The organism is Arthrobacter sp. Cr_A7, from assembly GCF_029222765.1.
GTDB lineage: Bacteria > Actinomycetota > Actinomycetes > Actinomycetales > Micrococcaceae > Arthrobacter.
Genome location: NZ_JARHXQ010000077.1, coordinates 1 through 41,441 on the forward strand (window position 1 = coordinate 1; position 41,441 = coordinate 41,441).

At 65.6% G+C, this 41,441-nt stretch carries 36 protein-coding genes and 1 tRNA gene; 23 read left to right on the top strand and 14 right to left on the bottom strand.

Annotated features, from left to right (window positions below):
• Positions 1 to 126: 126 nt before the first annotated feature.
• Both P2Q66_RS04560 and P2Q66_RS04565 read left to right on the top strand, forming a co-directional pair.
• Positions 127 to 200, top strand: a tRNA-Met gene (locus P2Q66_RS04560).
• Positions 201 to 341: 141 nt separating this feature from the next.
• Positions 342 to 1,274 carry a cytochrome b/b6 domain-containing protein gene (locus tag P2Q66_RS04565; RefSeq protein WP_275725977.1) on the top strand — a complete coding sequence of 311 codons (933 nt, stop codon included), beginning with the start codon at positions 342 to 344 and terminating at the stop codon, positions 1,272 to 1,274.
• Here P2Q66_RS04565 and P2Q66_RS04570 read toward each other — a convergent pair.
• The 3 genes from P2Q66_RS04570 to P2Q66_RS04580 form a co-directional block, all read right to left on the bottom strand.
• Positions 1,271 to 2,707: a deoxyribodipyrimidine photo-lyase gene (locus P2Q66_RS04570; protein WP_275725979.1), complete on the bottom strand. Its 1,437-nt coding sequence runs from the start codon at positions 2,705 to 2,707 to the stop codon at positions 1,271 to 1,273. The genes P2Q66_RS04565 and P2Q66_RS04570 overlap by 4 nt on opposite strands.
• Positions 2,708 to 2,803: 96 nt before the next feature.
• Positions 2,804 to 3,598: a PspA/IM30 family protein gene (locus P2Q66_RS04575; protein ID WP_079597279.1), complete on the bottom strand. Its 795-nt coding sequence runs from the start codon at positions 3,596 to 3,598 to the stop codon at positions 2,804 to 2,806.
• Positions 3,599 to 3,706: 108 nt separating this feature from the next.
• A complete protein-coding gene (locus P2Q66_RS04580) occupies positions 3,707 to 5,752 on the bottom strand; it encodes a TPM domain-containing protein (protein WP_275725982.1) in 2,046 nt (681 codons plus the stop codon).
• A 286-nt stretch (positions 5,753 to 6,038) separates the two neighbouring features.
• On the opposite strand from P2Q66_RS04580, the gene P2Q66_RS04585 reads away from it, so the two are divergent.
• The 4 genes from P2Q66_RS04585 to P2Q66_RS04600 all read left to right on the top strand — a co-directional run bounded on the left by P2Q66_RS04585 (position 6,039) and on the right by P2Q66_RS04600 (position 10,548).
• Complete coding sequence (locus tag P2Q66_RS04585) at positions 6,039 to 7,730, top strand: trypsin-like peptidase domain-containing protein (RefSeq protein ID WP_275725985.1); 1,692 nt, start codon at positions 6,039 to 6,041, stop codon at positions 7,728 to 7,730.
• Between the two features lie 271 nt (positions 7,731 to 8,001).
• A complete protein-coding gene (locus P2Q66_RS04590; protein ID WP_079597276.1) occupies positions 8,002 to 8,802 on the top strand; it encodes an electron transfer flavoprotein subunit beta/FixA family protein in 801 nt (266 codons plus the stop codon).
• A 14-nt stretch (positions 8,803 to 8,816) separates the two neighbouring features.
• Complete coding sequence (locus P2Q66_RS04595; protein WP_275725987.1) at positions 8,817 to 9,764, top strand: electron transfer flavoprotein subunit alpha/FixB family protein; 948 nt, start codon at positions 8,817 to 8,819, stop codon at positions 9,762 to 9,764.
• A gap of 4 nt (positions 9,765 to 9,768) precedes the next feature.
• The gene (locus tag P2Q66_RS04600) at positions 9,769 to 10,548 is read left to right on the top strand and encodes a PIG-L deacetylase family protein (RefSeq protein ID WP_275725988.1); all 780 of its coding nucleotides are present in this window, start codon (positions 9,769 to 9,771) and stop codon (positions 10,546 to 10,548) included.
• Positions 10,549 to 10,625: 77 nt separating this feature from the next.
• On the opposite strand, the gene P2Q66_RS04605 is transcribed toward P2Q66_RS04600, so the two are convergent.
• From P2Q66_RS04605 to P2Q66_RS04620, 4 genes are all read right to left on the bottom strand, one after another.
• Positions 10,626 to 11,486 (bottom strand): anti-sigma factor, encoded by an 861-nt coding sequence (locus P2Q66_RS04605; RefSeq protein WP_275726044.1) that lies wholly within the window; start codon positions 11,484 to 11,486, stop codon positions 10,626 to 10,628.
• 10 nt (positions 11,487 to 11,496) lie between these two features.
• Positions 11,497 to 12,105, bottom strand: coding sequence for an ECF RNA polymerase sigma factor SigK (sigK, locus tag P2Q66_RS04610; protein WP_275725990.1), 609 nt, complete (start codon positions 12,103 to 12,105; stop codon positions 11,497 to 11,499).
• 201 nt (positions 12,106 to 12,306) lie between these two features.
• A complete protein-coding gene (locus P2Q66_RS04615; protein WP_275725994.1) occupies positions 12,307 to 12,774 on the bottom strand; it encodes a tRNA (cytidine(34)-2'-O)-methyltransferase in 468 nt (155 codons plus the stop codon).
• A gap of 22 nt (positions 12,775 to 12,796) precedes the next feature.
• Positions 12,797 to 13,738, bottom strand: a complete 942-nt coding sequence (locus P2Q66_RS04620; protein ID WP_275725996.1) for a J domain-containing protein — start codon at positions 13,736 to 13,738, stop codon at positions 12,797 to 12,799.
• A 181-nt stretch (positions 13,739 to 13,919) separates the two neighbouring features.
• On the opposite strand from P2Q66_RS04620, the gene P2Q66_RS04625 reads away from it, so the two are divergent.
• Positions 13,920 to 14,612 (top strand): hypothetical protein, encoded by a 693-nt coding sequence (locus P2Q66_RS04625; protein ID WP_275725998.1) that lies wholly within the window; start codon positions 13,920 to 13,922, stop codon positions 14,610 to 14,612.
• Between the two features lie 99 nt (positions 14,613 to 14,711).
• Here P2Q66_RS04625 and P2Q66_RS04630 read toward each other — a convergent pair whose 3' ends face one another.
• Positions 14,712 to 15,131 carry a hypothetical protein gene (locus P2Q66_RS04630; RefSeq protein WP_115525100.1) on the bottom strand — a complete coding sequence of 140 codons (420 nt, stop codon included), beginning with the start codon at positions 15,129 to 15,131 and terminating at the stop codon, positions 14,712 to 14,714.
• 85 nt (positions 15,132 to 15,216) lie between these two features.
• On the opposite strand from P2Q66_RS04630, the gene P2Q66_RS04635 reads away from it, so the two are divergent.
• From P2Q66_RS04635 to P2Q66_RS04675, 9 genes are all read left to right on the top strand, one after another.
• On the top strand, positions 15,217 to 15,927 hold the full coding sequence (locus tag P2Q66_RS04635) for a helix-turn-helix domain-containing protein (protein WP_275726001.1): 711 nt from the start codon (positions 15,217 to 15,219) through the stop codon (positions 15,925 to 15,927).
• Positions 15,928 to 15,936: 9 nt separating this feature from the next.
• Positions 15,937 to 17,166, top strand: coding sequence for a cysteine desulfurase family protein (locus P2Q66_RS04640; protein WP_275726004.1), 1,230 nt, complete (start codon positions 15,937 to 15,939; stop codon positions 17,164 to 17,166).
• Positions 17,167 to 17,315: 149 nt separating this feature from the next.
• Positions 17,316 to 18,446: a tRNA 2-thiouridine(34) synthase MnmA gene (gene mnmA, locus P2Q66_RS04645; RefSeq protein ID WP_079597266.1), complete on the top strand. Its 1,131-nt coding sequence runs from the start codon at positions 17,316 to 17,318 to the stop codon at positions 18,444 to 18,446.
• A gap of 247 nt (positions 18,447 to 18,693) precedes the next feature.
• The gene (locus tag P2Q66_RS04650; protein ID WP_275726007.1) at positions 18,694 to 20,325 is read left to right on the top strand and encodes an ABC transporter substrate-binding protein; all 1,632 of its coding nucleotides are present in this window, start codon (positions 18,694 to 18,696) and stop codon (positions 20,323 to 20,325) included.
• A gap of 119 nt (positions 20,326 to 20,444) precedes the next feature.
• The gene (locus tag P2Q66_RS04655; protein WP_275726010.1) at positions 20,445 to 21,536 is read left to right on the top strand and encodes an ABC transporter permease; all 1,092 of its coding nucleotides are present in this window, start codon (positions 20,445 to 20,447) and stop codon (positions 21,534 to 21,536) included.
• Position 21,537: 1 nt separating this feature from the next.
• A complete protein-coding gene (locus P2Q66_RS04660) occupies positions 21,538 to 22,551 on the top strand; it encodes an ABC transporter permease (protein WP_275726013.1) in 1,014 nt (337 codons plus the stop codon).
• A complete protein-coding gene (locus tag P2Q66_RS04665; RefSeq protein WP_275726015.1) occupies positions 22,548 to 24,278 on the top strand; it encodes an ABC transporter ATP-binding protein in 1,731 nt (576 codons plus the stop codon). The genes P2Q66_RS04660 and P2Q66_RS04665 overlap by 4 nt, the downstream gene beginning before the upstream one ends.
• Positions 24,279 to 24,375: 97 nt before the next feature.
• Positions 24,376 to 24,783 carry a chorismate mutase gene (locus P2Q66_RS04670; RefSeq protein WP_275726019.1) on the top strand — a complete coding sequence of 136 codons (408 nt, stop codon included), beginning with the start codon at positions 24,376 to 24,378 and terminating at the stop codon, positions 24,781 to 24,783.
• A gap of 38 nt (positions 24,784 to 24,821) precedes the next feature.
• Positions 24,822 to 25,853, top strand: a complete 1,032-nt coding sequence (locus P2Q66_RS04675; protein WP_079597423.1) for a hypothetical protein — start codon at positions 24,822 to 24,824, stop codon at positions 25,851 to 25,853.
• 42 nt (positions 25,854 to 25,895) lie between these two features.
• Here P2Q66_RS04675 and P2Q66_RS04680 read toward each other — a convergent pair whose 3' ends face one another.
• The 6 genes from P2Q66_RS04680 to P2Q66_RS04705 are packed head-to-tail and all read right to left on the bottom strand — an operon-like array spanning position 25,896 to position 32,262.
• The gene (locus P2Q66_RS04680) at positions 25,896 to 26,609 is read right to left on the bottom strand and encodes a DUF4166 domain-containing protein (RefSeq protein ID WP_275726022.1); all 714 of its coding nucleotides are present in this window, start codon (positions 26,607 to 26,609) and stop codon (positions 25,896 to 25,898) included.
• Positions 26,610 to 26,642: 33 nt separating this feature from the next.
• Positions 26,643 to 27,935, bottom strand: coding sequence for a DUF58 domain-containing protein (locus P2Q66_RS04685; RefSeq protein ID WP_275726025.1), 1,293 nt, complete (start codon positions 27,933 to 27,935; stop codon positions 26,643 to 26,645).
• A complete protein-coding gene (locus P2Q66_RS04690) occupies positions 27,935 to 28,930 on the bottom strand; it encodes a MoxR family ATPase (protein WP_275726027.1) in 996 nt (331 codons plus the stop codon). Before P2Q66_RS04690 ends, P2Q66_RS04685 begins: the two co-directional genes overlap by 1 nt.
• Complete coding sequence (locus P2Q66_RS04695) at positions 28,927 to 30,138, bottom strand: DUF4350 domain-containing protein (RefSeq protein ID WP_275726030.1); 1,212 nt, start codon at positions 30,136 to 30,138, stop codon at positions 28,927 to 28,929. The genes P2Q66_RS04690 and P2Q66_RS04695 overlap by 4 nt, the downstream gene beginning before the upstream one ends.
• Positions 30,135 to 30,782: a DUF4129 domain-containing protein gene (locus tag P2Q66_RS04700; RefSeq protein WP_275726031.1), complete on the bottom strand. Its 648-nt coding sequence runs from the start codon at positions 30,780 to 30,782 to the stop codon at positions 30,135 to 30,137. Before P2Q66_RS04700 ends, P2Q66_RS04695 begins: the two co-directional genes overlap by 4 nt.
• Complete coding sequence (locus P2Q66_RS04705; RefSeq protein WP_275726032.1) at positions 30,772 to 32,262, bottom strand: hypothetical protein; 1,491 nt, start codon at positions 32,260 to 32,262, stop codon at positions 30,772 to 30,774. Before P2Q66_RS04705 ends, P2Q66_RS04700 begins: the two co-directional genes overlap by 11 nt.
• Before the next feature lie 178 nt (positions 32,263 to 32,440).
• Between P2Q66_RS04705 and mtrA the strand changes: the two genes are divergently transcribed.
• The 7 genes from mtrA to secA all read left to right on the top strand — a co-directional run.
• On the top strand, positions 32,441 to 33,115 hold the full coding sequence (gene mtrA / locus P2Q66_RS04710; protein ID WP_079597257.1) for an MtrAB system response regulator MtrA: 675 nt from the start codon (positions 32,441 to 32,443) through the stop codon (positions 33,113 to 33,115).
• Entirely contained in the window at positions 33,090 to 35,033 is a 1,944-nt protein-coding gene (gene mtrB, locus P2Q66_RS04715) for an MtrAB system histidine kinase MtrB (RefSeq protein WP_275726046.1), read from the top strand. The genes mtrA and mtrB overlap by 26 nt, the downstream gene beginning before the upstream one ends.
• Entirely contained in the window at positions 35,030 to 36,748 is a 1,719-nt protein-coding gene (locus tag P2Q66_RS04720; protein ID WP_275726034.1) for an LpqB family beta-propeller domain-containing protein, read from the top strand. Before mtrB ends, P2Q66_RS04720 begins: the two co-directional genes overlap by 4 nt.
• Positions 36,749 to 36,824: 76 nt before the next feature.
• The gene (locus P2Q66_RS04725; RefSeq protein WP_275726037.1) at positions 36,825 to 37,709 is read left to right on the top strand and encodes a phosphoribosyltransferase family protein; all 885 of its coding nucleotides are present in this window, start codon (positions 36,825 to 36,827) and stop codon (positions 37,707 to 37,709) included.
• A gap of 178 nt (positions 37,710 to 37,887) precedes the next feature.
• Positions 37,888 to 38,613: a ribosome-associated translation inhibitor RaiA gene (gene raiA / locus P2Q66_RS04730; RefSeq protein WP_079597255.1), complete on the top strand. Its 726-nt coding sequence runs from the start codon at positions 37,888 to 37,890 to the stop codon at positions 38,611 to 38,613.
• 30 nt (positions 38,614 to 38,643) lie between these two features.
• The gene (locus P2Q66_RS04735; protein ID WP_275726040.1) at positions 38,644 to 39,867 is read left to right on the top strand and encodes a crosslink repair DNA glycosylase YcaQ family protein; all 1,224 of its coding nucleotides are present in this window, start codon (positions 38,644 to 38,646) and stop codon (positions 39,865 to 39,867) included.
• A 99-nt stretch (positions 39,868 to 39,966) separates the two neighbouring features.
• A partial coding sequence (secA, locus tag P2Q66_RS04740) for a preprotein translocase subunit SecA (RefSeq protein WP_275726042.1) occupies positions 39,967 to 41,441 on the top strand: 1,475 nt, incomplete at its 3' end.

Here is a 41,441-nt window from a genome sequence, read left to right on the forward strand (position 1 = left end):
CAACGCCGATGCCGAATCAAGGGTAGCGGTCAGCGGCCGGAAGGGGTCCCTCCGCGGACCCGTTTCGGCGCCGGAATGCAGGGTGGAAAAACCTGCCGCGAAAATAGGGTAGTGTTGTTTCAGCGACGCGGGGTGGAGCAGTTCGGTAGCTCGCTGGGCTCATAACCCAGAGGTCACAGGTTCAAATCCTGTCCCCGCAACTATGTGAAGACCCCGTACGGCAGATATGCCGGACGGGGTCTTCTTTTTCCTTGGATACGGGTAGTTCCTAGTATTCTCTTTCGCAGAGCCTCACGCGCAGTGAGTACTTGGCCAGTCATTCTCGAGAGGAATGTTGTTCGATGTCCACACCCACGAAGAAGCCCGGCACCGCCGCGGGTAAGCGGTCCCGACTCTACTGGGGGGTGCCCGCCGTCCTCGTGGCGCTGGTCCTGGTGGTGCTGCTTGCCAAATGGCTGATGGGGTTGCCGGCTGTTGCCTCGTTCGTGGCCGACTACCCGGGCCACTCGGAGCTTCCCGACAATGCTCCGGTGGGTTTTCCGGCCTGGCTGGCCTGGCAGCACTTCCTGAATGCGTTCTTCCTGCTCCTGATCATCCGCACCGGCTGGCAGGTGCGGACCACCACCCGTCCCAGCGGGCACTGGACCCGTAACAACAAGGGCCTGATCCGGACCAAAAACGCTCCCACCAAGATCAGCCTGGAACTGTGGTTCCACCTGACCCTGGACGCGCTGTGGATCCTCAACGGGCTCGTGTTCGCGGTCCTGCTCTTCGCCACCGGACAGTGGATGCGCATCGTCCCCACGAGCTGGGACGTGTTCCCGAACGCCCTCTCGGCGGCCCTGCAGTATGCGTCGCTCAACTGGCCAACGGAGAACGGCTGGATCAACTACAACGCGCTGCAGCTGCTGGCCTACTTCGTCACGGTTTTCATCGCCGCGCCGCTTGCGTTCATCACCGGCCTCCGCATGTCCTCGGCCTGGCCCAAAAAGGCGGCCGGCCTGAACAAGGCGTTCCCCATCGAGTGGGCCCGCGCCGTCCACTTCCCGGTAATGATCTACTTCGTGGCCTTCATCGTGGTGCACGTCTTCCTGGTGCTGGCCACCGGCGCGCTGCGCAACCTCAACCACATGTACGGCGTGCGTGACGACGACGGGTGGTTCGGCTTCTGGGTCTTCGTCGCCTCGGTGGTGGTCATGGTGGCGGCCTGGTTCCTTGCCCGTCCGATCTTCCTGCGGCCCATTGCTTCCCTGATGGGCAAGGTCAGCCGCTAACCCGCCTGGGAATCCTTAAGCCTCTGGTAAGCCTCCAGGGCCCGCTCCCTCGATTCGGGCAATTCAACGAGGGGGGCCGGGTACTCCGGCACACCGGCCTTCCATGGTTCATGAATGGCCTTGGCGTCAAGGCTGGCGAGCTCAGGGACGAACTCACGGAGGTAAGCCCCGGCGGCGTCGAATTTCCTGCTTTGCGTTACCGGGTTGAAGATCCGGTAGTAGGGCGAGGCGTCGGCGCCCGACCCTGCCACCCATTGCCAGTTGGCAGGGTTGCTGGCGGCATCTGCGTCCACCAGGGTGTCCCAGAACCATTCCTCCCCGATGCGCCAGTCAGCCAGCAGGTTCTTGACCAGGAACGAGGCAGCGGCCATCCGGACGCGGTTGTGCATCCAGCCGGTCTGCCAGAGCTGGCGCATGCCGGCGTCCACGAGCGGATAGCCCGTGCGCCCCTGCTGCCACGCCTGGAGTTCCTCCTTGCCGAGGGACTGCCACTCAAACCGGTCGAACTCGGCCCGGTAGTTGCGGGTGGCAAGGTGCGGGTTAGCATACAGCAGGTGCCAGCAGAACTCTCGCCAGCCGAGTTCCGAACGGAAAATCCCGACGTCGGCCGGCATCTTGTGCGAGAACCGCCGGCGTATTTCCCGCCACACCCGGAAGGGACTCATTTCGCCGAACCTCAGGTGCGGCGAGAGCCGGCTGGTCCCTTCGGCACCGGGAATGTTCCTCCCCGTGCCGTAGTCTTCGGCTGGTCCGGCAAGGAAGTCCTCCAGCCGGTGCAGCGCGCCGTCTTCACCGGGCTCCCAGGTGTCAGCCAGGCCGCCGCTCCAATCGGGGGAGGCGGGCAGCAGCTGCCAGCTGTCCAGGTCGTCGCCCTGCGGCAGGCGGCCCTTCGGAGCGGCTGGTGACGGCAGGCTGCGGGGAGGCTCCAAGGGGTCACGGACTTCATGGCCGGCCAGGCAGGTACGCCAGAACGGCGTAAACACCTTGTACGGTCCGCCGGCACCTGTGCGCACCGTCCATGGCTCGAACAGCAGGTTTGCCTGGTAGCTCGATGCTTCCAAGCCGTTGTCCGCTGCCCAGGCCTTGACGGCGGCGTCCACGGTGCGCTCCGGAAGGCCGTAGCGCCGGTTCCAGAAAAAATAGCCAGCGCCGGTCTCAGACGCCAGTTCCCTGATCGTGTCTGCCGCGGGACCGCGGCGGAGAAGCAGGCGCGAGCCCTTGGCTTCAAGCGATCCGGACAGCGCCGCCAGGGAATGGTGCAGCCACCAGCGTGCCGCCCCTCCCAGAGCACGGACTCCCTCGGACTCCTCGTCCAGGATGTACACCACCGTCAGGGGGAGCCCGAGTGCGGCAGCCTCAGACAACGCAGGGTTGTCGTCCAAACGAAGATCGTCACGCAGCCACACCAGGGACGTCACATCGGAAGAAGACATGCCACCACGCTACACACCTGCGGCATGGGTAAGGGCCGGAGCTTCCGGCCCCGGCCCTTACCCAACGCCCTTCACGAGGGCTGCTTCTGCTATCCGTCAGAGCTTGTCGTAGTCGATTTCAGTCGTGGTGGATTCATCGGAGTTGGCAGAGCCGGCTGCGCCGATGGCAGGCTTTGAGGCGCCGCCCGACTTCAACGCTGCCAGGCGGGCTTCAATCTCCACCTGCTCACCAAGGTCCTCGAGCTGGTTGAACTGCGCATCGAGGCTTGACGCCGCCAGTTCCTGCTGCCCACGGACCTTCGCCTCTTCGCGGCGGATCTTCTCCTCGAAGCGGCCCACCTCGCTGGTGGGGTCCATGATGTCAATGCTCTTGATGGCGTCGTGGACCTGCGACTGCGCAGCCGCGGTCTTGGAGCGGGCCACCAGTTCGTTGCGCTTGCTGGTCAGCTGGTTGAGCTTGCCCTTCATCTGGTCCAGGCCGGTCTTCAGCTTGTCCACTACTTCCCGCTGGGAAGCGATGCTCGGTTCGGCGCCCTTGGCCTCATTTTCGGCGGCCATCTGCCGCTGCAGGGCAACCTTGGCCAGGTTGTCGAACTTTTCGGCGTCCGTCACATTGCCGTTGGCACGGTATTCATCGGCCTTACGGGAAGCGGCAAGTGCCTTGTTTCCCCAGTCGCGCGAGTTCTTGACATCCTCGTTGTAGTCGTCCTCGAGCATGCGGAGGTTGCCGATGGTCTGTGCGACGGCGGACTCCGCTTCGGCGATGTTGTTGGTGTAGTCCCGGACCATCTGGTCCAGCATCTTCTGCGGGTCCTCAGCGTTATCCAGCAAGGAGTTGATGTTTGCCTTTGCCAGCTGTGCGACACGGCCGAAAATGGACTGCTTAACCATGGTGTTACCTTTCGTCCTGCTCTGTGATGACCACTGAAATCCGTGAACAGTGGGTGTACTGCTTCTGTCCGCCCGCCGGGACCCCGTCAAACGTCCAATCTCTGATTGTCAGAAACTTCCCGAGTCTCCTCCGCCGAAGTCTCCGCCACCGAAGTCGCCGCCGCCGAAGTCACCTCCGCCCCAGCCCCCGCCGTCGCTGTGGCCGCCGCCCCAGCCCCCGCCGCCGCCTCCGTTAAGGATGGAGTTGATGAGGATGCCGCCCAGGATGGCGCCGCCGAGGCCGCCACCTCCACCGCCGCCGAACATGCCGCCCCGGCCGTAGCCCTGGTTGGCGTAGCCGTCGAAGTGGTCCACGTCAGCCTGTGCCAACTGGGCCGCCTGCGCAGCGAGCGCGTGAGCCTGTTGGGCGTAGGTCAATGCAGTGACCGGATCGGTCCGGGCAATGGACAGCGCATAGTCGAGGTTCCGCTGCGACTCTGCCAGCCGGGTGCGCGCCTCGGTGCCCACACCGCCGCGCCGGGCGGTGATGTAGTCGGACGTTGCACTGATCTGGGCTTGGGCAGACATGATGGTCTGCTGGAGCGATGCCTGCGCACGGCGCGCCTGCTCCTGCTGGTCCCGGATGCCGGTCAGCGCCTGGTCGAGGGACTGATGGGCGGTCTCAACGCGCTGGAGGGTGGCGATCGGATCGATCTTTCCGCCCTGCATCTCCGCTTTCACCTGCCCCAGTGCCGCTTCCACACCTGCCACCGGACCGGCCAGCTCGGAGTGGGCGCCGGACTGGATTATCGCCCTTGCCTGGGCAAGGTCCTGCGAGGTGTCAGCCACTGCTGCCTCGAGGCTGTTCCTCGCTTCGTCCAGATTGGACGAGACCTTGGAGATGGCGTCCAGGAGGACGTTGGTCTGGTGCAGGCTTTCCTCTGCTGCCCGGACGGCCACGGCTGCCAGGCTGCCTTCGCCCTCGCCCAGCTTTTGCTGTGCGGTGGCGGTGGCGTTCTGGACGAAGGCCAGGCGTTCCTTGGCCTGCAGGATGTTGTCGGAGACCTGGGTCAGGGCGCTCTCGGCGTACTTGGCGCGCAGGGTGCCGAGGGACTGCTCCGCACTTGCAATTTTTGCATCTGCTTCACGGGCTCCTGCATTGACGGCTGCGAGTGCCTGCGGGGCGTTCTTCTCAAGCTCCCGCAGGGAATCGAAATCGGCCTTCTGTTCCTGCAGGGATGCCAGGGCAGCTTCCGAACGGCGGATGATCTCGCCAAGCCACGTGCGCTGTTGCTCTTCAGTGTCGGGAATGTGGTCGTCCAGCTGCTGCTGAAGCTTGAACGATTCCGTCATGTGGCCTTTGGCTTCGTCCAGGGCCTTGGTGAAGTTGCCGACGGCGGAATCACCGTACTGTGCCTGCGCGAACATCAGTTCCTGCTCGCTGGACTTGATGGCGTCGTCGGCTTCGATCAGCAGGGAGCCGCTCTTGCGGCGCAGTTCCTCAACGCTGAGCGAGGCCAGCGGATCGAGTTCGGCGCCCTGCGGCCCGTAGCTGCCTGTCGCTGCCTGGCCGGCGGCTTTTTTGCGCTTGTTGCGGAAGTACAGGTAAGCGCCTGCGCCACCGGCCGCCACGACGCCGGTGCCAACGAGGACGGCAGTGCCGGCTCCGTTATCGGAAGGAACCGTTCCGCTTCCACCACCAGCGGCGTCACCGATGGCCGCTGCGGTGTCAATTGCGGCCTGGGCGAAGTCGGGGTTGCCGCCCGCCAGGTTGGCCGTGACGGCGTTTTGACTGATGGCCCCCTGCTTGGGCTTGATGGGACTGGCCGAGTTCAATACGAAGCTGAATTTGCCTTCTTCCGCTATCGCGAGGATGGCGTCGGACCGGCCCATGCTCTTATTCGTCGCTACGGCCTGTGCCCAGGCTGCAGGATCGGCGGGATTGGTGAACGAATCAACGGTCACAACATAGAGATTGTATTTGTGGTCTTTCAGAAGCTTCGAGATCGCTTCCTGCACTTCACCCTTGCGGCTGCCAAGAATGTTGGCGTCGTCCACAATGTTGGTTCCCGAGGGAATGGTCACTGGGTCCTCTGCCCAGGCCGCGCCGGCGGGTACCGCCAGCAGGCCGGTGAGGCCGATGACGGCGAGTATACGTTTGAACTTTGACCGCATGTGCAACCCTTCAGCACGCCTGACACCGATTCGGGACGAATCAGTCGTCTCAGAATCCAGCAGCGCCCCCACGCTTGGTGTGAAGCCGCAGGTCGCTGTGGCAATTCATCTTGATTCTATGGTGCACCCCACAGCCCGTCCATCGGCGGGAATATGCCACCAGCGAAACGCATGCGGGGGCGGCGCACAGGGGAAAAAGGGCCATCAGGAAGCTCTCAGCAAACATCCGAGCTTGTTCCAGCCAATGAGTTCATAGTTAATGCAGACGAGGATGAAAGGAAGTCCCATGACTGAGAACCACACTCCCGGACAGGGCGCCGAGGATAACCGTCCGGGCAACCGGAATCCGTGGCAGCAGCACCCGCAGCCGGGGGAGGGTTCCGCGGAGGCTCAGCATGCGGAAGCCCGCGGTGCGGAGGACGCGGCAAGCCAACGCCTGGCAGCAGGTGACCAGCCCGACGGCGGACACGTCCCGGCTCCTCAGCAGTACCCCACGGAAAGGCTGGACCAGCCGCAGTGGGCGAACCCCACGCAGGAACTCCCCGGAGCTCCCCGCCCCGACTATCCCCAGCGCCAGCCTTTCTACGGCCAGTCCGGGTACTACGGCCAGGGTCAGCAGCATACGCAGCAGTACCCCCAGCACAGTCCCCAGGGCCAGCTGCACAACGGCCACCAGCACAACGGCCATCAGGACATCGGCCACCAGGCCCAGGGTGCGCATGAATTCCAGGGCGGAGCGGTGGGCCTCGCGCCGAATCCCAAGGATGCCCCGCGGCGGAAAGCCAGCTTCGGCGTCGGCACGCTGGTGGCCAGCATCCTCGCCGCCGGCCTGGTGGGTGGCGGCGTGGCCACGGTGGGCTCCGCTGAATGGTTCGGTACCTCCGGAACCCCGGCCAGCACCAGCAGCAACGCCCAGCCCGGCACCGTCATCGTCAACAACCAGGACTCGGTCAACGAGATCACTGCAGCAGCAGTGAAGGCTTCACCCAGCGTGGTAACCATCAGTGCTTCCACCGGCAGTGCGGGCGGCACCGGTTCGGGCATCGTGCTGGACGACCAGGGACACATCCTCACCAACACCCACGTGGTCACCCTCGACGGCCAGACGGCGAATGCGAACCTTGAGGTCCGCTCGAGTGACGGCCGGGTCATCCCTGCGAAGCTGGTCGGCACGGATCCGTTGTCGGACCTCGCCGTGATCAAGGTGGACGCAGGCTCGGGCCTCACCCCGGCCACCCTTGGCGATTCCGGGAAGCTGAACGTGGGAGACACTGCCATCGCCATCGGCTCTCCGCTGGGTCTCACCGGAACCGTCACCGACGGAATCGTCTCCACCCTCAACAGGACCATCAGTGTTGCGTCGGCAGCTGCCCCCGAAGAGGGGGACAACGCCGAGGGCGACGACGAGGGCGGCTTCCAGTTCGCGCCTCCGGGCGGTGGACAGAGCCAGCAGACTGCAGAACAGGGCCAAATATCCATCAACGTCATCCAGACGGACGCAGCCATCAACCCGGGCAACTCAGGCGGCGCCCTGGTCAACAGCAACGGTGAGATTATCGGCGTCAACGTGGCCATCGCGTCGGCGGGCTCAAGCGCATCCTCCACGAGCGGAAACATCGGCGTCGGCTTCAGCATCCCCATCAACCACGCCAAGCGGGTTGCCCGGGAAATCATCGAGACCGGCAAGGCTTCCCACGGGCAGCTGGGTGTCAGCGTCAAGCCGAAGGGCACGAGCGCGTCCTCAGAGTTCTCTGTAGGCGCGGACGTCGCCACCGTGGAACCGGACTCGGCAGCCGCCAAGGCAGGTATCAGGGTGGGTGACGTGATCACGAGGTTCAACGACCTTGCAGTCGGTGAACCTGAGCAACTGACCGCGGCTGTGCGTGAGCAACCCGGCGGTTCCAAAGTGAAGATCACCGTACTGCGGAACGGCCAGGAACAGACGTTCGACGTCACGCTGGGCACCGCAGCGAGCTAAGTGCCGTACGGCGCTAACCGCGAAGCAGCAGTACGACGGCGGCGTCCCCACCTTCGGGCGGGGGCGTCGCCGTCGTTGTTTCCACCTCGTGGGGAAGCCAGGCGCCGGCGTCAGGGGAGTGCTGACACAGGCGTTAACGGAAGAGCGCGCAGGGGCGGGCCTATATGGTTAGCTAGGAGCTACCCGTATGCCGGGCATTCCGCGGCCACGACCTCACCCGGCTGGCTGTCCACAAGCATGGAAGGCTGCTGTCAATACAGTGGAAGATACATTGAAGATCATCGTCCTGGTCAAGCATGTACCGGACGCCCAGTTCGACCGTCACCTCAACGGGGAGGGGTACACGACGGACCGCGATGAGAGCATCCTGTCCGAGCTCGACGAATACGCACTTGAGGCGGCACTGCAGCTCGCCGAGGCACGTGGCGGCAGCAAGGCGGGCAACCAGGTCATCGCCCTGAGCATGGGTCCTGCCGGGGCCGTCAATGCCATCAAGAAGGCACTCCAGATCGGGGCCACCGAGGGGGTCCACCTCACCGATGACGCGCTGGCCGGGTCCGACGCCGCCGCTACATCCCTCGCGTTGGCGGCCACCGTCCGGTACCTGGGCCAGTCCGCGCCGGTGGACCTGGTGATCACCGGCATGGCTTCCACCGACGGCGAAACCTCCCTGGTTCCGGCGCAGCTGGCGGAACGGCTTGGCCTGCCCCAGGTCACCTTTGCCTCGTCGCTGGAGGTCAGCGGCGGCAGGCTGACGGCGCGGCGCGATGCCGATACGTTCTCCGAAACGGTGGAAGCATCCCTGCCCGCCGTTGTGTCCGTGACGGACCAGATCAATGAGCCCCGGTACCCCAACTTCAAGGGCATCATCGCCGCCAAGCGCAAGAGCATCACCACACTGTCGCTCGCGGACATTGGTGTTGACCAGGCACAGGTGGGCTTCGCCGGGTCTTGGACCAGCATCATCAATGCAGAGGAACGCCCGCCCCGCACCGCGGGCACCATCATCACCGACGAAGGCGATGCCGGCATCAAGCTGGTTGACTTCCTGGCCGCCCAGAAGCTGCTCTAAGAGGGATCACAGACATGGCAAAAGTACTTGTATTCATCGACAACCCGGGCGCTGCCGTCAAAAAGAGCTACCTCGAGCTGCTGACACTGGCACGTTCACTGGGGGAGAGCGCTGTGGCCCTCAACGGGGAGCTTTCCGACGGCGTTGCGGCTGCCTTCGCCGAATACGGCGTCAGCACGGTGGTGCGCCCCTCGGCCCAGGACCTCGACGACTTCCTGGTTGCCCCGAAGGCTGCCTACGTCGCCGCGGCCGCGGAAACCACCGGCGCGGGCATCGTCCTGCTCGACAACTCGCCCGAGGGCAAGGAGATTGCCGCCCGTGTGGCGATCCGGCTGAACGCCGGCGTTATCACCGACGCCATAGCCGTGGACGCGGATGGAACCGCGCACAAGTCCGTCCTGGCCGGCTCCTACAACACTTCCTGCAAGGCCACCACTTCCGTGTCAGTAGTGACCGTTAAGGCCAACAACATCACGGCCGAGCCTGCCACTGTCCCCTCCACGCCGGAAACCGTCACCGTAGAGGTGCCGGCCGCGGCCGCAGCTGCCCGGATCACCGCCCGCGAGCAGAAGGTGGCCAGCGGACGGCCCGACCTCACCGACGCCCGGATCGTGGTGGCCGGCGGACGCGGCCTGGACGGCGACTTCGGACCCGTCGAAGAGCTCGCCGACGCACTGGGCGCAGCCGTGGGAGCGTCGCGCGCAGCCACGGACGCAGGCTGGATCAGCCATGACGCACAGGTGGGCCAGACCGGCAAGACCGTGTCCCCCCAGCTCTACATCTCAGCCGGCATTTCCGGGGCCATCCAGCAGAAGGCCGGGATGCAGACCTCCAAGGTCATCGTTGCCGTCAACAAGGACGCGGAGTCGCCGGTCTTCGAGATTGCCGATTTCGGCATCATCGGGGACGTCTTCGATGTGCTGCCGCAGGCTACGGAAGAGATCAAGAAGCGAAAAGGCTGATTCCTTGACTGCCTCCAACGAGCAGGCACAGAGCCCGTTCAACCCGGCCACGGACCGGGTTGGGCGGGTGCTCTGTTTTGCGGCCCACCCGGACGACATCGACTTTGGTGCCGCAGGCACCATCGCCGCCTGGACGGCCGCGGGGGTGCAGGTCAGCTACTGCATCATGACCGACGGCGACGCGGGGGGCTTCGACCCGGCACACCGGGCCAACATCATCGCCATGCGGGACGCCGAACAGCGCCGCGCCGCCGGGCTGGTGGGCGTCACCGACATCCACTACCTTCACCAGCGGGACGGATACCTCGAACCCTCGCACGAGGTGATGCGGGGCGTGGTGAAGCTGATCCGGGAAATCCGTCCCGACGTCGTGCTGTCCATGCATCCGGAACGGAACTGGCGGCGCATCCAGAAGAGCCACCCCGACCACCTGGCGGTGGGCGAGGCCGTCACCCGGGCGGTGTACCCTGCGCTGGAAAACCCCTTCGCCTACCCTGAACTCGCCGAATCAGGGCTTGAAGCCTACAAGCTGCCGTGGCTCTGGCTGTACGCGGGGCCGGAGGAGCGGGAGAACCACTTCGTGGATGTCACCGGCCAGGTGGAAGCCAAGCTGAAGGCGATCCATGTCCACGTCAGCCAGCACCCCGATGTGGAAGCCATGGAGGCAACTGTCCGGCAGGGGATGCGGACAAACGCGGACCGGGCGGGACTTCCGGAGGGCCGCAGCGCGGAGGCGTTCCACGTTGTTGCCGTCAACGGTCCCGGAACCATCGCCGGCTTCTAAAATCTGTTTCTATATACAAGAACGCCCCGTTTCCTGGCCGGAAACGGGGCGTTCTTCAGCGTGTTGCCGCTTTCCGGCTACGCTCCCAAGGGTGCGGCGGCGACCGTGGGCAGGGTGGGTGACTGGGATCCGCCCACGGGTTCGACGGTTATCCCCAACGCAGCCGCGGAGGAAATGCCCTGCACAACAGCAGGCTTGGACAGGGCTTCCTCGTCCATCAACCCCTGTGACACGGGGGCAGAGCCGTCCTTGGGAATCAGCCACATCTGGTAGACCTTGCCCTCAGGCGGAGCGGGGACGCCATTCATCTTCACCACGGCGGCGTCCTCGGAGGAGGAGATGAGGAGGGTGGCGGTGCCGCCCCCGGACACATCCACCGATGCCTCGCGAAGGTCGCCGGCACGGACCACCTGGTTCAGGGGGTCGTTCTGGTCCGCGAGGTATGACCCCACTCCGACGCCGCCCAATGCGATCGCCGCAGCTGCTGCCACTCCGGCAAGCCAACGGCGGGCACCGGGCCGGCGCCGTTCTTCCCTGCGCTGGCGGGCCTTGGCGAGCTCGTCGCCGGCTACGGGAACGGCAGCGGTGGCGCCGGTTTGGGCGTCCGGCAGCAAGTCGTCCCGGTGCACGTCTTCCCGGTGCACGCCGTGCTGGGGCGGCAACTGGGCCACAATCCGGTTGAACAGATCGGCCGGAGGTTCCTCTTCAACGTGGAAAGTTCTGGCCAGCGTCTCGCGCGCCTGCCGCACCCGCTCCTGGAATGCGAGCCGTTCTGCTTCCGGGGCGGTGGAGATGTAATCCTCAATGGCTTGCCGTTCGTGATCCGTCACGGCGTCCAGGGCATACAGCTCAGCCAGGTCAACGGCCCTGCCGGACGCGAGGTCCATGGCAACGGTATCGCCGAACGAGCCGGAGCGGCCGTTGCGCCCATGGTTCATTTCTGTCATCTCAACTCACCCCCAGACAGGTCTTCAATCGGATCAGTCCATCGCGGATGCGGGACTTTATGGTGGGTACTGCCGCGTTCAGCCGTTCTGCGACCTCCCGGTAGGTGAGGCCGCCATAGTATGCGAGGCGTACGGACTCCTGTTGTGTTTCGGTCAAGGTTCCTAGGCAGCGGGCTACGGCTTCAGCTTCCAGCCTGCTTCCCACTTCGTCAGAAACGCTGTCATGATCGATGTCCTGCGTGCTGGCGCCGTACTTCGCTTCCCGGTCCGTTGAGGACTGCGAGGACCTGACTTTGTCCACCGCGCGCCGGTGCGAAATAGTCATCAACCAGGACAGCGGGCTTCCTGCCTGGCGGTCGAACTTTGCCGCGTTCTGCCACACCTGCAGGAAGACCTCCTGGGTGGTGTCCTCGCTAAGCTCAGGATCAATCAGAACCCGGCGGGCCATGCCGAACACCCTCCGGGACGTGAGCCGGTAGAACTCCGCAAAGGCCGCCTGGTCCTCACGGGCTATGCCTTCCAAAAGGATTACAAGGCGTTGGCTGAGGTCAGCCGGCGGATCGGTTACCGCGGCAGGAGCCTCGGAATGTGGCGCGTTGGGAGTTTCCATTACTTCCAAGCATAAGTCTCCCGGCGGTGAATCCTCAGCAGTGCCTGTGCGGCTGCGGCTTTTGGTCCTGGACCCTGCTTCCAGAAGTGTCACCTGCCGCTCCTCGATCCCGTGAAATGTTCTCAGGAGTGATTCGGGGCTGCTGCATGGGTGGATGGGCGGCACCGGAAGATTTTTCCCCCGGCTGCCATAGGGAAGGCCTCAGATCCGCGCGCCGGCAAACCCCTGCTGCCGCCACGCCTCGTAGACGGCAATGGAAGCGGCGTTGGCCAGGTTCAGGGAACGCAGGGCAGGCAGCATGGGCAGCCGCACCGTGGCGGTGACGTGGAAGTCCGTTTTCAGTTCCTCCGGGAGGCCCACGGACTCCCGCCCGAACATCAGGACGTCGCCCGGCTGGTACGCGATGTCCGTGTAGCTGGCCGCTCCATCGGAAGTAAACGCATAGACGCGTTCGGGTTGCAGGTGCTGCCAGGCGTCCTCGATGTTCTTATGCACCGTGACCACGGCGAGGTCATGGTAATCGAGCCCGGCGCGGCGCAGCTTGGCGTCTGAAAAATCGAAACCCAGTGGTTCCACGAGATGCAGTTCAGCCCCGGTGATGGCGGCAAGCCTTATGGCGTTACCTGTATTGCCGGGAATTTCAGGGGCGTGGAAGAGGATGCGGAACACATTCCCATCCTAGCGACCGCTGTCAGTGCATGCCGCGCAGCAGCCGGGCCAGGACGGGCACGTTCACGGTATTGGGCGCCGGCCCGGAGGCAAGGAACTCCTTGAGCCCGCGCACCATGCCGGCACCGTTGACGATCTGTACTGTTTCGAGTGCACCTGCGGGGCGGCGGTGATGGTCGATGACCGGCTCGTGCAGGTTCCCGCTGGGGCTCAAAACCACTGTCCAGCCGGTGACGTTCAGTTCCGGGAAGATGTCCTGCATCGCCCGAACAAGGTGGGCCAGCTGCGGCGGTGCGATGGTGCGCGTCCCATGGTTCAGGGTCCTGCCGTCCCAGGCGTACGCCCCCTTGGGCAGGAGCATGGAATTAATCAGGGCGAGCCGGTAGCCCGACAGCACGGCATGGTCGATGTGGCTGTTGTCCGCCGGCGACTGCAGGCCGTTGATGAGCCGGGCGGCGGGGATGGCGGGCAACACCTGGCGGGTCAGGAGCTGGACAGTGCGCATCTCCCGCTGGATCCGTGCTTCGGCTCCAAAGATGCCGCGTTTCCGGGGCATCCCGTGCACCTGCTGGCTGGCCTGAGCCGGTGGAATCAGCGGAACAGTGCCGGGCGTGAACGGCGGCACGTAGACAGGCGGATCCCCCGCGGTATTGCGGGTGCTGCCAGGCCGGTGGACTGTGGCCGACGCCCGGCTGCCGGCGGGAGGAGCATCAAAGTGCGGCTCATCGTCGGCAGCATTGCCCCGGACAGGGCCCGCCGCATACGAACGGTCGTAGGCTTTACGGCGCTGGGGATCAATGAGGGTCTCATATGCGGCCGTCACCCGGCGGAACGCGGCAGCGTCACCGCCATGGTCGGGATGGGCGGTGCGGGCAGCACGGCGGTAAGCCACCTTGATTTCCTTCTCAGTGGCCGTAACGGCTACCTGAAGGACCTGGTAGTGGGAGCTGCTGCTCTCGGTCAAACACTCATCCTTTTCTGTATGGCCGGCCCGCGGGGGAGCCAAGCCAGCCCAGTCTAGCCAGCACGGCGGCCCGCCCTGTCCTGACAACGAGTGCTTGGGCTGTGCAGGTTCCCGGCGGGAGCTGCAGTCTAGACTCGTGCATGCGCGGCCGGCGGGGCCGTGGCATGAAACAGCGGGGGACATGACAATGCCGACGACGGTACGGGCGGCTGGCGGGAAGTGGCTGGGGGCGGCGCTGGCAGGCGCCCTGGGCGCCGTCCTATTGAGCGGATGCAGCGTGGAGGTGCGGGATCCGGCGGCACCGGACGTGGTTGAAAGCACTCCGGTCCTGGCTACTCCCACCATTACCCCCGGCCATGACGCTGACGCCGTGGCCGGGCAGGATCTTCCCTTCGCAGCCGGCGGGACCCTTGCCCGCGACGTCCCCGTGGGGATATCGGATGGGTTGAAGGATGCGCCTGGCTGGAAGCAGGTTAAGGACAATGTCGCCGGCGAGAGCCAGTACGCAAAAGCGGACGGGTGCCTCGTGGCTGCCAAAGTCCGCAGCAACCAAGGCGCCCTTGCGCGGGGCGATGACCGTGAATCAACGGCGGCGCTCTTTGAATACCTTGATCCGACCCTGCTGCCGGGCTCCCTGAAGGCAGACACCCTTCGCTGGGGAAATGACCGCGACGCGCCGGTGCGCCGGGTGGAAGTCCTGGCCCTGGAGCAGGCTGCACCGCGGGGCGGGAAGGCAGCGGTCGTCCTGGCCCGGCTCTTCGCCACCGCCGGCTCGTCCGTCTATGTCTCCGTGTCCTGCCCCGATGCGGCATCGCTCGCCGCAGCGCGGGCAGACGTAGCCTCGTTCCTGCCGGTGCTGCCGCCGTCGAACTAGCTTCCCGGGCATCAAGCTTCCTGGGCATTTAAAAGGAAGAGCCGGCCGCTGGATATCCAGCTGCCGGCAGGTCTTTTCTGCTGTAGTCAATGCGCACAGTTACTCCGTGCGCACTCCTGTAGGCCGGGAGAGGCGGTTCAAAGCCAGCGCTGCCACCAGAAGCCCGAAGTCGCGCAGTGCGACGTCGAAGAAACTCCCCAGCAGGAGGAGGTTGATGATGATGCCGGCCAGCCAGGCCGCCACCAGGAGCGAACCAAACCGCGGGCGGATGGCCACGATAATACCGGCGGCAATCTCCACTGCCCCCACCACGTACATGAAGGTCTGGGCGGGGATCGGCACGATCGCGGTGGCCTGCGGAGCAAGGTAGATCGTCCAGTCAGCCAGGATGTTGGTGAACTTGTCCAGGCCGAAGATGATCGGCGCAACGGTAAACACAGTTCGCAGCAGCAGGAAAGCCTGCCGTGCAGGTTGAACTGCCGGGAGGTGATGGGCATGCACTGCGGATGCGGTTTTCATAGCAACTCCTTCTAAAAGTAGATATGACAATTTTAGAAGCGGGCAGGTCTATAATCAAGAGATCTTGACTTTGGATTGGGGTGGAATGACCAGGCTCCCTTGGGCAGACAGGATGGCTGCGCTCGCCTCCCTGGCAGACGAAAAGCGGCTCCAGCTCTTCGAATTCGTGGCGGCGGCGCCGCATGCCGTGAGCCGCGACGATGCCGCCCGGGCCGCGGGCATTCCGAGGAGTACCGTGTCCTTCCACCTGGACCGGCTGGTCCAGGACGGCCTGCTGGCCGTTGAATTCCACAAGCCGCCGGGAAAAACCGGCCCCGGGTCCGGGAGGCCTGCAAAGATGTACCGGAGCACAGCGGGCGAAATCGGCGCCTCGGTGCCTGACCGGAATTACGACCTTGCAGGCGAGCTCCTGGCCGCCGCCATCGAGAGGTCCCAGGAGACCGGCAAACCGGCAGGAGTGGTACTCCGGGACATCGCCTTCCACAAAGGCCGGGAGTTGGCCGAGGGAGCCGAATCCCTGGAGCGGTTCCTCGCCGCAACCGGATATCGGCCGGAACCGGACGGCGAGGGCGGGTTCCTGCTGCCGAACTGCCCCTTCCACCGGCTTTCCCGGACGCACACCGGCGTGGTGTGCTCCATGAACGGCGCGTTCCTGCGGGGCGCGGCGGTGGGTTCCGGCACCTCGGAGGAACGCGTGGCGGGAGCGGATATGCCGGATTACTGCTGTGCCCGGATTGTCCCGGCACATCAGGTGGCAGGGCCTCCGGCACCGGGCGGCAACCGGCCCAAGGGCTAGAATTGCAAGGTGCCCGTCTACCTCGATCATGCTGCCACCACCCCGCTTTCGGCTGAGGCTCTGGCTGCCCTGACGCGTGAACTTGCCCGCACCGGAAACCCCTCCTCGCTGCATGGTTCCGGCCGGCGGGCGCGCAGGGCAGTTGAGGATGCGCGGGAGGCCGTCGCCGCTGCTGCCGGCGCCCATCCATCAGAGGTGATCTTTACGTCCGGCGGCACCGAATCGGACAACCTGGCTGTCAAGGGCCTGTATTGGGCCCGGGTGGCAGAGAACCCCGCGCGGCGGCGCATCCTCTGTTCCGCCGTCGAACATCACGCGGTCCTGGACACCGTGGAGTGGCTGGAACGGCATGAGGGCGCCGACGTGACGTGGCTGCCGGTGGACGGCGACGGCGTGGTGGACCTCGAATTCCTTCAAGGTGAGCTGTCCCGGGATCCGGACACCATCGCGCTGGTCACCGTTATGTGGGCCAACAACGAGGTGGGTACCATCCAGCCGGTCCATCGGATCGTGGAACTGGCCCATGCCGCCCGCGTTCCCGTGCACTCGGATGCCGTGCAGGCGTTCGGTTCGCTCCCCGTGGATTTCAAGGCGTCCGGCCTGGATGCCATGTCCATCTCCGGGCACAAGATCGGGGGACCGGTGGGTGTGGGGTCCCTCCTGCTGGGGCGGACGGTCAAGCTGACCCCCGTCCAGCACGGAGGCGGGCAGGAACGGGACGTCCGCTCCGGCACCTTGGATACGGCCTCGATTGCAGCTTTCGCAGCGGCCGCAGAGGCTGCTGCTGCAGCGCTGCCCCGTGAAGCCGCCCGGATCACGGCCCTCCGCGACCGACTGATCAAAGGGGTGCTCGAGCGGGTGCCGGAGGCCGTCCTGCGCGGAGCGCCAGGCACCGGGCGGCTCCCGGGCAATGCGCATTTCACCTTCCCGGGCTGCGAAGGGGATTCCCTCCTCTTCCTTTTGGACCTTGCCGGGGTTGAGTCATCCACCGGATCGGCGTGCACGGCCGGTGTGCCGCGCCCGTCCCACGTCCTGCTGGCCATGGGACTTGACGAGGAAACGGCGCGGGGCGCGCAGCGGTTCACTCTCGGCCATGCCTCCACCGACGCCGACGTCGACGCCTTGCTGAACGCCCTTCCGGACGCCTATGCACGTGCCCGGCAGGCAGGTATGGCCGGCCACGAGTCCTCCATCCAGACTGCAGGCACCATCGCCCGGCAGGGACGGGCTGCCAGCTGACCGCGCTGCCGCCGTGCTCCTTGACCCTGCGCCGTGCTCCTTTACACGAGGCCGTAGAATAGATAGGCGACGATCGTATCCGGGACCCTGCCCGGCGGTCCGCACGGTCCCGGCCATGGGGCCGCAGCCTTCCCCGACAGAAAGCCAGCATGCGAGTTCTAGCAGCCATGAGCGGCGGAGTTGACTCCGCCGTAGCCGCCGCCCGCGCCGTTGAGGCGGGGCATGACGTCGTCGGGGTCCACCTGGCGCTGTCGCGGATGCCAGGCACCCTGCGTACCGGCAGCCGCGGCTGCTGCACCATCGAGGATTCCCGCGACGCCTGGCGCGCGTGTGACGTCCTGGGCATCCCTTACTACGTGTGGGACTTCTCCGAGCGCTTCAAGGAAGACGTCGTCCAGGACTTCATCGACGAGTACGCAGCCGGCCGTACGCCCAACCCCTGCATGCGCTGCAACGAGCGGATCAAGTTCGCGGCCCTGCTGGAAAAGGCCATTGCCCTGGGCTTCGACGCCGTGTGCACCGGACACTATGCCAAGGTGATCGAAGACGCCGACGGGAACCGTGAGCTGCACCGCGCCGCGGACTGGGCCAAGGACCAAAGCTATGTCCTCGGCGTCCTGACCCACGAACAGCTCAAGCACTCAATGTTCCCGCTCGCCGACACCCCATCCAAGGCCGAGGTCCGGGCCGAAGCCGAGCGGCGCGGACTCTCGGTGGCCAACAAGCCCGACAGCCACGACATCTGCTTCATTCCCGACGGCGACACCGCCGGGTGGCTCGCGGAAAAGATTGACATGACCACCGGCGACATCGTGGACGAAACAGGCACCAAAGTAGGTGAGCATCCCGGCGCCAACGCGTTCACCGTCGGCCAGCGCCGCGGCCTGAAGCTCGGCACACCGGCCGCCGACGGAAAACCGCGCTTCGTCCTGGAGATCCGGCCGAAGGAAAACAAGGTGGTGGTGGGACCGGAGGCGCTCCTGGCCATCGACGAGATCCGGGGCATTAAGGTCTCCTGGGCGGGCCTGCCGATCGCGGAGGTGGAGTCCGGTGCGGAATTCGACTGCTACGCGCAGGTTCGCGCGCACGGCGACCCCGTGCCGGCCACTGCCCGGATGGAAGCAGGAGAAGGCGGCGCCGCCGGCCAGTTGGTCATCAGGCTGACCGACCCCCTGCGTGGCGTGGCGCCCGGCCAGACGGTTGTCCTCTACCAAGGCAGCCGCGTCCTCGGCCAGGCAACCATCGACGTTGCCCGGTCCCTGCAGCGCGCCGCGCTGTAACTGAACACTTTTCCAAGCGCCGCCCCGGTTTCCCGGGGCGGCGTTTTTTCTACCTTCCTGCCGGTGGACTGCCCCTAAAACCGGGGCTGCGGATGCGCCAGGTAAATTTTGTGTCTCAACTCACACGATGGGCCGTCCCAGGGGTTGACTCTCTGATTGAATCTACCCATCAGTAACGCGCTGCCCGCCTGAGCAGAGGCACCCACATCCTCGGCGGGCGCGTACTCATCGAACAGAAAGTTCACAGATGACGAAGAGCAACAAAGCCCGGCACGGCGCCATCGCGCTGGCAGGCATCTCCGCCCTCGCACTGACGGCCTGCACGGGCCCCTCCGGCGGCGGCGGAACGGCAACCGAGGGCGCCGGCGGCGGCGCCATCACCTATGGAACGACTGACAAAGTGGTCACGCTCGACCCCGCCGGCTCCTACGACGGCGGATCCTTCATGGTGATGAACCAGATCTACCCCTTCCTGCTCAACTACGCTCCGGGAACAGCCGACGCCACCCCGGACATTGCAGAGTCGGCCTCCTTCACCAGCCCCACCGAATACACGGTGAAGCTGAAGCCGGACCTGAAGTTTGCCAACGGCCACACACTGGACTCCTCCGACGTTGTCTTTTCCTTCAACCGGGTCAAGAAGATCGACGACCCCAACGGCCCCGCGTCGCTGCTGGCCAACATGGAAAAGATCGAGGCCACTGACTCCAGCACCGTGGTCTTCACGTTGAAAGCCGGCAACGACCAGGTCTTTCCAGGAGTGTTGGCCTCCAACCCGGGCCCCATCGTGGATGAGGAAGTCTTTCCCGCGGACAAGATCCTGGACGACGACGCCATCGTCGCGGCCAAACCCTTCGCCGGGCAGTACACCATCGACAGCTACAAGAAGAACGAACTGGTCAGCTTCAAGCCCAACGCCGACTACCAGGGCCTGCTGGGCAAGGCTGCCAACGACGGCGCCACGCTCAAGCACTACGCCGACCCGAACAACCTCAAGCTCGATGTCCAGCAAGGCAACATCGACATTGCCGGCCGCATCCTGACCGCAACTGACGTGGCTGACCTCGAGTCGGACAGCAACGTGAAGGTCCACAAGGGTCCCGGCGGAGAACTCCGCTACATGGTGTTCAACTTCGACACCATGCCCTTCGGCGCCAAAACGCCCGACGCCGATCCCGCCAAGGCACTGGCTGTCCGGCAGGCCATTGCGCACCTGGTGGACCGGGACGTCATCGCGTCGCAGGTCTTCAAGAACACGTACACCCCGGTCTACTCCTACGTGCCCAAGGAATTCGAAGGCGCAACCGAGCCGCTGAAGAGCCTTTACGGCGACGGCAGCGGCAAACCCAGCCTGGACAAGGCCAAGAAGGTCCTCACCGACGCCGGAGTGACGTCCGTGGTGGACCTGAAGCTGCAGTACACCGACAGGTACGGTACGTCTGCTGCGGATGAGTACGCCCTGGTGAAGGAACAGCTCGAGAAGTCGGGGCTTTTCACGGTTGACCTCAAGTCCACGGAGTGGACCACCTACACCAAGGAACGCAGGGCCGATGCCTACCCCGTGTACCAGCTGGGCTGGTTCCCTGATTACTCGGATGCGGACAACTACCTCACGCCGTTCTTCATCCCCGGGAACTTCCTCGGCAACCACTACGAAAACCCGGCCGTGACAGAGGTCGTCAATAAGCAGCTGGTCACCACCGACAAGGCGGAACGGAGTGAGCTGCTGGGCCAGGCCCAGGAAGCCATTGCCAAGGACCTCTCCACGCTGCCGCTGCTGCAGGGTGCCCAGGTCATGGTGGCAGGAACGGATGTCCAGGGCGTTGAAAAAACCCTCGACCCGTCGTTCAAGACCCGCCTTGGCGTGATGTCCAAGTAGGTCCTGCCGACCATTCGACGACCACCGCACATGGGGCGGGACGCCCGCCAGGCGTCCCGCCCCAACGTGCTGGTTAATGGTGCGGGCAGCAGCCGGCGCCCAAACAACCCTGAGGTACCATGACCACTTTGATTGATGCGCCGCCCAGCGACGCGGACGGCCTCCTCCCGGCCACCAAAAAATCTTCCGGCGGGGGACTCGGCCAGTACATCCTGATCCGTTTCCTGCTGATCTTCCCCACGATCTTCATCCTCGTCACCATGGTCTTCTTCCTGATGAGGATTACCGGTGACCCCATTACTGCGGCCATGGGCGGCCGGCTGCCTGCCGACCAGCTCCAGGAACGCATCCAGGCGGCCGGCTATGACCGGCCCATCCTGGTCCAGTACTTCGAATACCTTGGCCAGCTGGCCACCGGCAACTTCGGCCGTACCCTTACGGACAACCGTGCCGTCGTCGAAATGCTGACCACCTACGGCTCCGCCACCCTGGAACTGAGCATCAACGCGCTGCTCGTTGCCCTGCTGGTGGGAATCCCCCTGGGCCTGGTCGCAGCCCACCGCCGGGACAAGGCCGCGGACGCGGTCCTGCGGGTGTTCGCCATTCTCTGCTACGCCACACCCGTGTTCTTCGCGGGCATGCTGCTGAAGCTGACGTTCTCCGTCTGGCTGGGCTGGCTCCCGGTGGCGGGCAGGGCAAGGACCTCAAGCGAGCTCGCGCTGACGTCGCTGGAAGCACCCACCGGCATCTACTGGCTTGACGCCCTGCGGAGCGGCAACATGGCCGCGCTCAGCGACGTCCTGGCCCACGCCGTGCTGCCGGCGGTGGCCCTCGGCCTGCTGACCGCCGGCATTTTCCTCCGCCTCGTCCGGACCAACGTCATCGGAACCCTGGGCAGGGACTACGTGGAGGCCGGGCGTTCCAGGGGAGTCAGCGAGTTCCGCCTGGTGACCAAGCACGCCTACAAACCGGCCCTGATCCCGATCATCACCGTGATGGGCCTGCAGATCGCGGTGATGCTTGGCGGCGCCGTGCTCACCGAGAAGACCTTCGAGTGGAAGGGGCTGGGATTCCAGCTTGCCAATTACCTCACAGCCCGCGACTTCGTCGCCGTGCAGGGCATCGTGGTGCTGCTGGCAATCATTGTGGCCATGACCAATTTCATCGTGGACATCATTGCCGCGCTGATCGACCCCCGCGTGAGGTACTGACATGAGCATTCCTGACGTGCCCGTACCGATGGAAAGCCCCCGGGCACCGTGGTACCGGCGCCTGCCGGTCATCTCCCACTTCAACAAGAGCGTAGGACTCCAGCGCGGCATGCTGGTGGCCGGACTGGTCCTGACCGGCGCCTTCGTCCTGACCGCCCTGCTCGCGCCGCTGCTCGCGCCGTACGGCTTCTCCCAGCTTTCCGACGACGACGGCAGCTTTCCCACGCAGCAGGCCCCGGGCGGGAAGCACCTGCTGGGAACGACGGTGAGCGGATACGATGTCCTGTCCCGTGTCATCTGGGGAGCGCAGACAGCAATCCTGGTAATTGTCGTCGCCGTGGCCATGTCGATCGTGGTCGGCGTTGTCCTGGGCCTGGTGAGCGGATACATCGGCGGCTGGCTCGACCGGATCCTGGTGGTGATCGCCGACGCCGTCTACGCATTCCCCTCACTGCTGGTGGCGATCGTGATGGCCATCGTGATCAGTGGCGGCCAGTCGAGCCTGGTGGGTGGCATCTTCGCGGCCGGAACCGCTATCACGCTCGTTTTTATCCCGCAGTACTTCCGCGTGATTCGGGCCGAGACCGTGCGCTTGAAAGCGGAACCCTTTGTCGAATCCGCCAAGGTGGTGGGTGCCTCCAACATTCGGATCATGAGCCGCCACATCTACCGCAACGCCACCCGAACCCTGCCCCTGATCTTCACCCTCAACGCGTCCGAGGCAATCCTGACCCTGGCGGGGCTGGGTTTCCTTGGCTTCGGCATCGAGCCCAGTTCGGCCGCCGAATGGGGCTTCGACCTGAACAAGGCGCTCGCCGACACCACCTCCGGAATCTGGTGGACAGGCCTGTTCCCGGGCATGGCCATCGTGCTGACCGTGGTGGGCCTGACCCTGGTGGGCGAGAGCATCAACGACCTGAATGATCCGCGCCTGCGTGGCCGCAAGCGCGCAGGGGGCAGCTCCCCGGCGCCGGTGGATACCGCAGCCATCGCAACAGAAGTGAGGGCATCATGACCGTCAACATCGACCCGTTGGCCGCGGGGCATTCCGGCGACGGACAGCCCGACGGGGGCCGTCCGGTCCTGGACATCGACCACCTTCAGGTCACTTTCGCCACCGACGGCGGGCCCGTGCATGCCGTCAAGGACGTCAGCCTGGAAGTCAGGAAGGGGGAAGTGCTCGCGATTGTGGGGGAGTCCGGGTCCGGCAAGACGGTCACCGCCAAGACCATCCTGGGCCTGCTCCCGGAAACAGCCAGCAGCTCGGGCGCGGTGGTGATCAACGGGGCTGACGTGATCAGTGTCAGTGCCGCCCGCCTCCGCCAGATCCGGGGCCGGGATGTGGCCATGGTGTTCCAGGAACCGTCCACGGCGCTGAACCCGGTGTTCACCGTCGGATGGCAGATCGCCGAAGGCATCAGGGCGCACGCCGGCCGTGAGAGTGGCAAGCGGGTTTCGGCCAAAGAAGCCAAGTCCCGGGCCGTTGAGGCCCTGCGCAAGGTGGGCATTCCCGATCCGGAGCACCGCGTCAACTACTACCCCCATCAGTTCTCGGGAGGGCAGAAGCAACGGGTTGTCATCGCAGCGGCGCTGGCGCTCAACCCCGGCCTGATCGTTGCCGACGAGCCGACCACCGCACTGGATGTCACGGTCCAGGCCGAGATTCTGGAACTCCTCAGGGACCTGCGGGACAAGTACGGCACCTCGATCGTGCTCATCACGCACAACATGGGGGTGGTGGCGGACCTGGCCGACCGCGTGGTGGTGATGTACCAGGGGGACGTGGTCGAGGAGGCGCCGGCCCGCACCCTGTTTGCCGAACCCCGGCAGGACTATACCCGGAAGCTGCTCGCCGCGGTGCCGCACCTGGGGCACAACTCCACCTCGGAAGGACTGACCAGCCGGGCCCACCAGGATGAGGACGTCCTGGTGGAAGCCAACAATCTGACCATCGAGTACCCGGGCAGGCTGGGTACGCCGGCCTTCAAGGCCGTGGACAGGGTCAGCTTCACGCTGTCCAGGGGCGAGGTCTTCGGGCTCGTCGGGGAGTCGGGTTCCGGAAAAACCACCATCGGCAGGGCCATCGCCGGGCTCAACAGGACCACCGGAGGCAGCCTCAAGGTCCTGGGCTACGAAATGCTGAACCTCCGTGAACGCACCTTTAAACCGCTCCGGAAGGACATCGGCTTCGTGTTCCAGGACCCGGCCGCGTCCTTCAACCCGCAGCTGACCATCGGGGAGTGCATCGCCGAGCCCATGGTCATCCACACCCGGCCAAGCCCCGCCCAGGCGCGCAAACGCGTCGGCGAGCTGCTTGAATCAGTCCAGCTGCCGGCGTCGTATGCTGCCCGGTACCCCCACGAGCTGTCCGGCGGGCAGCGCCAGCGGGCCTCGCTGGCACGGGCCCTGAGCCTGAACCCCCGGCTGCTGATAGCGGATGAACCGACGTCGGCCCTGGACGTTTCGGTGCAGGCCAAGGTTTTGGAGCTGTTCAAGGACATCCAGCAGGAGTTCGGGTTCGCCTGCCTTTTCATCAGCCATGACCTTGCAGTGGTGGACATCCTCTCCTCCTGGGTTGGCGTGCTCTACAAGGGCAGGCTGGTGGAACAGGGTATCGGGAGCCATATCATGGGCAACCCACAGCATGACTACACCAAGCGGCTGATTGCATCGCTGCCGGTCCCTGACCCCGAGGAACAGGCACGACGCCGGGAACAGCACCGGGCGCTGCTGGGCATCTGAGCGGCACAGCGTGGTGGGCAAGCGCCGGGGCCGGGCGACATCCGGCGCCGGCGCTTAACACCCGGATCATTGGGCCGGCTGCCCATAGACTGGGATCATGACGCAGCACAACCTTCCCTCTCCTGGCTCCGACGATTACGACCCCTCCGCCAGTTCGTTGGCCGGCCAGGTGGACAATTCGGTGATGGCTGAACTGCTGTCCATCCGCTCCAGTATCGACAACATCGATGCGACCCTCGTGTACCTCCTGGCAGAGCGCTTCAAAGCCACGCAGAAGGTGGGCTTCCTGAAGGCCGCCCACCGCCTCCCTGCGGGAGATCCAGGACGCGAAACCGCGCAGATTGCCAGGCTCCGCCGGCTTGCCGAAGACGCCCACCTCGATCCTGCCTTCGCGGAAAAATTCCTGAATTTCATCATCGGTGAAGTCATCCGCCATCACGAAGCGATTGCTGAGGACCACCAGGCTGCGTCCGGCCAGCACCCGCAGGCATCAGCACTCGCGTGACCGTGGGCGAACGGCACGAACCCGTCCGCGGCGCCGCGCTGCCGGATAAAGCTCCGCCTGCGGAAGTCACGGCAACGGGACTGGGACCATGGCCCGGGGAGGACCCGCTCGAAGCCGCCCGGATCATCCGGGGTGAACTCGGCAGCCCGCACTTGCCGTTCCTCGCCGAACTGCCGGCCCGCGGGGTGGGCTCCGATGCCCTGGGGCGCACCGCCTCCCTCCTGGAGGAACTGGCCGTCGACGTCCAGCCGTACGGGTGGCGCCTCGTGGACCGCCCCGGCAAGGACTTCCGCCGCGCAGCCTCGGCGCTCTCCACGGACATCAACGTCCTGGCTGACGTAGCAGGGGCCGAGGACGCATCCGCGGAGGAGATCAAGCTCCAGCTGGTGGGCCCGCTCACCCTGGCGGCGGGTCTGCATCTGCACAACGGGGAGCGGGCCTTGCTTGATTACGGCGCGCGCCGGGACCTCACCGCCTCACTCGCTGCCGGCGTCGGAGGCTACCTCGCCCGGGTATCGGCTGCCGTTCCCGGTGCGCGGCTCGTAGTTCAGCTCGACGAACCCGATGTTGCCGCCGTGCTGGCAGGAACCATTCCCACTGCCAGTGGCTACCGCACCCTGCGTGCCGTCGCCGCCTCCGAAGCGCGGGAATCCTGGCGCCTGGTGATGGACGCACTCCGCGCAGCCGGTGCCGCGGAAGTGGTGGTGTCGGTGCCTGAAGTTGAGGCCCCGTTCGACCAGATCCTGCATGCCGGAGCCGACGGCATCGCGGTGCCGCTCAAAGCCCTAACGTCCCGACAGTGGGAGCAGCTGGCGGGAGCGGTAGAGGCCGGCAAACGGGTGTGGGCCGGAGCCCTTGACGTTGCAGCAGGTCAGCTTCCCAAAGTGGCGGACTGCGTCGAGTCGGTATGGCGCCCGTGGCGGCAGCTTGGCCTCCCGGCGTCGTCCCTGGCCAGCCTCCGGGTCACCCCCTCAGCGGGGCTTGCCGGTCACAGCCCCGCGCAGGCCACCGCCGTGCTGGGCAGGCTGACCCAGGTGGCGGACGGCCTGAACCAGGTCGCCCTGGGCTAGCCTGCCGTGGCTGGCCGGCAGGGGCGCCGGCGGCCACGCGCCTCAGACCCGGTTTTCCCAGCGGTCCGGCTGGGCGTAGCGCGGCAGGAAGCTCCGGGCCGGGTTGCCCCCGGTGTAGGGACGCAGCCGGTAGTCGAAGCTGCCGGCATACACCAGGACGAGGCCGATCTGCGGCTGGATGACCTTGACCTGGATGCGGTGCCGGCCGTTGGCACCTTCTGCGGGGTCCCACCATTGCTCGGCGTAGGCTTTGGCATCCACCGGTGCCGGAAGTGGCACGCGGAGCGGGCCGAGGAAAAGCCGGGATGCTTCCGACACGCCCCGCAGCCTTCCCCCTGCCGTGACGCTGAGGTTCAGGTCCGTGACTAAGCGCCGGTAGCGGCCCACGTAGTCCACCAGCTGCGGGCTCCCGTTACGGCTGGTGGCGCTGGTGGTGTCCTGGAAGATGCGGGTCCGGCCGGGGAACCGGATCTCGCGCCGGGCGGTCAGGCTGGAGCGGCCGAACGGATCCTGATGGGCGTGGTTTTCGATCCGGAACGGGACGTTCTCACCGTATTCCGGAAAGAACGCTTCCTCTCCGCCGGTCAGGCGCAACAGCGGCCGCAGCCACTCCTGCCGGCAGCCGACGACGTCGAACGTGCCTTCGCCCACGCCGTACCGGCCGGAGCCGGGCACCAGGGAGAAGTACTCCTGCAGTTCAGGCTGCAGCCGGGTAAATTCCGCCCCGAGAACCTGCTGGTAGATCGGTACGTTCATGAAGATCCTCCTGCTCAAAAAACTCTGCCGGCTTCACAATTTACCGGCCGCTTTCAGCCTGATGTACATGTCTGCCAGCCGCGGGGGCAGCTGGTGCGGTTCGGCGTCCACCACTTCCACCCCGAGGCGGCGGAGCTCCGCGCTGACAGCGGCGCGCTGAAGGAGCGCGCGTTCGGCTGCTGCGGCACGAAAAACCCCGGTGGCGTCGGCGCGGTCCCGGAGCATGCTGCTCAGCTGGGGGTCGCGGACAGCCGCCACCACCACAACATGGTCGTTGGCAAGCCGCGCGGCGGCGGGAAGGAGTCCCTCCTCCGGGGCACCGTCGTCCAGCGAGGTCAGCAGCACTACCAGGGACCGGTGTGCGGTGACGGCGCGGACCTGCGCCGGCACGGCCGGCCAGTCCATCTCGATAAGCTCCGCGTCCAGCGGTGCCATGGCCTGGACCAGCTGCCCAAGCAGGTTGCCCTGTACGGCGGATCCCGCGCGGGCACGGGTCCGGCGGTCAAAGGCCAGGAAGTCAACCCGGTCACCGCCGCGCTCGGCAAGGACGCCGAGCAGCAGCGCAGCTTCCATGCCGGTATCGAGGCGGGTCTCGTCGTCGATCCTCGCTGCCGACGTCCGGGACGTATCCAGGACCATCACCACGCGCCGGTCGCGTTCCGGACGCCAGGTGCGGACGACGACGGAGGAACGGCGGGCGGTGGCCCGCCAATCGATGGAACGTACGTCGTCGCCCCGGACGTAGTCACGCAGGGAATCGAACTCGGTGCCGGCCCCGCGGATCTGCACGGCAGCTTTTCCGTCGAGTTCGCGGAGCTTCCGCAGCTTGGACGGCAGGTGCCGCCGCGCATGGAAAGGCGGCAGGACACGTACTGCGCCCGGACACTCGATGGTCCGCTGGCGGGCGGCGAGCCGCAGGGGTCCGAAGGAGCGCAGCGTGACGTGCGGGGCCTTGAGGTCTCCGCGGCGGACCGGCTGCAGCCGGACGGTGACCCGCCTGCTTTCGTGGGCCGGGATGTCAATATCCTGGACAGGGTTTCGTGCCCCCGCCGACGGCTGCCAGCCGTCGCGGAGGGTGCCGCGCAGGCGCCGGTTCCCGTCGTTCCGGACGGTGAGCCTGGCATCGATGGTCCCGTTCAGGGCGACATTTCCGGGCTCGGAACGCTGGACCTGGACAGACCGCAGCGAACCGGCAAGGACCAGGTCGGCTGCTGCCAGCGCGGCAAGCACGCCCAGTACGGCCAGCACCGTTCCCCACCCGGGCAGCAGCAGGACCGGCACCAGGCCCACCAGCACCAGCAGCACGTAACGCCCGGAGATGGCCATCAGCGTGGAACGGGAACGGACGCCAGGATGCTGCCCAGCACATCGTCCACGCGGACCCCGTCCATCTGGGCTTCCGGCTGCAGGGCAACCCGGTGCCGCAGGCAGGGCAGTGCCAGCGCTTTGACATCGTCAGGGGTCACGAAGCCCCTGCCGGAAAGCCAGGCCCAGGACCGGGACGTATTCAAGAGTGCTGTGGCGCCGCGGGGCGAAACACCCAGCAGGAACGATGGCGCCGTGCGGGTGGCCCGCACCAGGTCCACGATGTAGCCGATGATTTCCTGCTCCACGGCCACACCGCTTACCGCGTGCCGTGCCCGCTCCAGGTCAGCGGCACCCGCAACGGGCCGGACGCCGGCGGCGGCCAGGTCGCGCGGATCAAAGCCGGCGGCGTGGCGGCGGATGACCTCCATCTCATCCCGCCGTTCAGGCAACGGCATGGTGAGCTTGAGCAGGAACCGGTCCAGCTGCGCTTCCGGAAGTGGATACGTCCCTTCATACTCCACGGGGTTCTGGGTGGCGGCCACGAGGAACGGTGACGGCAGGGGCCGGGACACTCCATCCACCGAAACCTGCCGCTCCTCCATCGCCTCCAGCAGCGACGCCTGGGTCTTGGGTGGCGTCCTGTTGATTTCGTCCGCCAGGAGGAGGTTGGTGAAGACGGGCCCCTCACGGAAGGTGAATTCGGACGTGTGCGAGTCGTACACCAGGGAGCCTGTGACATCCCCCGGCATCAGGTCGGGGGTGAACTGCACGCGCTTCGTATCCAGGCTCAGCGCGGCGGACAGGGCACGCACCAGCAGGGTCTTGGCGACTCCCGGCACACCCTCCAGCAGCACGTGCCCCTGCGACAGCAGGGCGATCAGCATTCCGGTAACGGTGGCGTCCTGCCCCACTACCGCCTTTGACACCTCCTGGCGCACGTCCAAAAGGGCTTGCCGGGCGGAATCGTGCTCCATCGGATCAAGGACCCGCTGGCCACTGCCGTGTTCACTCATCGGCTGCTGACCTCTTTCTCTAGGTTGTTCAGTTCCTGCGCCCAGGCCACGAGCCGGGCCTCGGTGCGGGGATGGTGGTTGACGAGGTCCCGGACTTCCGCTGAGGGCCTGCCCAGCAACCGTGCCGCCGCATCAATGGTGTGCTCGGCAGTGGCCCCCGGCCCCCGGCGCAACTTCCCGGCAAGCCTCGCCAGCGTTCCGGCCCGGAGGTTGTCGCGGGCCTGCTCGACGGCGTGCGCGTCGTGGTACATCCGCGCGCGCCCCTCAGCCGTCTCTACTGCCTTGACCACCACTGGCAGCGGTTCAAACACCAGGGGACCGAGGCGCCGGCCGCGCCAGGCGATCGCCGTCAATGCCACGACGATGAGCCAGGGACCCAGATACCGGACCCAGTCCGGCGCCAGGTCGTCGAGGGTTTGCGGTGAGCCGAAGGTATCCAGGTCCTCCAGCGACGGCAGGTACCAGACCAGGTCCGATGAACCGCCGAGGGTCCGAAGGGCCAGTGCAGCGTGTCCCAGCTCATCCAGCCCGTCGTTGCTCAACACTTCGGCGCTGCCCAGGACGGAAAACCGCCCGTCCCCGCTGACGGCAAGCAGCCCGGCGGCCGAACCGGAAGGACGGTAACAGGACACCCCGCCGTCGTACACGAAGCCCGACTCACCGGAGATATCCCCGGCAGCCTGCGCGTCCGGAAGGGAGCAGCCAGGGACGAGCGCGGGGGAGGCATCGGGCACCACACCCGCCTGCCGGATGTCACTGTCCAGGGCGGACAGCGTCTCCAGCCTGGGCGTCACCAGCACCAACCGCCCCGCTGCGGCCGCAAGATCAAGGAGCCGCGGTTCGTCGAGGATACCGCTCCGGTCGTACAGCAGGAGGGTAGGGGAGGAGCCTGCTTCCAACGCGGACATGGCTGCTTCGAAGTTTCCGGCCTTGTGCACCTCAACCCCGTGCCGGCCGAGGATTTCGCTGACTGCCCGTGCCCCTTCCGGTCCCGCATTGCTGGCCGACAAGGGAGTGGCGTCACCTTTGGGGGCAAGCTGGCCCCAGACGGCCATGCCCAGGGCGATGGCGCAAACCGTGGCGAGGACGGCAAGGGGCCGGTGCCTTCGCAGCCATCCAAGCGGGCCTCGACCGGGCGCCGGGAGCGTTTCCGGGCCGGCAACGCTGGTTTCCGGCTGCCTCATGCCGGCGGTATCAATGTCCGTCATGGCATGACCTCGGCGCGGCCCGGTGCCTGGGATCGTTCGGGTTTGCCCGCTTCGAGGGCGGCGTCCAGGGCGGCCATGTCCGCATAATCGGAGCTGCCCGGCGCCATGTTTCCGTAGCGGACGGCGTCGAAAGTGCTGGCGGCGTGGTCCAGGCGGTGCGCTTCCGCGCTGAACGGCACGGACAACTCGCGCGCCACTTCGTCCGCCGTTCGGCCGGGCTGCGGATCCAGGATGGTGCGGTCCTCGGCCGAGCGGACGAGCGCACGGAAGCGGTCGACGACGGCGTCCCCCCAGTTCCCTGCCGCGGCAGACGCTTCGGAGCGCCGCCGGTAGTCAGCCGCAGTCACCTCGTAGTCCGCCTCAAAAACGTCCTTGGGCTGCCTGGATGCAGCGTTCAGGCGTGGCCGGGCGAGGATGACGGCGACGGCAATGATTAGGGCGACCACGATCCCGATGACCGGTGTTGGCAATGGCCCCGCCGACTGGGCGGACCCATCCAGGGACGAGAGCCAGTCCAGGAAGTCCATCCAGAGCGTTTGAAGCCAGGACGGGGTGGCCTCACGGTACTCAGACTTGCCCAGTTCCTCCACTGCCCAGCGCCGGGCTTCCTCCGCATCCGGGAGCACAGGCGGCTCAGCGGACATCCGGCCAGGCTCCCGCCGCAGGCCCGTGACCTTCCCGTCCCGGGACCCCCGCCGCGACGCCGCGGCCCGGGACGCCGTCGGGATCAGCGCCTGATTCCATCAGCCGCAACAGCACGATGTCCAGGCCATCCTTGCGCATCCGCAGGTCCATATAGAGCAGGGCCATGACGGACGTCTGGAACGCATAACCAAGTGCCCCGATCAGGGCGCCAAGGACCGCCGTGACAACGCCAACAGCCACAGCCACCGCAGCTTCCTGCCCGCTGCCGCCGTGGGGTGATGCGAAGGTGGTGAGGAGGCTTGTCAGAAGGCTCACCGGGATCATCACCACCTGGCTGATGACTCCCACCATGATGCTGACCACGAGCGTGATTCCCAGGATCCGCCACCAGTTGGCGCGGGTCAGCTCCCAGGACCGGCGTAACCCGGCCAGGGCTCCGAGTTCTTCAATGACAACCGCAGCGGGAGCCACCATCACTTTGATGGTGATCCAGATGAACAACGCAATAAAGCCCAGGACCAGTGGTACCAGGATGAGGGCCCCGGTTCCTTCCATGCCGGATACCAGCGCGACGGCCACCCCGGCGAGGAGTGCGAACGCCAGCAGGCCGGCCGCCATGAGCACCAGCGCAAGGCGGACCAGGGCGCCCGCCCTCGACCGCGCCAGGGTCCACATCTGCCGGAAGCCCGTGCGGCGGTTGAGGATGGACCGGGCCACCGGAACCACCATGGCGCCCTGGAGGATCGCCGAGATAAACAGTGTCAGGATGCCGACCACCAGGATGGCGGCACCGAAGCCCAACCCCAGCGAGGCGAGGTCCGCGGGGCTGGCAGTCTCTGCCCAGGCTTCGATGGAACCCATGGAGGTGGCGGTTACCGCGGTGATCACCGCCGCGAGAATGGCCACCAGTGACTGGGCCAGCAAGGCTGCGCCCAGCATGGCCTTCGCGTTCCGGCGGATGGCCTGGAAAGAGCCGTCCATGATCTCCCCGAACATGAGGGGGCGGAGCGGAACAATGCCCGGCTTGGGCGGGGCAACGTAGCGGGGCTGGCCGTGGGGGCCACCGTAGTGGGCTCCGGGATACGGCGGTCCCGGATATGTGCCTTGGGGGTATGCGCCCTGGGGGTATGCGCCACCGGCGCCTGCGCCCCAGACAGGCTGTTGTCCGGGGGCCTGCTGCTGCCAGGAAGGTGGTCCCCAAGGCTGCCCTGGCGGCTGTTGGCTGGGCTGCTGCTGGGTGGGTTGCTGTTGAATGGGCTGCTGGCCGGCGGGCAGGTGCCAGGTATTTTGCCCCCACGGCTGTCGTGCTTGCTGCCCGGCTGAGGGTTTCCACTGCGGCGCTTCACCCCATGGATCCGGGCTGGCGGGTGATGCCGGGGTGGAGGCGTCGCCCGGGCCCTGGCCGTCCTGGTCCCGCCCGTCAGCGCGCCCGTCCCGGCGTCCGGGCTCCTGCTGGCCTGAATCCTGTGATGACACCATGTTCCTTCCCCCGTACTGGTCCGAATGCTGCCCGCGCCCGCAGTACGACTTCCGGAGGGCGCCGGGAAGGTCCGGCATCATCCCCAGCCTATAGTTCCGGCGTCGGACGTCCTAGCGTTCCGCCATGCCGTAAGGCGCTGAACAGGACAAAGCCTGCCTGATAAGGGAATATATAACTATGAAGGCACGCATTCTGGTGGTTGATGATGATGAAGCGCTGGCCGAAATGATTGGAATTGTTCTTCGCAATGACGGCTTCGAGCCGGTCTTTTGCGCTGACGGCGCAAAGGCGCTTGACGTTTTCCGGTCATCCAGGCCGGACCTTGTATTGCTGGACCTCATGCTTCCCGGCGTGGACGGCATCGAGGTCTGCCGGCAGATCCGGTCCGAGTCGGATGTGCCTATCGTCATGCTCACTGCCAAGTCGGACACCTCCGACGTCGTCCGCGGACTGGAATCCGGTGCCGACGACTACGTGCCGAAGCCCTTCAAGCCCGCCGAGCTCGTGGCCCGCGTCCGTGCCCGCCTCCGCCCGGGGGACCAGAAGGCCCCCGAAACCCTCCGGATCGCCGACATCACCATCGACGTCGCCGGCCACACCGTCAGCCGTGGAAATGAGCGCATCTCGCTGACTCCGCTTGAGTTTGATCTCCTGGTGGCCCTCGCCCGCAAACCGTGGCAGGTTTTCACCCGCGAACTGTTGCTCGAACAGGTCTGGGGTTACCGGCACGCAGCGGACACCCGCCTGGTCAATGTCCATGTCCAGCGCCTGCGGTCCAAGATCGAGCAGGACCCTGAGGCTCCTGAAGTCGTATTGACGGTGCGTGGTGTCGGCTACAAAGCAGGGGCCTGATCCCGCTGCACCTGATGGGGGACGCGGTCCGGGCGTTCCCGCTCCCGCGACCCCCGCTGCCGGAGGCAACACCGGGCGCCCCGGAACATCTGACCCCGATGCGGCCCCCGGACACACGGAAGCCTTGACCCCGGGCTTCCGGCGCCTGGCGTTCCGAGCCCGGATCTGGCAGCGGCGTGCACTGATCGTCAGCCTGCGTGTGGCACGGCTCGTCAGGATGGGTTTCCGCCGCTTCCTGCCGGCCCTGCGCTACATCGGCCGTGCCCTGCACCGCCGGTGGCGGCGGTCGCTGCAATTCCGGACGGTTCTCACCACGCTGCTGCTTGCCGTCACCTCCTTCGCGGTTGTTGGCGCCTACCTTTCCAACCAGATCGCCAACAACCTTTTCCAGGAGCGCCTGACACAGGCCGAGTCAGAGACGCGCTACAACGTCAAGCAGGTCCAGGACACCTTCGACGGCGCCCAGGTCACCGACCAGTCCAGCGTTATTACCCTGGTCTACGACACCCTGAACGCGGTCGAAGGGCGCGGCTCGGTAATCCAGCGCCGCTACGTGTTCGAGGCCATGCCTGAGCAGACCAAGCCGCGGAACCGCTGGGTTGAGTCCCGTGCCTCCGACCAGTTGACGGTCAGCGTTATTCCACCGGAATTGCGCAAAGCCGTGCAGGAGTCCGGAAAGGACCAGTACTGGGCGTCCACGGTCATTCCGGTGGGCACTGAAGACCGGCCGGGCATCGCTGTTGGCAACAAGGTGACATTTAACGGCACGGTCTATGAGCTGTACCTGATTTACGACCTCAACACCGCACAGCAGACCCTGGACCAGATCCAGAGCGTGCTGTGGGCAGGCGGCGCTGTACTGGTGCTGCTGATCGGCGCAGTGGCCTGGTATGTCACCCGCAACGTCGTCAGCCCGGTCAGCCATGCCGCGATGGTTTCGGAGAAACTTGCCGCCGGACAGCTGCAGGAGCGGATGGTGGTCCGTGGTGAGGACGAGGTGGCACGCCTCGGCGCCTCCTTCAACCACATGGCTGCCAGCCTCCAGGAGCAGATCACGCAGCTGGCCACCCTTTCGCAAATGCAGCAGCGCTTCGTATCCGATGTCTCGCATGAGCTGAGGACGCCGTTGACCACGGTCCGGATGGCGGCGGAGGTCCTGTACGACGCCCGCGACGACTTTGACCCTATTAACAAGCGGTCCGCTGAACTGCTCTACAACCAAGTGGAACGCTTTCAATCGCTGTTGTCGGATCTCCTCGAGATCTCACGGTTCGACGCCGGCGTGGCCGTGCTGGATGCGGAAGCCGAGGACATCCTGCAGGTTGTTGCCCACGTCATTGAAGGTGCGGCGCCGGTAGCGGCCGAATACGGTTCCGGGATTGTCCTTAGCGCCCCGGCCGGCGCCATCATCGTGGACATGGATGCCCGGCGGATCGACCGGATCCTGCGGAACCTGATCCTGAACGCCGTTGAACACGGTGAAGGAAAACCGGTGACGGTCACCGTGGCAGCCAGCCAAACCGCCGTCGGAATTGCGGTCCGAGACCATGGCATCGGCATGGAGCCGGCGGAAGCCGCCCGCGTTTTCGACAGGTTCTGGCGTGCGGATCCGGCCCGTGCCCGTACAACGGGAGGCAGCGGATTGGGGCTGTCCATCGCCATGGAGGACACCAAGCTGCACAACGGCTGGCTGCAGGCGTGGGGCAGGAAGGGCAGTGGTGCCAACTTCCTGCTCACACTGCCGCTGCGCCAAGGCGAGGACATTGATACATCCCCCATCCATCTCGAACCGGATGACGTCATGATTCCGGGGGAGCCCGGCAACATCCCCCGGGAAACCGACAACAGGAACATGCTGGTCCTCGAAACCGGTTCTTCGCGGCTGGTTCCGGTGCCGACGTCAAAGGAGACCCCATGATGGGCCGCGGCCACGGCCAGGCACGATGCGCTGCCTTCCTGCTTGCCCTGTTGCTGGTCCTGCTGGCGGGCTGCGCGCGAATACCCACATCAGGACCAGTGGGGAAGAGCAGCGAGGGCAGCGCCGGAAACCTCAGCGCACCGGTGTTCCTGCCGGCCGCCCCGCAAGACGGTGCATCACCGGAAACCATCATTGACTACTTCTACCGGGCAGGAAGCGGGTACGAGGACGACTACGCCGTGGCCCGCCAGTACCTGACGCAGGCATCATCCGTGTCCTGGAAGCCGGACCAGCGCGCCCTCGTTTATCGTGACGCCCGCGTCGTTGCAACGGATACTGAAAACGTCTTCAACTACGAGCTGGACGTCGCCTATACCGTTGACGCCGACGGCATCGCCACGCAGTCGCCGGAAGGAACCATCGAAAAGATTCCAGTCACCGTCACCCAGGTTGACGGTGAGTGGAGGATTTCGGCCATTCCGGACGGCACGGCCATCCCCGAGGAAACCTTCAAGGTGATCTACGGGGCGTATCCGATCTACTTCTTCGACCCCACCTTCACGTTCGCCGTCCCGGACGTCCGCTGGTTCATCAGGAATAAAACGGTGAAGTCCATGACGAGCGCCCTGCTCGCCGGGCCGGCCCCGTACCTCCGCGGTGCCGTAGCCAGTGCCTTCCCATCCGGAATCAAGCTGGCCCGCGAATCGGTCCCCGTAGTTTCAGGCGCCGCGCAGGTGGACCTGACGGCGAAGGAGCTGATGGAAACGTCACCGGAGGACCGCCTCCGCATGCAAATGCAGCTGACGCTGACGTTCCGCAGCCAGCCCGACGTCGTCAACGTTGAGCTGCGGGCCAACCAGGATCTGGTGCGCGTGGAGGACGACGGATCCGTATTGCCGCCGGTACAGGACAAGAGCGTCCCCTCGCGGCAAATCGCCATCAGCGGAAATGAGCTGGTGAGGTACGAGAACAACAGGGTTTCCCCGCTGCCGGACATGCAGCCCGTCTCTGCGCTTAATCCGCGCTTCCCGGCAGAATCCCCGGTGTCGCAGACGGCCGCGTTCCTCAATGACAGCCGGACAACCCTGTACAGCATCAGCCCGGGGCAGCCGCCCCGTGCGCTCACCACGAGAAGCACGTTGAGCCGCCCGTCCTTCGGGCTCAGCGACTGGGTGTGGACCGCAGGCCCGGGAGCGGACGGCGGCACCGAGGTGGTTGCCTACCGGCCCACCGGCGTCACCGAAGGATCGCAGGTCCCTTCAGTCACCCTGACTCCGGCGTGGCTTGCAGGACGGACCGTCAAGGAATTCCGGATTTCGCGGGAAGGCGTGCGTGCGCTGGTCATCTCGGAGCAAAACGGCAGGACGCGAGTGCAGGTGACAGGCATCATCCGGGGTGGCGACGGAACGCCCCGGGAGCTGACAGCGCCCGTCACGCTGGCCACCGAAAGCAACCCGGACCAGGGCGCATGGGTCAGCGATACCACCGTGGCCGTCATGAAGGGATCTGCGGGCTCCAACGTCACCCCGGAACTGCTGTCCCTCACGTCCGGGCAGCCGCAGCAACTTGCTCCGTGGCCGGGGTTGGTGGCCCTCAGCGCCGGAAATGGCGCCGAGGAAGTTTACGCGCAGTCCTCGGAGGGCATCTTCCAACGGCTGGGCAACGGATGGTCGCCGCAGATCAAGGGCCCGATCGATCCCTCGTTCCCGGGCTGAACAAGGCACCCCGACTTACCCACATACGCCTGCTGCCGTCTTCCGCTTCATGCCGGACCGCGCCGAGTGTTAAGGGGTGAGCAGCAAAGCCGGCTTGCCCGGCAGGAGCCGGTCCAGGGCCGATCCGGACCTCCTAACGCCTGCGCCCCGGCCTGCCCGGCACCGTTCTGACCATCACAGCACGCTGCTGCGGTTTGCCGACCAGGTGGCCGGTGCCGCTGCCGATCTCCTTGCGCTCGCTGTTCCCGTGGACTGCGTGTGCTGCGGCGCGGAAGACCGGGCGTTGTGCAGTGCCTGTGAGCGCCACATCAGGCGCCTGACCAGGGAACCCTTCAGGGCTGAAAGCGGAGCGCCTGCGCTGATGGACATCCGCGGAACGGTCCTGCTTCCGGTCGTTGCAGCCGGCGTCTACCGGGAGGAATTGGCGCAGGCCCTCCTCTCCTTTAAAAGGCACGGCCAGCATCAGCTCAAAACCGCTCTTGGCCGCTCTTTGGCCGGAGCTGTCCGGGCGGCAGCGGGGGAGGGGCCGTCAATCGCGCTCGTTCCAGTTCCCACCAGTTCCGTGGCGTACATGAACCGGGGATTCAGCCCCGTTCACCTGCTCCTGGCAGAGGCTTCGCGGCAACTTCCGGGCATTGACGTGGTGAACGTCCTGGCGAAGACCGGCAAAGGAGGCCTGCGCCTGACGGGAGGGCAGAAAGGCCTGGACCGCGGTGCCCGCGCAAAGCGGGTCCGTGGCTCCATGGAGGTCCGGCGCCGGGGCCAGGGAAGGGTGGAAGGACGCCGCTGCATCATCGTTGATGACGTCCTCACCACGGGTGCCACATTGGCGGAGGCTGCACGGGCACTGCACCAGGCAGGTGCCATTGTGGCGGGCGGGGTGGTCCTGGCCGCGACACGCCCGCCGGATGCCGGCGGCGGCGGCGCTGCTTCCCCTGAGGACCAGCGGAAGCAACCATGACTTAGAAAAAAATAAACCAGGAAAGGATGAATAACGCATGGCTATGAACTAACGTCGGTGGTGGGTACCAAGAACAGAATGTACCTTTCGATGGCGGCTCGGAGAGGGGCTCGACTGTCAGACAGCTCGGCCCAGGGAAGCGCCGCCGTCGTGTCACCGAAGTCATTTGGAGGGCACCATGGAGTTTATGATCAGCGGACGAAATCTGACAGTTTCAGACCGGTTCCGCGAATATGCCGGGGAGAAGATCTCAAAGATCGAATCGCTTGGAGACAAAGTCCAGCGGGTCGACGCCAAAGTTTCCAAGGAGACCAATGCCCGGCAGACCGGCGATCAGCTGACCGTTGAGGTGACAGTACTGGGCCGTGGACCCGTGATCCGTGCCGAAGCCAGCGCCGCCGACAAGTTCGCTGCATTTGATCTTGCATATAACAAACTGCTTGAGCGTCTCCGCCGCGCGAAGGACCGGAAAAAGGTCCACCACGGGCGCCACACTCCCAAGGCGGTCCGTGAAGCGACTGCCACGCTCGAACCGGCAAGTGCCCACGAGCCGCTGTACCTTGAGGCGAGCCACCGGAACGAGGCTGTGGCCGCCCCCGCCGACAAGTCCCCCTACGACGTCGACAATGACATTCCCGCCGGGAATTCCCCCGTCCTGATCCGGCGCAAGGTCTTTCCTGCTGCGTCCCTTTCCCTCGATGACGCTGTAGACAACATGGAACTCGTCGGCCACGATTTCTACCTTTTCGTTGACAAGGCCACCAACACCCCTTCTGTGGTGTACCGGCGCCGCGGCTGGACGTACGGCGTTATTACGCTGGACCATGAGTGCGAGCCCGGAGATACTGTGGTGGAAGAAAAGATCCTGGCCTACCGCTCGGATGACGCCGCCGCCAACGCCTAAGGGTGCAAGCCACCCACCGAGAGGACTGATGTGTCAGCAGCGCTGAGCCTGGACCAGGCACGGCGAATCGCTTTGGCAGCACAGGGACTCCACAAAGGACGGCCCGCCGGTCCCGTGACTTCACGGACGGTGGGCCGTACCTTTGCCCAGATCCAGCTGGTCCAGATCGACTCCGTCAACGTCCTCTCGCGCAGCCACTTCCTTCCCTTCTACTCCCGCCTGGGCAACTACGACCGCACCATCCTGCGGCGGATGTCCAGCGTCCATCCCCGCCGCATGGTGGAGTACTGGGCCCACGAGGCAAGCTATATCCGCCCGGAGCATTACCAGGACCTGCTCCTCTGGCAGAAACGCGCCTGGGTCGGCGCCGCGCGCATGGACCCCCACCAGCGCAGTGCCGTCGCCGCGAAGATACTGGATACGCTCGCACGCAGCCGCCCGATGACGGCCTCGGAAATCACCGCCAGAATCGGCCACGTTGAGGACCGGCAAAGGGTGAACTGGGGTTGGAACTGGAGCGCGGTGAAACGCGTCCTGGAGCATCTCTTCGAGGAGGGCCTGGTCGCGGCTGCTTCCAGGACCGAGCAGTTTGAACGCAAGTACACGCTGACTGCCAAAGTGCTGCCGCATGTCGCTGCCGGCGCCCATGACCCCGATCCTGCAGCGGCGCTGAACCGGCTGACGGAGGCAGCAGCGCAGGCACATGGCATAGGAAGCGTCCGGTGCTTTGCCGACTACTTCAGGACACCCGTGAAGGCAACGGTGCAGTCCGTGGAGCACCTTGTCCGAGAGGGCAGGCTGGAGCCGGTGACGGTGGCCGGCTGGGGCAGGGACGTTTACCGGCACGTTGATGCTGTCCTGCCCCGGCGGGCGACGGGACGTGCCTTGCTCAGCCCGTTCGATTCCCTGGTCTTTGAACGCCGGCGGCTCGAGGAACTCTTCGGCTTCCACTACCGTATTGAGATCTACACGCCGGAACACAAAAGGCGCTACGGCTACTATGTCCTTCCATTCCTCCTCCGAGACCGGATCGTCGCCAGGGTGGACCTGAAGGCTGACCGCGCCGGCGGGAGACTGCTCGTCCGGTCTGCGTTCGGTGAGCCGGACGCGCCGCCGGACACCGCCGTCGAACTCGCCGCGGAACTGTTCCTGATGGCTGACTGGCTGGGACTGCACGAGGTGGAGGTCTACCCCGCCGGAGACCTCGCGGCCGCCCTCGCGCGGGCCGTTGCCCGGCCTGTCGCCAACACATAGGGTGGTATCCGCTCTCAGGGAAACAGGCACCTGCCGGTTGTCTCTCCCGTAGACTAAAAACGCCAGAATTCGGCGGCATGAGACTGGGAGCATCTTCACGTGGCATCACTTATCGAAAAACTACTCCGCACGGGTGACAAAAAAACGCTGCGGCAACTGCGTAATTATGCCGACTCCATCAATGCGCTGGAAGACTCGTTTAAAACCTTCACCGACGCTGAACTCCGTGAGGAAACAGACCGTCTCCGCGAACGCCACCAGGACGGCGAACAGCTGGATGACCTGCTCCCGGAGGCTTTCGCCGCGGTACGGGAAGCGTCCTCACGAACCCTCGGAATGCGGCACTTCGACGTCCAGCTGATGGGCGGCGCGGCACTGCACCTGGGCAACATCGCAGAAATGAAGACCGGTGAAGGCAAGACCCTGGTGGCAACCGCTCCTGCCTACCTCAACGCTCTCACCGGCAAGGGCGTCCACGTGGTCACCGTGAACGACTACCTCGCCGAATACCAGTCTGACCTGATGGGCCGCGTCTACCGGTTCCTGGGCCTGACCAGCGGATGCATCCTGTCAAACCAGGATCCTGCCGTCCGGCGCCAGCAGTACGCCGCGGACATCACGTACGGAACCAACAACGAGTTCGGTTTTGACTACCTCCGCGACAACATGGCGTGGGACAGGAACGAACTCGTCCAGCGCGGACACAACTTTGCCATTGTGGATGAGGTCGACTCCATCCTCATCGACGAGGCCCGCACACCGCTCATCATTTCCGGTCCCGCACAGGGGGACACGAACCGCTGGTACAGCGAATTCGCCAAGGTGGTCCTCCGGCTGCAGCCCGAGAAGGACTACGAGGTCGACGAAAAGAAGCGGACCGTCGGCGTGCTGGAAAGCGGGATCGAAAAGGTCGAGGACTACCTTGGCATCCAGAACCTGTACGAATCCGCGAACACCCCGCTCATCGGGTTCCTCAACAACGCCATCAAGGCCAAGGAACTGTTCAAGCGGGACAAGGACTACGTCATCCTGGACGGCGAAGTCCTGATCGTGGATGAGCACACCGGCCGCATCCTGGCCGGCCGCCGCTATAACGAGGGCATGCACCAGGCGATCGAGGCCAAGGAAGGCGTCGAGATCAAGGCCGAAAACCAGACGCTGGCCACGGTGACGCTGCAGAACTACTTCCGCATGTACCACAAGCTCTCGGGTATGACGGGAACTGCCGAAACCGAGGCAGCCGAGTTCATGAGCACCTACAAGCTGGGCGTCGTGGCCATTCCCACCAACCGCGACATGCAGCGCATCGACCAGCCGGACCTCGTGTTCAAGAACGAAACCGTCAAGTTCGACGCCGTTGTCCGTGACATCGCCGAGCGGCACGAAAAGGGCCAGCCTGTCCTGGTGGGCACCACCAGCGTCGAGAAAAGCGAATACCTTTCGCGGCTCCTGGCGAAGGAGGGCATCCGCCACGAGGTGCTCAACGCAAAGAACCACGCACGGGAAGCTGCCATCGTTGCCCAGGCCGGCCGGAAGGGCGCCGTCACCGTGGCGACCAACATGGCCGGCCGCGG

Bases quoted from the DNA above. Each gene is read 5' to 3' on its own strand.
- P2Q66_RS04565 (WP_275725977.1), top strand. From the start codon at position 342: ATGTCCACACCCACGAAGAAGCCCGGCACCGCCGCGGGTAAGCGGTCC.
- P2Q66_RS04570 (WP_275725979.1), bottom strand. From the start codon at position 2,707: ATGTCTTCTTCCGATGTGACGTCCCTGGTGTGGCTGCGTGACGATCTT.
- P2Q66_RS04575 (WP_079597279.1), bottom strand. From the start codon at position 3,598: ATGGTTAAGCAGTCCATTTTCGGCCGTGTCGCACAGCTGGCAAAGGCA.
- P2Q66_RS04580 (WP_275725982.1), bottom strand. From the start codon at position 5,752: ATGCGGTCAAAGTTCAAACGTATACTCGCCGTCATCGGCCTCACCGGC.
- P2Q66_RS04585 (WP_275725985.1), top strand. From the start codon at position 6,039: ATGACTGAGAACCACACTCCCGGACAGGGCGCCGAGGATAACCGTCCG.
- P2Q66_RS04595 (WP_275725987.1), top strand. From the start codon at position 8,817: ATGGCAAAAGTACTTGTATTCATCGACAACCCGGGCGCTGCCGTCAAA.
- P2Q66_RS04605 (WP_275726044.1), bottom strand. From the start codon at position 11,486: ATGAACCATGGGCGCAACGGCCGCTCCGGCTCGTTCGGCGATACCGTT.
- sigK (WP_275725990.1), bottom strand. From the start codon at position 12,105: ATGGAAACTCCCAACGCGCCACATTCCGAGGCTCCTGCCGCGGTAACC.
- P2Q66_RS04625 (WP_275725998.1), top strand. From the start codon at position 13,920: ATGACAATGCCGACGACGGTACGGGCGGCTGGCGGGAAGTGGCTGGGG.
- P2Q66_RS04630 (WP_115525100.1), bottom strand. From the start codon at position 15,131: ATGAAAACCGCATCCGCAGTGCATGCCCATCACCTCCCGGCAGTTCAA.
- P2Q66_RS04635 (WP_275726001.1), top strand. From the start codon at position 15,217: ATGACCAGGCTCCCTTGGGCAGACAGGATGGCTGCGCTCGCCTCCCTG.
- mnmA (WP_079597266.1), top strand. From the start codon at position 17,316: ATGCGAGTTCTAGCAGCCATGAGCGGCGGAGTTGACTCCGCCGTAGCC.
- P2Q66_RS04650 (WP_275726007.1), top strand. From the start codon at position 18,694: ATGACGAAGAGCAACAAAGCCCGGCACGGCGCCATCGCGCTGGCAGGC.
- P2Q66_RS04655 (WP_275726010.1), top strand. From the start codon at position 20,445: ATGACCACTTTGATTGATGCGCCGCCCAGCGACGCGGACGGCCTCCTC.
- P2Q66_RS04660 (WP_275726013.1), top strand. From the start codon at position 21,538: ATGAGCATTCCTGACGTGCCCGTACCGATGGAAAGCCCCCGGGCACCG.
- P2Q66_RS04665 (WP_275726015.1), top strand. From the start codon at position 22,548: ATGACCGTCAACATCGACCCGTTGGCCGCGGGGCATTCCGGCGACGGA.
- P2Q66_RS04670 (WP_275726019.1), top strand. From the start codon at position 24,376: ATGACGCAGCACAACCTTCCCTCTCCTGGCTCCGACGATTACGACCCC.
- P2Q66_RS04680 (WP_275726022.1), bottom strand. From the start codon at position 26,609: ATGAACGTACCGATCTACCAGCAGGTTCTCGGGGCGGAATTTACCCGG.
- P2Q66_RS04685 (WP_275726025.1), bottom strand. From the start codon at position 27,935: ATGGCCATCTCCGGGCGTTACGTGCTGCTGGTGCTGGTGGGCCTGGTG.
- P2Q66_RS04690 (WP_275726027.1), bottom strand. From the start codon at position 28,930: ATGAGTGAACACGGCAGTGGCCAGCGGGTCCTTGATCCGATGGAGCAC.
- P2Q66_RS04695 (WP_275726030.1), bottom strand. From the start codon at position 30,138: ATGACGGACATTGATACCGCCGGCATGAGGCAGCCGGAAACCAGCGTT.
- P2Q66_RS04700 (WP_275726031.1), bottom strand. From the start codon at position 30,782: ATGTCCGCTGAGCCGCCTGTGCTCCCGGATGCGGAGGAAGCCCGGCGC.
- P2Q66_RS04705 (WP_275726032.1), bottom strand. From the start codon at position 32,262: ATGGTGTCATCACAGGATTCAGGCCAGCAGGAGCCCGGACGCCGGGAC.
- mtrA (WP_079597257.1), top strand. From the start codon at position 32,441: ATGAAGGCACGCATTCTGGTGGTTGATGATGATGAAGCGCTGGCCGAA.
- P2Q66_RS04720 (WP_275726034.1), top strand. From the start codon at position 35,030: ATGATGGGCCGCGGCCACGGCCAGGCACGATGCGCTGCCTTCCTGCTT.
- raiA (WP_079597255.1), top strand. From the start codon at position 37,888: ATGGAGTTTATGATCAGCGGACGAAATCTGACAGTTTCAGACCGGTTC.